This window comes from Paracoccus sp. PARArs4, assembly GCF_947311865.1.
GTDB classification, from domain to species: domain Bacteria; phylum Pseudomonadota; class Alphaproteobacteria; order Rhodobacterales; family Rhodobacteraceae; genus Paracoccus; species Paracoccus zeaxanthinifaciens.
The window spans coordinates 1-56,688 of the sequence record NZ_CAMZMW010000009.1 but is presented as its reverse complement, the minus strand read 5'-3'; the positions used below and the strand labels follow the sequence as shown (position 1 = coordinate 56,688).

The following is a 56,688-nucleotide window of genomic DNA, read 5'->3' as shown; positions in this document are numbered from 1 at the left end:
ATGCCCGCCATGCGCATGCCGATCACGACCTGCGATTCGATCGCGATCTTGGTGAACTGATGCGCCAGGCGCATCTGCGCCGCGGGAATCCAAATCGGAAGCATTGCCGAACCCTTTCATCATGCCGGCACGCTGCCGCCATCCGGCAGGGTGCGATGGGCCAACCGCTTTGACAACCGGCACTTTGGGATAAGGTTTCCGAAATTCGACGATGCGCCTTCACAACCACGTTCCGCCATGTATAGAGGCAGCTCATGACCAACAGCCTGATCCTTCGCCGCCCCGACGACTGGCACCTGCATCTGCGCGACGGCGCGATGCTGAATGCCGTTGCCCGCCATTCCGCCGGCTTCGGCCGCGCGATCATCATGCCGAACCTGGTGCCCCCCGTGGTCACCGGCGATCAGGCCGCGGCCTATCGCGACCGGATCCTGGCCGCCCTGCCCGAGGGCGCCGCGCTTCAGCCGCAGATGACGCTGTACCTGACCGATACCACGGATGCCGCCGATGTGGTCGCGGCCTTCCGTGCGGGCATCATCCGCGCGGTCAAGCTGTACCCGGCAGGCGCCACGACCAACAGCGCATCGGGCGTGACCGATTTCGACCGCGTCCAGCCCGTGCTGGAGGCGATGGCCGAAGCGGGCGTCACGCTGTGCGTCCATGGCGAGGTGACCGATCCGCAGGTCGACATCTTCGACCGCGAGGCCGTCTTCATCGACCGCGTGCTGGAGCCTCTGCGCCGCCGCACGCCGGGCCTGCGCGTGGTGATGGAACATATCACTACCTCGGACGGGGTGGCCTATGCGCGGTCGGGCGGCGGCGATCTGGCCGCGACGATCACCACCCATCACCTGGTGATCAACCGCAACGCCATCCTGGCAGGCGGCATCCGCCCGCATTACTACTGCCTGCCCGTGGCCAAGCGCGAATCCCACCGCCTGGCCCTGCGCGAGGCTGCGACCAGCGGCGAGGCACGCTTCTTCCTGGGCACCGACAGCGCCCCCCATGCCGACAGCGCCAAGCTGCAGCCCTGCGGCTGCGCGGGCTGCTTCACGGCCCCGAACACCATGTCGATCCTGGCCCATGTCTTCGAAGAGGACGGCGCGCTGGACCGGCTGGAAGCCTTCACCAGCCTCAACGGCGCGGCCTTCTACCGCCTGCCCCCGTCCGAGGACCGCATCCGCCTGACGAAGCGCGACACCCCCGCCGAATACCCGACGCAGATCAAGGCCGGCGACGAGGTCGTGACCGTCTTCGACCCCGGCTTCCCCATTCACTGGCACCTGGAGGACGCATGAGCCTGACCTTTCCCACGCGCGAGGAAATCGCCCGCCTGACCGCCCGCGCCCTGCTGGAGATCAAGGCCGTCGATTTCAACGCGGCCGAGCCCTTCACCTATGCGTCGGGCCTCAAGGGTCCGACCTATGTGGATTGCCGCCGGATCATCAGCTTCCCGCGCGTGCGCCAGACGCTGATGGACTTCCTGGCCGCGACCGTCATGCGCGATGCAGGCTTCGAGGCGTTCGACAACGTCGCGGGCGGCGAGACCGCGGGCATCCCCTTCGCCGCCATGGTGGCCGAGCGTCTGGCCCTGCCCATGACCTATGTGCGCAAGAAGCCCAAGGGTTACGGCCGCAATGCCCGGATCGAGGGTGCGATGACCGAAGGCCAGCGCGTCCTGCTGGTCGAGGATCTGACTACGGACGGGGGCAGCAAGCTGTCCTTCGTCGATGCCATCCGCGACACCGGCGCCACCTGCGCGCATACGGCGGTCATCTTCTACTATGGCATCTTCCCCGAAACGACCGAGCGCCTGGGCGAACACGGCGTGACGCTGCATCACCTCTGCACCTGGTGGGACGTGCTGGCCGAAGCCCGAGAGCAGGAGATCTTCGACAAGGACACCCTGGACGAGGTCGAGAGCTTCCTGATGAACCCGCGCGCCTGGCAGAAGGCCAACGCCTGAGGTTTATCCACAGGCTTTCCACCGGAAATCTTGGGCGGGCCGATTACATGGCCCGCCCTTTTCGTCTAGATTCGACCCTTCAAGGATCGCGAAAGGCAGGATCGGCATGAGCGGAATTCGCGCAATCGTTCCCGGAGACACCGAAGAGACCGAGAAATCGGCCATTCCCTTCTCGCTCGAGGCCGAGCAGCAGCTTCTGGGTGCGCTGCTGACGAACAACGACGTGTTCGACCGCGTCAGCCAGATCATCAAGCCCGAGCATTTCTATCACCCCGTCCATTCGCGCATCTACGAGATCTGCGCCGAACGCATCCGCAAGAACGCGCTGGCCAGCCCCGTCACCATCAAGGCCTTCCTCGAGAACGACGAAGGCCTGAAGGAGCTGGGCGGCCCGGCCTATCTGGCGCGGATCGCGGCGGCGGCGATCAGCGCCTATGCCGCGCGCGACTATGCCCAGATGATCCGCGAATTCGCGCTGCGTCGCGAACTGATGCAGCTGGGCCAGAACATCGCCGCCCGCGCATCCACGGTCGAGGTGGACGACGACGCCGAAGAACAGATCAAGGCCGCCGAGCAGGTTCTCTACAAGCTGGGCGAACAGGGCGTGGCCGAGCGCGGCTTCCAGAGCTTCCTCAAGGCGGTGACGGGCGCGGTCCATGCCGCCAACGCCGCCTATCAGCGCGACGGCAAGCTGTCGGGGATCTCGACCGGGCTGGTCGACCTGGACGCCAAGATGGGCGGTCTGAACAATTCGGACCTCGTGATCCTTGCCGGTCGTCCCTCGATGGGGAAGACCTCGCTTGCGACCAACATCGCCTTCAACATCGCCAAGGCGCACAAGCTGGGCGAGAAGCCCGACGGCACGCATGGCAGCGTCGAGGGCGGCGTCGTCGGCTTCTTCAGCCTGGAGATGTCGGCCGAACAGCTGGCCGCGCGAATCCTGTCCGAGGCCGCCGAGGTGCCTTCCGAACGCATCCGTTCGGGCAACATGGACGAGGCCGAGTTCCGCCGCTTCGTCGAGGCCGCCCATGCGCTGCAGAACTGCCCGCTCTATATCGACGACACGCCCGCGCTGCCGATCAACCAGCTGGCCGCCCGCGCGCGCAAGCTGAAGCGGACGCATGGGCTGGACGTGCTGATGGTGGACTATCTTCAGCTGCTCAAGGCCGCGACCGCCAAGGACAGCCGCGTCAACGAGGTGTCCGAGATCACCCAAGGGCTCAAGGCCGTCGCCAAGGAGCTGAACATCCCCGTCATCGCCCTGTCCCAGCTGTCGCGCCAGGTCGAAAGCCGCGAGGACAAGCGCCCGCAGCTGAGCGACCTTCGCGAATCCGGCTCGATCGAACAGGACGCCGACATCGTGATGTTCGTCTTCCGCGAGGAATACTACAAGGAACGCGAGAAGCCGTCGGACAGCGATCTGGACGCCATGGCCAAGTGGCAGCAGGTGATGGAGCAGGTCCACGGCAAGGCCGAGGTGATCCTGGGCAAGCAGCGTCACGGCCCCATCGGCACGGTCGAACTGGCCTTCGAGGGGCAGTTCACCCGCTTCGGCAACCTTGCCAAGGATCGCCAGACCCAGTGGGACTGAGCAGGCTGGCGCTTGCACGTCATGCAGATTAGACAGATCCCCGGTGCCCTCCGCGCCGGGGATCTTCCATGTCACGACCAGCCACCCGCACACCGCCGCATCTTCTGACGCTTGTCGCGCTTTCGGGCGTCTCGGCGCTGTCGATGAACGTGTTCCTGCCCTCGCTGCCCGGAATGGCGGTGGATTTTGGCGTGGATTACGCGGTGATGCAGCTGTCGGTCTCGGCCTATATCGGGGCCAGCGCGGTGCTGCAGCTGCTGGGCGGACCGATCAGCGACCGCTTCGGACGCAGGCCGGTGGTGATCTGGGGGCTGGTGCTGTTCCTGCTGGCCACGATCGGCACGCTGACGGCGCAGGATGCGGGCAGCTTCCTGGCCTTCCGGCTGGCGCAGGCGGTCATCACGGTCTGCATGCTGGTGCCCCGCGCGGTGATCCGCGACCTGTTCGACGGCGACAAGGCGGGCTCGATGCTGGGCTATGTCACGATGGGGATGGCGGTGGTGCCGATGATGGCCCCCGTCTTCGGCGGCGTCCTGGACGAGCTGTTCGGCTGGCGCGCGAACTTCACCGTGATGGGGCTTCTGGGCCTTGCCGTGCTGATCCTGGCCTTCGCCGACATGGGCGAGACGGTTCGCGGCGGCGGCCTGCCCCTGCGCGCGCAGATCGCGAACTATCCCGCCTTGGCGCGGTCGCAGCGGTTCTGGGGATATTGCGCGGCGGCCACGCTGTCCTCGGGGGCGTTCTTCGCCTATCTGGGCGGGGCGCCCTTCGTGGGCGCGCAGGTCTTCGGCTTGACGCCCGCCCAAGTCGGCTACTGGTTCGCGGCCCCCTCGGTCGGCTATGTCACGGGCAATTTCCTGTCAGGGCGGTATTCGCGCATCCTGGGGCTGAACCGGATGATCCTGATCGGCGCGGTGATCTGCGTGATCGCGCTGTCGGCCTCGATGCTGGCCACGCTGGCGGGGATCGTGCAGCCCATCGTCTTCTTCGGCGCGATCGCCTGCATGGGCTTGGGCAACGGGATGGTGCTGCCCAACGCGAATGCCGGCATGATGAGCGTGCGCCCCGAACTGGCGGGCACGGCATCGGGCCTTGGCGGGGCGCTGGCCGTCGCGGGCGGCGCGGTCCTGTCGGCACTGGCGGGCGCGCTGCTGCAACCGGGCAGCGGACCCGAGCCGCTTCTGGCGATCATGGTCGCATCCGCCGCCGGATCGCTTCTGGCGATCATGTGGGTGCTGCGCCGCGAAAGACAGCTGGCGCTGATCTGATCCCCTTGCCGCACGGCCTTTGCAAACGCTATCACGGTGATTGCAAAGGGGGACGGGGATGGCCACGCAGAAGATCTATGCCGGGACCGCGCTGCGCGAGACACGCGCGCGCGCAGGTCTGACGCAGAAGCGTTTTGCCGAAACGCTCGGGGTGTCGCTGCCCTACCTGTCCCAGATGGAGAACAACCACCGCCCCATCTCTGCGGGCGCGCTGCTGCGGCTGGCGCAGGAATTCGGGATCGACCTGACCACGCTTGCCGCGGGCGACGCGGAACGCATGGTCATCGACATGCAGGAGGCGCTGGCCGATCCGCTGTTCGACGCCGCCCCGCCCCTGGCCGACCTGCGGCTGGCGGCGACGAATGCGCCGGTGCTGGCGCGTGCGTTCCTCGACCTCTATCGCGCGCACCGCGAAGGCCAGGAACGGCTGGCGGCGCTGGACCAGGCCATCGGCGCTGCGGGCCAGAACGCGCTGACCACCCCCTGGGAGGAGGTGCGCGACTTCTTCCACTATTGCGACAACTATATCGACGCGGTGGACCGCGCGGCGGAACGCTTCGCCTGCCCCGACGGCCAGCGCCGCGACCCCTGGGCCCTTGCGGTCGAGGCATTGGCCCAACGCGGCATCGAGGTCCGCCTGACCGAACTGCCCGCCAATTCCGTCTTCCGGCGCGAAGGGGCGACCCTGCTGGTCAATGCGGCGGCAGAGCCCCCGACCCGCCTGTTCCAGATCCTGCATCTTGTCGCGCTGGAACGTCAGTCCGACCTGCTGGAGGCGACGCTGGACCTTGCGCGGTTCCGCAGCCCCACCGCGCGGGAAATCGCCCGCGTCGGGATGGCCAACTATTTCGCGGGGGCGGCGCTGATGCCCTATCGCGCGTTCCTGGCGGCGGCGCGGGCCGAACGTCACGACCTGGAACGGCTGGCGCATCTGTTCGGGGCCTCGCTGGAACAGGTGGCGCACCGGCTGTCCACGATGCAGCGTCCGGGCGCCAAGGGCGTGCCCTTCTTCTTCGTCCGCGTCGACCAGGCGGGCACCATCACCAAGCGCCATTCCGCGACACGCCTGCAATTCGCGCGCTTCGGCGGGGCCTGCCCGCTGTGGAACGTCCACCAGGCGTTCGAGCAGCCGGGCCGCTTCCTGCGCCAGCTGGCCGAGACGCCCGACGGCATCCGCTATCTTCTGCTGGCGCGCGACGTGTCCAAGCACGCGGGCGCCTTCAACGCGCCAGTCCGCCGCTTTGCCATCGGGCTGGGCGTCGAGATCGGCGAGGCCGAGGGCATGGTCTATGCCGACGGGCTGGACCTGAACCGCCCCCGCGCCTTCGAGCCGATCGGCATTTCCTGCCGCATCTGCCCGCGTCCCGACTGCCACCAGCGGTCCGTCCCCCCGATGGACAGGCCCCTGCGGATCCCACAGGATCGTGACGGCCCCCTGCCCTATGCCCTGGCCTGAGCGGCTGTGATGCAGACATAAGTCGGCAGGTTCCCGCCGATGGCGGCAAAGTTTCGCGTAATGCAAGCCGCGTTAACTCCTGCGTTGTTGCCTTGAAGGCACAGAAGCTGTTTACCCGTCCGGAAATGGAACCAACGCGACCGATCGATCAGGCAACAAGGCCGCGAACCGGGGGACAGTGTCTGAACATGACCGTGATGGAACGATTGAATTCCAAGCTGGAAAAGTGGCTTCCCGAACAGCGTCTTTTCCTCCGGTCCGATGACACGACCCGCTTCGTCCGTCTTCGTCCCCTGACCCAGATCGCCGGGATCGGCGGCGTCACCGTGGTCTTCGGCTGGACGCTGGTCGCAAGCTCGTTCCTCGTCATCGACGCCGTCAGCTCGGGCAACAGCCGCGACCAGATCATGCGCAGCCAGGCCGCGTTCGAGGAACGCCTGAACCAGCTTCAGGCCGAACGCGACGCCCGCGCCTCCGAGGCGCTGGCCGCGCAGAACCGCTTCTCGGTCGCGATGGACCAGGTGTCGCAGATGCAGTCGCAGCTGCTGGCCAGCGAGGAACGCCGCCGCGAGCTGGAGGGCGGCCTCGACGCCGTTCGCACCAGCCTGCGCGACACCATCGCGGAACGCGACGACGCCCTGCGCATGGCCGAGGCCCAGACCGATGACAGCGCGACCGACCGCACGATCGAGGTCTCGACCGCGCTGGACATCCTGTCGGGCGAGCTGCGCAATGCCAGTGTCGAACGCCACGAGGCCGTGAAGGCCGCCGAGGAGGCCCAGCTGGCCGCCGAGGAACTGCGCGTCGAGCGCGCCGAGATCATCGCCCGCAACGACGAGATCCTGACCCAGCTGGAGGACGCGGTGACCGTGTCCGTCGCGCCGCTGGACGACGTGTTCCGGTCGGTCGGGATGAACCCCGACGCGGTGCTGCGCACCATCCGCGCAGGCTATAGCGGCCAGGGCGGCCCGCTGACGCCGCTGTCCTATTCGACCCGCGGCAATGCCGCCCTGAGCGAGGGCGAGACCAAGGCCCGCCAGATCGTGGTCACGCTGGACCAGATGAACACCTATCGCATCGCCATCGAGAAGCTGCCGCTGGCCATGCCCGTCTTCCAGAGCTTCCGCTATACCTCGGGCTTCGGTCGCCGTTGGGGCCGCATGCACGAGGGCGTGGACATGGCCGGACCCGTCGGCACGCCGATCCATGCCACCGGCGACGGCGTCGTGACCTTCGCGGGCCGTTCGGGTGCCTATGGCAACCTCATCAAGATCGAGCACGAGCTGGGCACCGAGACCCGCTATGCCCACCTGAGCCGCATCAACGTGCGTCAGGGCGAAAGGGTGTCGCAAGGCGACACGATCGGTGCTATGGGGAATACCGGACGCTCGACCGGGCCGCACCTGCATTACGAGGTGCGCATGAACGGTCGGGCCGTGGACCCGATGAGCTTCATCAAGGCAGCAGAAAATGTTCAGTAAGACCCGCGTGACCGAGAACCGTCCCCAGCAATCGAGCGCCCCGCAGGCTGCGGCCGCCGAAACCGCCCCCGCCCCCGAGCAGCGCAAGCCCGAAGCCGCGGCACAGCCCGCACCCGCCGCTCCGCGTCCGCGCGCGGTGCCGTCGGTCCTGTCCTCGGACCTGATCGTCACGGGCAACATCAAGACGCAGGGTGACATCCAGATCGAGGGCACGGTCGAGGGCGACATCCGCGCCCACCAGCTGACCATCGGCGAAAGCGCGACCATCAAGGGCGAGATCGTCGGCGACGACGTCGTGGTGAACGGTCGCGTCGTGGGCCGCGTCCGCGGCCTCAAGGTGCGCCTGTCGGCCACCGCACGGGTCGAGGGCGACATCATCCACAAGACCATCGCCATCGAATCCGGCGCCCATTTCGAGGGCTCGGTCCAGCGTCAGGAAGACCCGCTGAACAATGGCGGCACCAAGAAGCTGGCCCCGCCATCCGAGTGATCGGCAGACCCCACCGAACGAAAGAAGCCCGCGGATCCCGCGGGCTTTCTGCTTTCTGCACTGTGTTGCGGGCGCAGGGGCTCAGGCGAAGCGCCTGACCAGCGCCTCGGCGACGGGGGGACTGACGAATTTCGACACGTCCCCATGCAGGCGCGCGATTTCCTTGACCAGCTTGGACGCAATCGCCTGACGGCGCGCATCGGCCATCAGGAAGACGGTCTCGATCTCGTTGTCCAGGGCGCGGTTCATGCCGACCATCTGGAACTCGTATTCGAAATCCGCGACCGCGCGCAGGCCGCGCACGATCAGGCTGGCGCCCACGTCACGGGCGCAGTCGATCAGCAGGTTCTCGAAGGGGTGGACCAGGATCTCTCCTCCGGTCCGGGCGGCGATGCGGTCGCATTCGGCCTGCACCATCGCGACGCGTTCCTCGAGGTCGAACAGCGGACCCTTGTCGCGGTTTATCGCGACCCCGATCACCAGCCGGTCGACCAGCGCCATCGCGCGCTCGATGATGTCGATATGCCCCAGGGTGATGGGGTCGAATGTGCCGGGATAGAGGCCGATCCGCATATGGCGCGTCCTTCGTGTGGGTCTCGGGCCCAAGGCAAAGCGCATTTGCGGCCCGATTGCAAGAACGTGATCCCGGCCGCCCCGCGCCGACTTGGCGTCAGTTGCCCATGATCATCCCGGTCAGGGCGTCCTTCTCGGCGTCCAGTTCCTTGAGGCGGCCGCTGACGGCATCCCCGATCGAGATGACGCCCAGCATCACGCCCTCGTCGTCGATGACCGGCATGTGACGGAAGCGGCCTTCGGTCATCCGCTCCAGCACGGACAGCGCGTCGTCGCCCGGCGCGCAGGTCTGGATGCTGCGGGTCATCACCTCGCTGATGGGCTGCTTCAGGACCTCGACCCCGTGCTTGCCCAGCTGGCGCACGATGTCGCGTTCCGACAGGATGCCGATGGGCGATGCGCCGTCATCCGAGACGACGGCGGCGCCGATGCGCATCTCGGCCAGAAGCTGCGCGGCCTCGGCCAGGGTGACCTCGGGCTTGATCGTGACGATGGTGCCGGACTCGATCCAGGGCTTGGCCGCGTCATGCTTCATCGCCAGCAATTGTTTGACCAGCATGTCGTCTCCTCCTCGAAACTGCTTGCTTCCATCTTTCGTCCGGTCGCGGGCCGCGTCAAGTGCGGGCGGCCTCGTCCGCGGCGACCAGCGCCTCGAGGCGCGCGACCTCGGCGCGGACGCCCTGTGCGACGGCATCCGCCAGAAGGCTCAGCCGGCGGGACGCGCGGTCGTCGGCATGGCGGATCAGCCAGAAGCTGCGCCTGAGCGAGACGCGATCCGTCAGGATCCGCCGCACCCCCGGCGCGAAGGGCAGCGCGAAATCATGGACGATCCCCAGGCCCGCCCCGCTGCGCACCGCCTGCATCTGAACCGCGACCGAGTTCGACGTGATCTGCGCCGTCCCCACACCCGTCGCCGACAGGTAGTCCAGTTCCCGGTCGAAGATCATGTCGGGGATATAGCTGATCATCCGGTGGCCGCGCAGATCGTCCAGGTCGCGGATCGGCGCGCGCCGCGACAGGTAGTCCCCATGCGCCGCAAGATGCAGCCGATAATCCGCCAGCCGCTGCACCGTCAGCCGCCCCGTATCGGGGGGCGACACGGCGATGGCCATGTCGGCCTCTCGTCGCGTCAGGTTGACGACGCGCGGCAGGGCCACGATCTGGATCTCCAGCCCCGGATGCAGGCGCGAGATCTGCAGGGCGACCTGCGGCAGCAGATAGTTGGCGCAGCCGTCAGGCGCGCCGATGCGCAGCTGGCCGGTGATGCCGGCCTCGCGGTTGACGGCCTCGGTCGCGGCCTGGGCGGCCTGCTCGGCGGCCTCGGCGGGGGCGACCAGCCGCGCGCCCTCGTTCGTCAGCTGATAGCCCTGCGGCGTCTTCAGGAACAGCGCCGCCCCGATCGCGGATTCCAGCCGCGTGACGCGCCGCCCCACGGTGGATGCGTCCATCGACAGCCGCCGCCCCGCGCCCGACAGGCTCTCGGTGCGGGCCACCGCAAGGAAGATGCGCAGGTCGTCCCAGTCCATTCCCGCCCTTTGCGAATTTGCAAAACCCTTTTGCCATCATGCCCCTTCAAGCCGCATTTCCGCAAGGATAGAGTGCCCTCAAAGCGAACAGGAGGACGCCATGAAAGAGATTCATCACTGGATCGACGGCAAGGAATACAAGGGCACGTCGGGCCGCTTCGCCGATGTGTTCAACCCCGCCACCGGCGAGGTTCAGGCACGCGTCTCGCTGGCGACCAAGGCCGAGCTGGACGACGCGATCGCCCGCGCCGCCGATGCGCAGGTCGCATGGGGTGCGACCAACCCGCAGCGCCGCGCCCGCGTCATGATGGAGTTCGTGCGCCTCATCAATCGCGACATGGACAAGATGGCCGAAGTACTGTCCAGCGAACACGGCAAGACCTTCCCGGATGCCAAGGGCGACATCCAGCGCGGGCTCGAGGTGATCGAGTTCTGCATCGGCGCGCCCCACCTGCTCAAGGGCGATTTCACCGACAGCGCCGGTCCCGGCATCGACATGTATTCGATGCGCCAGCCGCTCGGGGTGGTCGCGGGCATCACGCCCTTCAACTTCCCGGCCATGATCCCGCTGTGGAAGATCGGCCCGGCGCTGGCAGCGGGCAACGCCATGATCCTCAAGCCGTCCGAGCGCGACCCCTCGGTCCCGCTGATGCTGGCGGAACTGCTGAAGGAGGCGGGCCTGCCCGACGGCGTGCTGCAGGTCGTGAACGGCGACAAGGACAGCGTGGACGCGATCCTCGACAGCGAAGTCGTCCAAGCCGTCGGCTTCGTCGGATCGACGCCCATCGCGCAGTACATCTATGAACGCGCCGCCGCGACCGGCAAGCGCGCGCAGTGCTTCGGCGGCGCGAAGAACCACATGATCATCATGCCCGACGCCGACATGGACAAGGCCGCCGACGCGCTGATCGGCGCGGGCTACGGCGCGGCGGGCGAACGCTGCATGGCGATCTCGGTCGCGGTGCCGGTGGGCGAGAAGACCGCCGATGCCCTGATCGAGAAGCTGGTCCCGCGCATCGAGGCGCTGAAGGTCGGTCCCTGGACCGCGGGCGACGATGTCGATTACGGCCCCGTCGTGACCAAGGCCGCCAAGGAGAACATCCTGCGCCTGGTCCAGTCCGGTGTCGACCAGGGCGCCGAGCTGGTGGTCGATGGCCGCGACTTCAGCCTGCAGGGCTACGAGGACGGCTTCTTCGTCGGTCCGCACCTGTTCGACCGCGTGACGCCCGACATGGACATCTACAAGCAGGAGATCTTCGGTCCCGTGCTGTCCACCGTCCGCGCCGGCAGCTACGAAGAGGCGATCAAGCTGGCCATCGACCACGAATATGGCAACGGCACCGCGATCTTCACCCGCGACGGCGACACGGCGCGCGATTTCGCGAACCGCATCAATATCGGCATGGTCGGCATCAACGTCCCCATCCCGGTTCCGCTGGCCTACCACACCTTCGGCGGCTGGAAGAAGTCGGGCTTCGGCGACCTGAACCAGCACGGCCCGGACGCCTTCCGCTTCTACACCCGCACCAAGACGGTCACCGCGCGCTGGCCCTCGGGGATCAAGGAAGGCGGAGAGTTCAACTTCAAGGCCATGGAATAAGACGGGTTGGCCGGGGCGGTGTTCGCCCCGGCCAATCGCTTTCGCCTTGCAACATTCTGGCAACATCTGCCAATTAAACATGCGTTCAATTCAAGCGGATCTGGGGAGGGAGACGCATGGACTTCGCATTGACCGAGGAACAGACCGCCATCTTCGAGATGGCACGCGATTTCGGGCAGGACCGGATCGCACCCCACGCACATCAGTGGGAACAGGACGGCACGATCCCAAAGGACCTCTGGCCGGACGTGGCCGCACTGGGCCTGGGCGGCATCTTCGTGGCCGAGGAACATGGCGGATCGGGCCTTGGCCGCCTGGACGGGACGCTGATCTTCGAGGCGCTGTCGATGGCATGCCCCTCGGTCGCGTCCTTCCTGTCGATCCACAACATGTGCGGCGGGATGATCCAGAAATTCGGCAGCGACGCCGCCCGCGAACGCTGGCTGCCCCCGCTGGCGCGGATGGAGAAGATCTTCAGCTATTGCCTGACCGAACCCGGATCGGGATCGGACGCCGCCGCCCTGCGCAGCCGCGCGGAGCGAGACGGCGAGGGCTGGCTGCTGAACGGGACCAAGGCGTTCATCTCGGGCGGGGGGTATTCGGACGCCTACCTGTCGATGGTGCGCACCGGCGGCGACGGCCCGCGCGGCATCAGCGCCGTCATCGTCGAGGATGCGACCCCCGGCCTGTCCTTCGGCGCCCCCGAGGACAAGATGGGCTGGCGGTCCCAGCCCACCGCGCAGGTCCAGTTCGACGACTGCCGCATCCCCGCGGACAACCTGCTGGGCGAGGAAGGCCGCGGCTTTTCCTATGCGATGGCGGGCCTGGATGGGGGTCGGCTGAACATCGCGGCCTCGGCGCTTGGCGGCGCGCAGGCCGCGCTGGACCGCACCGTCGCCTACATGTCCGAGCGTCGCGCCTTCGGCAAGTCGCTGGACCAGTTCCAGGCCCTGCAGTTCCGCCTGGCCGAGATGGAGACCGCGCTGCAATCCAGCCGCATCTTCCTGCGCCAGGCCGCGTGGATGCTGGACCAGGGCGCGCCCGACGCGACCAAGTTCTGCGCCATGGCCAAGCTGCAGGTCACCGACCGCGCATTCGAGGTGGCGAACCAGTGCCTCCAACTGCATGGTGGCTATGGCTACCTGGCCGATTACGGGATCGAAAAGATCGTGCGCGACCTGCGCGTCCACCAGATCCTGGAAGGCACCAACGAGATCATGCGGCTGATCATCGGCCGCTCCATGCTGGCTGACAGGGGGTGACGACGTGACCGATCTCAGCATCCGCAAGACGGGCCGCGCGGGCCGCATCACCTTCACGCGGCCCAAGGCCCTGAACGCGCTGAGCCACCCGATGGCGCAGGCGATCCACCGCGCGCTGGACGACTGGCGCGAGGATGCGGATGTGGACCTGGTCATCATCGACGCCGAGGGCGAGCGCGCCTTCTGCGCGGGCGGCGACATCGCCGCCGTCTATCACGCGGGCAAGGCGGGCGATCACTCGGTCGGGGCGGATTTCTTCCGCGACGAGTACCGCATGAACGCGGCCATCGCGGATTATCCCAAGCCGATCGTCGCCTTCATGCAGGGCTTCGTCATGGGCGGGGGCGTTGGCGTGGGCGGCCATGCCGGGCACCGCATCGTCGGCGACACGACCCGGATCGCCATGCCCGAAAGCGGTATCGGCCTGATCCCCGACGTGGGCGGCACCTGGCTTCTGGCGCGCGCGCCGGGCCGGATCGGCGAATACCTGGCGCTGACCGGCGCGCGGATGGGACCGGGCGACGCGATCCATGCGCGCTTTGCCGACAGCTATCTGCCCGAGGATCTCTGGCCCGACCTGATCGCCGAACTGGAACGGACGGGGGACGCGACGCTGATCCGGGGCCAGACCCCGCCCGATGCGCCCCTGGCCACGCGGGATCTGTCCGCCTTCGGCGGGCACGACCTGGAACAGATCCGCGCAAGGCTGGAGGCGCAGGGAGATGCCGACAGTCTGAAGGCGCTGGACCGCAACTCTCCGCTGTCGATGGCGGCGGGGCTGGAAATGGTGCGCGCCGCACGGGCCGACGACCGCATGCAGCAATCGCTGTCACGAGAGTTCCGCTTTACCGCCCGCGCCACGCGGCAGGGCGATTTCCTGGAAGGCGTGCGCGCGCAGATCATCGACAAGGATCGCCAGCCGGACTGGCAGGCCGCAGCGACGCCCGAGGCTGTCGCCGCGATGCTTGCCCCGCTGGACGACGAACTGGAATGGGAGGAGACAGCATGAAGATCGGTTTCATCGGCCTGGGGAACATGGGTGCGCCGATGGCGGCCAACCTGGCCGCCGCAGGGCATCAGGTCGCGGGCTTCGACACCGCCGCGCCCGTGCCCGAAGGGGTCGCGCAGGCCGCCACCGGGGCCGAGGCCGCTGCCGGGGCCGACGTGGTCATCACGATGCTGCCCAACGGCCAGATCCTTCGCGCCGTCGCGGCCGAGTTGATCCCGGCGATGCGCAAGGGCGCGATCTTCTGCGATTGCTCGACCGTGGATGTGGACAGCGCGCGGGCGGTCGCATCGGACGCGGCGGCGGCGGGGCTGGGCGCGGTCGATGCGCCGGTTTCGGGCGGGATCGGGGGCGCGCAGGGCGGCACGCTGACCTTCATGGTGGGCGGTGCCGACGCGGATTTCGCGACCGTTCAGCCGCTGTTCGACATCATGGGCCAGAAGGCCGTGCATTGCGGCGATGCGGGCGCGGGCCAGGCAGCCAAGATCTGCAACAACATGATCCTTGGCGTCACGATGATCGCCACCTGCGAGGCCTTCGCCCTGGCCGACAAGCTGGGCCTCGACCGGCAGAAGATGTTCGACGTGGTCTCGACCAGCTCGGGCTACAGCTGGTCGATGAACGCCTATTGCCCCGCGCCGGGCGTTGGGCCGAAATCGCCTGCGGATAACGACTATACCCCCGGCTTCGCGGCCGAACTGATGCTGAAGGACCTGAACCTGGCACATCAGGCGGCGGATTCGGCCCGGGCCGACACCCCGATGGGGCAGCTGGCGCGGGACCTGTACGAACGCTTCGTCGAGGACGAGGACGGGCGCGGGCGTGACTTTTCCGCCATGCTTCCGCGATTTGTGAAGCGAAACGGCTGAAGTTCAAGATTCCGGCTTTCGCGTTAGGGAACCCTCAATCATAGGCGTGGTTGGGTTCCCATGACGGAAACCATGCCGCAAGGGGCGCCCGGAATGTCCAGATTTGCAAGGATCGCGCTGATCGTCGCGCTGGCCGCCACCGGTGCGGTCGGCATCGGTCATCGCCACCTTGCCCGCACCGCCGAGGCGCAGGAGGCAGCCGCTGCCCCCGCCCGCCCCGAGATCGGCGCGACGCCCCCCGCCAACCAGTTGCAGATGATCGAGGATCCGGGCCGCTTCGGCATCGGACCCGCCCCCCGCGGCACCCATTACGCCGTGCATCGCGGCCATCTGATCCGCCTGAACGAGACGGGCAAGATCGTGTCGATCCTGCGCCCCCTGCCCGACAGCCCCCGCCCTTCGCGCAGATAGGTCGGAAATCGCATGGCTGCATTGCAGCATGAATGCGGAACCCCGGCGCCACCGCCGTGTTGCATGTGACCTGAAACAATCCAAAGGTCCGATATCATGCTGCCGCGCACCCTCATCGCTGCGGCGGGGGTCATCTGCGTGACGGCAGCCCTCGCCCCATTCGACATGTCGATCGGCCATGCAAACAGCCCCGCAGCGGAACCCGCGCAGGTGCCGCGCAGCTTCGAGGTGGGCGACATCGCGCCGCGCGACGGGACGCATATCGTCTCGCGTCCGGGGCTCTACGGATTGTCGGTGCCGCCCGAAGGCGATGTCTATGCTGTGCTTGGCGGGCAATTGGTCAGGCTGGACGCCACCAGCCGCAAGATCCTGTCGCGGATGCGGCCCGTCGATGCGATCGTGGACTAGCCGTCCAGCAGGCTGATCGCGGCCTCGGTCGCGGCGGCGGTCACGCGATCCCCCGCCAGCATGCGCGCGATCTCGGCGATGCGGTCGTCGCGGTCCAGTGGCGTCACGGTCGAGGTCGTCATCCCGTCCGCCACGGCCTTGGCCACGCGGAAATGCCCTGCCCCAAGCGCCGCGACCTGCGGCGAATGCGTGATGACCAGCACCTGTGACCCCTCGGCCAGGGTCTTGAGCCGCCTGCCGACTGCATCGGCGGTCGCGCCACCGACACCGCGGTCGATCTCGTCGAAGATCAGGACCAGCGCATCGTTGCCGCGCGCAAGGCAGACCTTGAGCGCAAGCAGGAAGCGCGAAAGCTCGCCGCCCGAGGCGATCTTGTCCAAGGGACCCGCAGGCGCACCGGGGTTCGTCGCGACGGTAAAGGCCACCGCATCGCGCCCCTCGGGGCCGGGCTCGCCCGCAGTTACCCGCGTCTCGAAGACCGCCCTTTCCATCTTGAGCGGCGCAAGCTCGGCCATGACGGCGGTATCGAGCTGCCCCGCAGCCGTGCTGCGCGCCTGGGTCAGAGCGTCAGCCGCGGTATCATAGGCGGCATCGGCGGCGATCACCGCCTTGCGCAGATCCGCGATGCGGCTTTCGCCCGCGTCGATCCGTTGCAGCCTGTCACGCAAATCATCTGCCAGCCCCGCCAGATCGTCCGCCAGCACGTCATGCTTGCGGGCCAGCGCGCGCAGCGCGAACAGGCGCTCCTCGGTGGCCTCCAAAGCGTGGGGGTCGAAATCCATCGCGCTCAGCGCGTTCTCGACGCCCTGCGTGGCTTCGCCCAGCTCGATCAGCGCCCGCGACAGCGCCGAGATCGGATCGTCCAGCCGCCCCTCGGCCCGTTCGGCAGCGCCGTCGAGCCAACGCGCGGCATCGACCATCGCCCCTTCGGCGCCATCGCCGCCAAGCAGCTGCAAGGCACGGGCGACATCCTCGCGGATCCGTTCGGCCCCCTGCATGCTGCGGCGGGCGACGTCCAGACGCTCTTCCTCGCCGGGTTCGGGTGCCAGCTTGTCCAGTTCCTCGACGGCGTGGCGCAGGAATTCCTCTTCGGCGCGGGCGGCGGCAAGGCTTGCCTCGGCCTCGGCCAGTTCGGCATGCGCGGCGCGGCGTGCGCTCCAGGCGGCCCGCGGCGCGGCCATGTCCAGGCCCGCGAAGGCATCCAGCAGCGCGCGGTGCCCGCGCGGGTTCAGCAACCCGCGATCGTCATGCTGGCCGTGCAGCTCGACCAGCACCTCGGACAGGCGGCGCAGCACCTCGCCCGATACGCGGCGGTCGTTCACCCAGCCGGTCTTGCGACCATCGGCGGCGTTCACGCGGCGCAGGATCAGCTCGTCATCCTCGACCGCGATGCCGGCCTCGGCCAGCACGTCGCGCGCGGGATGCCCCTTCGGCAGGTCGAAGACGGCCTGAACCTCGCCCTGATCGGCGCCCTTGCGGACCTGGTCCGCCCTGCCCCGCCATCCCAGCACGAAGCCGAGGCAATCCAGCAGGATCGACTTGCCCGCGCCGGTTTCGCCGGTCAGCACGTTCAGGCCCGGTCCGAAGCTCAGCTCCAGCCGGTCGATCAGCAGCATGTCGCGAATATCGAGCGTTCTCAGCATCCGAGCGCCCCGATCAGGTCTGACCCGCGTCGGATCAGAGCCATTTTCCCTGGATGGTCTGGCGGTACACGTTGTCGAGCCAGCTGTCCCCGCGCGCCTCGGGCGACAGGCCGCGACCGCGAAGCTGGCGATAGGCGTCGTCGTAGAAGGGCGAGGACTGGAAGTTGTGACCCAGAATGGCGCCCGCGGTCTGCGCCTCGTCGGTCAGACCAAGCGCCAGATAGGCCTCGACCAGACGCAGCAGCGCTTCGGGGGTCTGGGTGGTCGTCTGGAATTCCTCGACCACGACGCGGAAGCGGCTGATGGCCGCCGAATAATGCCCGCGCTTCAGATAGTAGCGGCCGATCTCCATCTCCTTGGCGGCGAGGTGATCGAAGGCCAGGTCGAATTTCAGGATCGCGCTGCGGGCATATTCGCTGTCGGGATATTGCTCGATGACCGTGCGCAGCCCCTGCAGCGCCTGGAAGGTCAGGCCCTGGTCGCGGCCGACATCGTCGATCTGGTCGTAATAGGACAGCGCCAGGAGGTACTGCGCATAGGCAGCTTCCTCATCCCCGGGATAGACGTCGAGGAAGCGCTGCGCGGCGCTGCGTGCCTCTTCGTAGTTCTGGGCCTTGTGGTTGCCATAGGCCTGCATGATCAGCGCGCGTCGCGCCCATTCGCTGTAGGGATAGAGGCGCTCGATTTCCGAGAAATAGAAGACGGCATCCTCGGGGTCGCCGCTATTCTCGAGCTCGTATTCGCCGCGCTGATAGATTTCGGCAGCCGTGAACTGGTCGAGATTCTGGCGCAGCGCAGCCTCGCGGTTGGCGCCGCAGCCCGTCAGGACCAGTCCGGCCAGCACCGCAGCCATCATCGAAGCCGAGATATTCGTGCCAGCCATCTTCACCCTGCCCAAGCTTCTGTTCCGCCCCGGCCCCAAGGGCCGACGCCGCCGCGACGTCCTAGCACAGAACAACAGGGGGCGCAAAATGGCAATGCGTTGATTTCCGCGATGCTTTCACGACAGCGGGAAGGCCGGCGGAGGGCGGCGCAGAATCACTGCGCCGCAGGTCACTCGGCGGCGACGGGCATCGGATGCGCCAGCCCGGCCAGCGGGCCGTAATCGGCGACGCCGGCGCCTGGCAGGCGGGTTTCCAGGTCGGAATCGACCTCGGCCCAGGTCCAGGCGGTGGGATCCGCGAACAGCGCGCGCAGCAGGCGGTTCGTCATCGCGTGACCCGCGCGGTGACCGGTATAGCGTGCCAGCAGCGGTGCACCCGCCAGCGCCAGATCGCCCGTGGCGTCCAGCATCTTGTGGCGCACGGCCTCGTCGTCATGGCGCAGGCCGCCCGGCGACAGGACATCCGCGCCATCGACGACGACGGCGTTCAGATAGGTGCCGCCAAGCGCCAGCCCGTTCTCGCGCATCACGTCGATATCGGAGGCGCGGCAGAAAGTGCGGCTGTCGGCCAGTTCGCGCAGGAAGGCGCCATTTGCCATGTCCAGCACCTTTTCCTGATGCCCGATCGCGGCGTCGGCAAAATCGATCTGGAAATCGATCTCCAAGTGATCGGCAGGCGTCAGGCGTGCGAACGCCTCGCCGCTGCGAACTTCGACCGGGCGCAGGACGCGGATCGCGCGCAGCTTCGCGTTCTGGCGACGCAGGCCGACGGCAAGGATCTCGGCCACGAAGGGGGCCGAGGAGCCGTCGAGGATCGGAACCTCGGGGCCATCGACCGTCACGACGGCGTTGTTGACGCCGGTGCCGGCCAGCGCGGCCATCACGTGTTCGACCGTCGACAGGGTCACGCCCTGCCCGTTATCCATCAGCGTGCACAGCGGCGACAGCGTGACGTTGTTCCACAACGCCGCGATCTCGACCGCCGGGGACAGGTCGACGCGCCGGAAGACGATCCCGTGGCCCGCAGGCGCGGGGTGGATTTCCAGTCGTGCGGGCTTGCCGGAGTGGAGGCCCACACCGTCGAATGCCACTTTGTCTTTCAGCGTCGTCTGCATGATCTGCCTGTCTTCGCAAAGCTTCTGATCGGTTCAATTCCTGCAGCCAACGCACAACGCTGGCTGCAGGGTTTCAGCTATGCCCGGGCGGGTGCAGCTTCAATTAACGTTTTGTAACGGGGTGAAACAATCACCCCCGCCCCTGCAACACGGGCGAAGATGCATTTGACAAGCCATTGATTGCAAAAGAAAGAAGGGCCGCACGTGGCGGCCCTTTCCCAAAAGATATGCGTCGATTTCGTGAACGGATCAGTTCGCCTGGCGACGCAGGAATGCGGGGATCTCGACATTGTCGCCGCCATTGTCGGGGCTGGCCAGATCGTCGAAATCGGTTTCCTGCTGACGGGCACGGACGGCGACACGCTCGTTCACACGCTCGGCGATCGAGGATGCGGCGGGCTTCTGCGCGCCCTGTTCACCGTGACCAGCCATACGCTCCAGCATGCGGCCGAGGCCGCTCATCCGGCTGTTCGCGCGCGGATCGGCCTGCTGCGGCTGCTGCTGGGCCGCGGCGCCCTGCTGGCTGCGGTTGTCGACGGCGCGGCGCAGGCGGTCCATCACCTCGGGGGTGGGCTGGCCTGGACGGCCCTGGGGGGCGCGCGGCGCGACGAAGGCCGAGGCGTCGTCCTCGATCCGGACCGAGTTCTGGCGCGGCGCTTCCTTCGGCTGATAGGCCGGCTTCGGCATCTCGTCCTCGGTCCGCGCGGCGGGTTGCTGGACGGCGGGCTGCGGGGCAGGCGCGGTGGGCGCGGGCTGGGCTGCGGCCTGCTGGCTGCGGACCGTGGCCTGATCCTCGACCACCGGGGCATCCGCGATCGAGGGGTTCTGCGTCAGCGGCGCGGCCATGCCGCGGCGCGGGGTCGGAACCTCGGCCGGGGCGGCATCGGCGTCGATACCGGTCGCGACGACCGAGACGCGGATCGTGCCGTCCATGTCCGGATCCAGCGTCGAGCCGACGATGATGTTCGCGTCGCTGTCGACCTTGTCGCGGATCACGTTCGCGGCCTCGTCCAGCTCGAACAGGGTCATGTCATAGCCGCCGGTGATGTTGATCAGCACGCCCTTGGCGCCGTTCAGGCTGATCTCGTCCAGCAGCGGGTTGGCGATGGCGCGCTCGGCGGCTTCCTGCGCGCGGTTGTCGCCCGCAGCCTCGCCGGTGCCCATCATGGCCTTGCCCATCTCGTCCATCACCGCGCGGACGTCGGCGAAGTCGAGGTTGATGAGGCCCGGACGGACCATCAGGTCGGTCACGCCCTTGACGCCCTGATACAGCACATCGTCGGCCATGGCGAAGGCTTCGGTGAAGGTCGTCTTCTCGTTCGCCAGGCGGAACAGGTTCTGGTTCGGGATGATGATCAGCGTGTCCACGACCTTCTGAAGGGCCTCGACGCCCTCCTCGGCCTGGCGCATCCGCTTGGTGCCTTCGAACTGGAAGGGCTTGGTCACGACGCCGACGGTCAGGATGCCCATCTCACGCGCGGCCTGCGCGATGATCGGGGCCGCACCGGTGCCGGTGCCGCCGCCCATGCCTGCCGTGATGAAGCACATATGCGCGCCCATCAGGTGATCGACGATATCCTCGATCGTCTCCTCGGCGGCCTTGGCGCCGATGGTGGGCTTGGCGCCCGCGCCCAGACCCTCGGTCACCTTCGGGCCCATCTGGATGCGGCTGGTGGCGCTGTTCTGCTGCAGCGCCTGCGCGTCGGTATTGGCGACCACGAACTCGACGCCTTCCAGCATCTTCTCGATCATGTTGTTGACGGCGTTGCCGCCCGCGCCGCCGACGCCGAAGACGGTGATGCGGGGCTTCAGCTCTTCTTCGTCGTTCATCATCAGATTGAGGTTCATGGTTCCGCCTGTTTTTCGCTGCTTCGCATTCGGGCGCGGTCTGCCCGCTCGAATCCCGTTGATTTATGCTTGATCGTAACCTTTCTGCCACGTTCCGTCATCCGAAAAAGCCGGAAAGCCCGCAAAATATGGCAAGATTCACCTGCAAATTAAGCGGTATCTTGCCAAGGGCGCAGAATATGGTGTGGAAGCCCGCACCAATCGCTAACGAAAGGTTTCCGCGATCACCAGTTGCTCTTGAACCAGCGATAGGCGCGCTTGAAACTGCGCGCGGGATAGGCATCTGCCGGGGTCTCGAAATCCCACCATTCGTCCTGCGGATGAGCCGCGAACAACGCCAGCCCCACCGCCGAGGAGAAGCTGGGATCGGTCAGCTGGTGGGACAGGCCGTCGATGCGCAGCGGACGCCCGCAGCGGATGTTCGGCCCAAGGATCCGCGCGGCCAGACCGTCCAGCCCCGGGATCTGGCTGCCGCCGCCGGTCAGCACGATCTGCTGGCTGGGCATGTAGTCGAAGCCCGCAGCGTCCAGCACCCCGCGCACGCCCTCCAGGATCTCCTCGACCCGCGGGCGCATGATCGCGATGACATCCGCACGACTGACCTGACGGCGATCCGCCTCCCAGTCGCCGGTATCGCCGCCGATGTCGATCATGTCGCGGTCATCGCGGCCCGTGGCCTCGACCCCGCCGCTGAGCGTCTTGAGCCGTTCGGCGACGGGCAGGCTGACGCGCAGGCCCTGCGCGATGTCCTGCGTGATCAGGTTGCCCCCGATCGCCACGTGATCCGAGAAGATCATGTGCTTGCGCACGAAGATCGACACGCCCGTGCCGCCGCCTCCGAAATCGATGCAGGCCGCGCCCAGCTCCTGCTCGTCCTCGACCAAGCTGGCGCGCGCCGAGGCATAGGGCGCCGACGCGATCCCGGCCAGTTCCAGGTCGCAGCGCCGGATGCAGTGGACCAGGTTGCCGATCGCGTCGCCATCCACCGTCAGGACATGCATGTCGCAGAACAGCTTGTTGCCCAGGTGCTCTCTCGGGTCGGCAAGCCCCGAGCGGTTGTCCACGGCAAAGTTCACGGGCTGTGCGTGCAGCACCTCGCGGCCTCGGCCGAAGTCGGGCACGTCGCAGGCGGCCAGCACCTTGGCCACGTCGTGATCGTCCACCTTGCCCTGCGCCAGCGGCGTCTCGCCCGCCAGACCGTAGGAAGACGGGCGCCCGCCCGACATGCAGGCGATCACGTGGTCGATTCGGACGCCGGCCAGCTTCTGCGCGGCGGCGACCACGGTGCGGATCGCGCGCTCGGTCTCGGCCATGGTCTCGATCTCGCCCCGGCGCATCCCACGCGACCGGGTCGAGGCCGCGCCGATCACGCGGAAGTTCACCTGCCCCGCCATCGGCCCGACGCCGTCCGTCTCGCGGAAGGTTCCGGTCCCGTCGAAGCGCAGCACCAGGCAGGCGATCTTCGAGGTGCCGATATCGAGGATGCCGATGACGCCCCGCTGAAGCGCCGCGCGGCGCATGTTCCGCATCGCCCGCTGTGTCTGGTACAGTTCCGCCATGATCCGACCCCTCCCCTGGCTTCAGCCTTCGTTGTCCTGCAGGATGCGCCCGTCCGGCCCCAGGGGGGGCTGGCCACGGGCGGTCCTGATCGTGTTTCGCGCGTCGATCCCCAGCCGCAGCACGGGCCGCTTGGGGTCGCGCAGATCGACCACGGTGATGTCGCGCGCCAGCAGATCCTGCGCGCGGTCCATCGCGATCGCGGCCTCCAGCGCGACCAGCGCCCCTTGGGCGGGCAGCATGATCCGCTGGCCCTGATCCAGCACCAGGTCCCACCGGCGTTCGCCGCGCCGGACCAGCCCGCGCACGCGTGGCAGGATCGGCCCGGCCGCATCGAACAGCTGCAGCGCCTCGGGGGTGGCCTCTTCCGCCCCCTCGCCCGAAACCAGCGGCAGGTCGGGGCGCACCTCGCGCGAGGTGACGCCCGCGACGCGGTGACCGTCCTCGTCCAGCATCTCGATCCCGCGGGCATGACGCCACAGCAGCGCGGGCTGCCGTTCGGTCACGACCGCCGACAGGATGCCGCCCGGCTTGACGCGCAGGTCGATCGTGTCCACCGCGTCCAGCTGCATCACCTGGAGCCGCAGCGCGGGCAGGTCGATGTCGAAGCTGGAGGCCGGAAGATCGACCGGCAGCATCGCCTTCAGCGCGCGCTCGACCACGGGCGAGGCCCCCTCGACCTGCATCTCGCGGACCTGGAATTCCTCTCGGTTCTGGACGCTGTCCACGGCGCGGGCGATGTTGTCGGTCAGCGCGGCGCGGCGATCCTCGTCGGACAGCCACAGCCCCCCGATCATCGCGGCCAGGAAGGCAGGCGCCCCGATACGCGCGACGCGGCGCCACAAGGGGCGCAGCCACATGCGCTGCAGGCGGTATTTCAGGCGGGACGGCGCGGGGTCGCGGCGCGGACGCGCCGTGTCATGGGTCTGCTGCTTTCCGGGGCGGTGATCGATCACGACCGGCACAGCGCATCCTCCACCATCCAGCGCATCAGGGCGGGAAAGTCGATCCCCGCATGCGCCGCCTGTTCGGGCGCAAGCGAGGTCGGCGTCATGCCGGGCTGGGTGTTCACCTCGAGGATGACCAACCCGTCGATGCCGCGCGTGTCGTCCCAACGGAAATCGGTGCGCGACAGCCCGCGGCAGCCAAGCGCCTCGTGGGCGCGAAGGGCCATCGCAAGGCATGCCTCGCGGATATCGGCGGGAATGTCGGCGGGAACCACGTGACGCGACCCGCCCACGGTGTATTTCGCGGCATAGTCGTACCAGCCGTCGACCATGATCTCGGTCACGTCCAGCGCGCGGTCGCCCATCACGGTGGTCGTCAGCTCGCGCCCCGGGGCATAGGTCTCGACCATGACGCGGGCGGGCATATCGGGGGACAGCTGGGGCGGCTCGTTCGCGCCGTCATGCACGATATAGACCCCGACCGAGCTGCCCTCGTCATTCGGCTTCACGACATAGGGGGGCGCGATCACGTGGCAGGCGCGCACCTCGTCCGCATCGGCGATCACGCTTTCGACGACCGGCAGTCCGGCGGCGCGGAAGGCGGCCTTGGCGCGGGTCTTGTCCATCGCCAGCGCCGAGGCCAGCACGCCCGAATGCGTATAGGGCAGCCCCATCCATTCGAGGACGCCCTGCACGCAGCCATCCTCGCCCCACCGGCCATGCAGCGCGTTGAAGACGACATCGGGCGCAGCCTCGTTCAGGCGGCGGACCAGCTCGTCCCCGCGCGAATCGCCAAGCGCGATCTCGATGACTTCGTATCCTGCCACCCGCAGTGCAGCCGCGCATTCGCGGCCCGACGACAGCGACACCTCGCGCTCGGCCGAGGGTCCGCCCATCAGAACGGCCACTGTGGGGGCTGTCCTGCTCGACCTGCCCGTCACGTATTTGCCTTTCATCCCCGTTTTGATCGGGGTTCATGAAGAAGGCGCGCGACCGTCAGGCCCCGCGCTTCGCAAAGGATACAGCCAAAGCCCTGCGCACAAAAGCGCATTTTCTCGTTTCAGAATATAAGTTTGCAAGCTTTCGCCGGTTAACCCGGCCTTAACTTTCCTCTGGGCCGGGTTCGCCGATGCGAACGACCTCCCATTGCAGCTCGTGGCCGCTCTCCTCCAGGACGCGGCGGCGGACCAGCTCGCCCAGGGCTTCGAGATCGGCGGCGGTCGCGCCGCCCGTGTTGATCAGGAAGTTCGGATGCTTCTGCGACATCTGCGCCCCGCCCCAGCTGTGGCCGCGCAGACCGGCCTGATCGATCAGCGCCCAGGCCTTCAGCTCGTGCGTGTCGTCGGCCTGCCCGGTCGAGCTGTAGCCCGCCGGATTGCGGAAGGTGGACCCCGCGCTGCGGTCCCGGGTCGGCTGGGTCGCATCGCGGCGTTCCAGCTGTTCGGCCATGCGGGCATGCAGCGCGTCGGGATCGCCCTTGGGCGCGCGCATGCGGACGCCGGTGATCACGCAGCCCTCGGGCAGTTCGGAATGGCGATAGGCCAGTTTCAGCTGTGCGGCGTCCAGCGTGATGACCTGCCCGTCCCGCGTCACGGCGGTGACGTCGATCAGGCGGTCGGCCATGTAGGTGCCATAGCAGCCGGCGTTCATACGGACCGCGCCACCGATGCTGCCGGGGATCGTGCGCAGGAAGGTCAGGTCCAGCCCCGCATCGGCCGCCCGCCGCGCGACCTGCGCATCCAGCGATGCCGCGCCCGCGGTTACGATGTCGCCGTCGATCTCGACCCCGTTGAAGGCGCGGCCCAGCCGGATCACCACGCCGCGAATACCGCCGTCGCGCACGATCAGGTTGCTGCCGACGCCCATCGCGAAGACCGGAACCTCGGGGTCCAGCGCCGCCAGGAACTCGGCCAGGTCGGCCTCGTCCGCGGGTTGGAACAGCCAGTCGGCAGGGCCGCCCACGCGAAGCCAGGTCAGACTGTCGAGAGAGCGGTTGGCAATCAGGCTGCCACGGGGGGTCGGAATGTCAGCGGTCATGCGGATCTGGTAGTCACGGGGGGCGCAGGCGTCAACCGCAGGCCCAGATTACAGAAGAAAGGTGGTCCCGGCGGCAACACCGGCGGTCAGCAGCGCCAGCACGGTCAGACCGCCCGCCGCGTTGCGCCAGCGCAGCCGGTGGCGCCGCGCAAAGGCGATGCCCAGCCCCGTCGCGACACCCAGAAGGGCGGGCAGGACAGTGAATGCCTGCGCCGTCATCGCCGCCAGATCGTGAAAGCCGTCGTGCCCCTGCGCGGCAAGGCGCAGTTGCAGGGCGATGGCCGCCAGCAGCAGCGACAGGATCAGCAGCGGCCAGATCAGGCGCAACCGCGCGGCACCCCAGGCGATGAAGCCCGCGCCGGCAAGGCAGCAGGCCGCGATGATCCAGGGGGTCTCGATCGTCACTGTCCGGCACCCGGCGGCATCGCGGGCGGATGACCGCCCGAACGCGGATGCGCACAGAACGCCAGCGCCCCAAGCGCAAAGCCCGCCACGCCGAAGCCCGGCCCCCACAGCAGCGTCAGCCAGCCCAATGTCGGAACACCGCCCAGCACGACCGTCCAGGACAGGCAGCGACGCAGCCGCCCCTCGGTCCAGGGGCGCAGGGCCGCGACCAGCAGGAACGCCGCCGATGCGACCAGCGCCAGGCCTGGCGCCGAGAGATGCTGCGCCAGCGTCACGCGGCCTTGCCCTGCAATCGCGCCGGAAGCGCGTTCGCCCAGGCCGAGATGGTGCCCGCACCCAGGCAGACGACCATGTCGCCCGGACGGGCCTGCTCTCGGACAAGGCGCTCCAGGTCGTCCTCGTCCATGACGGCGCGTGCGTGGCGGTGGCCATGCGCGATCAGCCCGGCCACCAGGTCGTCGCGACCCGCGCCGGGGATCGGATCCTCGCCCGCGGCATAGACATCACCGATCGCCACGACATCGGCCTCGTTGAAGCAGGTGCAGAAATCGTCGAACAGGCTGGACAAGCGCGAGAAGCGGTGCGGCTGGTGGACGGCGATGACGCGGCCCTTGGTCGCCTGGCGGGCGGCCTTCAGCACGGCGGCGATCTCGACCGGGTGGTGACCGTAATCGTCGATGATGGTCACGCCATCGACCTCGCCCACGCGGGTGAAGCGGCGACCCACGCCGCCGAACTTGGCCAGCGCCTCGCGGATCTCGGATTTCTTGATGCCCAGGTGACGCGCGACGGCGACGGCGGCCAGGCAGTTCGACACGTTGTGATCGCCCGGCATGGGCAGGGTGCACCCTTCGATCAGCGGGATGTCGTCGCCCGTCGCCTCGCCCTGCAGCGCGATGTCGAAATGCGCGATGCCGTTCTCATAGGTCAGGTTCAGCGCGCGCACATCGGCCTGCGCGTTGAAGCCGAAGGTGACGACGCGGCGGTCGGTCAGGCGTCCGACCAGGGCCTGCACCTCGGGGTGGTCGGTGCAGCAGACCGCCAGGCCATAGAAGGGAATGCCCGATGCGAAATTGTAGAAGCCCTGCCGCAGCGCGTCGAAGCTGCCCCAATGCTCCATGTGCTCGGGGTCGATATTGGTGACGATGGCGATGTCGGCAGGCAGGCGGTTGAAGCTGCCGTCGCTCTCGTCGGCCTCGACCACCATCCATTCGCCGGCACCGGCGCGCGCGTTCGAGCCATAGGCGTGGATCACGCCGCCGTTGATGACCGTCGGATCGACGCCCCCCGCATCCAGCAGCGTGGCGACCATCGTCGTGGTCGTGGTCTTGCCGTGGGTGCCCGCGATGGCGATGTTCGACTTCATGCGCATCAGCTCGGCCAGCATCTCGGCGCGGCGGACGATGGGCAGGCCGCGGCGGCGGGCCTCTTCCAGCTCGGGGTTGCCCTTCTTGATCGCGGTCGAGATGACGACGACGCCCGCGCCCTCGACATTCTCGGCGCGCTGGCCCTCGAACACGGTCGCGCCAAGCGTTTCCAGCCGGTCGGTGATCTTCGACCGCTTCAGGTCGCTGCCCTGCACGCGATAGCCCAGGGTCAGCAGCACTTCGGCGATGCCCGACATGCCGATGCCGCCAATGCCCACGAAATGGATCGGGCCCAGTTCTCCGGGCAGTTTTGTCGCCGCGTTCATCGCAGAATCTCCGTAACGAGGTCATAGAGGCGCCGTGCCGCATCGGGCCGGGCCAGGGACAGCGCGGCATCGGCCATGGCCTGTGCCTGCGCGGGGTCGGTAAGGATCGCGCGGATGTCGCGCGTCAGGCTCTCGGCGTCAAGCACCGATTCGGGATGGATATGGGCCGCCCCGGCCTCGGCCAGGGATTGCGCGTTCGCCGTCTGGTGATCGCCCGCCGCAGCCGCGAAGGGGATCAGGATCGAGGGGCGCCCGATCACCGTGATGTCGGCCAGCGAGGACGCCCCCGAGCGGCTGACGACCAGCTGCGCCGCCGCGATGCGTTCGGGAACATCCGCGAAGAAGGGCTGCACCTCGGCCTCGATCCCGGCCTCGGCATAGGCGGCGGTGACGCGTTCCGCATCCTCGGCCCGTGCCTGGTGGCTGACGCGCAGGCGCGCGCGGATATCGTCGGGCAGACCGGCCACGGCGGCGGGAACCACGTCCGACAGGACGCGTGCGCCCTGGCTGCCGCCGATCACCAGCAGGTTCAGCGCCCCCTGCCCCGGCGCGGCATAGGGTGCCGCCGAATGTTCCAGAACCGCCGCCCGGACCGGGTTGCCGACATGGCTGCCCTGCACCCCGCCCGGCAGGTCGGTCGGCCAGGTGCCGCAGGCGACCCGCTGGACACGCCCCGCAAAGATGCGGTTCACGCGCCCCATGATGCCGTTCTGTTCATGGATCATGCGCGGAACGCCCATGGTCAGCGCCGCCGACATCGCGGGGATCGTCGGATAGCCGCCGAAGCCGACCACCACGTCGGGCCGGTCCGCGCGGAAGGCCCGCCGCGCGGCCATCACGCCCGACAGGATGCGGAACGGCGCGGACAGCTTGCCCGCAACGCCGCCACGCGCAGTGGTGGCCGAGCTCACGACCTGCCGCTCCACGGCCTCGGGGAAATTCCCGGCATAGCGGGCACCGCGCGTATCGGTCGACAGCTTCACGCGCCAGCCCTCGGCCAGCATCAGTTCGGCCAGCGACTGCGCGGGAAACATGTGGCCACCGGTCCCCCCGGCAGCGATGAGTGCAAGTTTTCGGGTCATCTCAGTGCCTCCGACGGAGGATTTCGGCGAACTCGCCCTGTGGGCGGGTGCGGGTCAGCGCAAGCAGCATGCCCATGGCGATCCCGGATGCGATCACCGACGAACCGCCATAGCTGACGAAGGGAAGCGTCATCCCCTTGGCGGGCAGCAGCCGCACGGCCACGCCCATGTTGATCAGCGCCTGCACGCCGAAGGCGCAGGCAAGCCCCGTCCCCGCGATCCGCGCGAATGCATCGCGTTCCTTCATCATCCGCAAGAGCGACCGGCTGACGATCAGGCCATAAAGCGTGATGATCGCCATCACCATGATGAAGCCGTATTCCTCGGCGGCGACGGCGATGATGAAGTCGGTATGCGCATCGGGCAGCGACCATTTCACCGACCCCTCGCCCACGCCGACGCCGAAGAAGCCGCCCTCCTGGATGGCGTTGGTGGCGTAACCGATCTGGGTGCGGGGATCGACCTCGGGCTGCAGGAAGCCGTTGATGCGGCGGGCAAAGTGTTCGGACGCGCCATAGGCGAAGACCCCGCCCAGCAGCGCCATCCCCGCGACGGCCAGCAGCAGGATCATGGGGGCCCCGGCCACGAAATACATGACCAGCCAGGAAAACAGCACCAGCGAGGCCTGCCCGAAATCGGGCTGCGCCGCGAGGAACAGAACGACCGTCACCAGCGCGCCGAAGCTGATCAGCTTGCCCGGCGGGCCGCCCACCTCCTGGCTGGCGGCCATGAACCAGGCGCAGAGCGCGACGAAGCCGGGCTTCAGGAATTCCGATGGCTGCAGCGACACGAAACCAAGCGACAGCCAGCGCGTCGCGCCCTTGCCGAAATCGGTCCCGATGAAGGGCAGCGCCACGATCAGCAGGAAGGACACCGCGAAGCCCAGCACGCCGATCCGCCGGATCTGGCGCGGCGACAGCATCGACACGACCAGCATCACGACCAGTCCCAGCCCGCCGAAGACCATCTGCCGCTGGACATAGTAGAAGCGCGGAAGGTTGTTCTTCTCGGCCAGCGGCACCGACGCCGCCAGTCCCAGCAGCAGCCCGATCGCGAACAGCCCGATCACGCAAGCCAGCGCCCATTTGTCGAGCGTCCGCCACCAGCGTGGAAGAATGGGATCGCCCGCCCGTGCGGGCGTGGCGCCAAAGACCATCTCGGTCATGGGAATACCGCCGTCACTGCCTCTGTCCTGCCCGGTTGGTCCGGGTCTGACGCGGATGATAGCGCGATTGTGCCTCCGCCGCTACAGTCGAATGAAAAAATGAACAATGCGACGAATTTTTCGCAGGCAGCGCGATCAGCCCAGCATCGCAAGGCCGGGGAAGGTCTCCAGCAACCAGAAGCTGATGGCCGACAAGGCCCCCGTCAGCAGCATGACGCCGACCACGATCAACAGCGCGCCCATGACCCGCTCGATCGTCTTCAACCAGGGCTTGATGCGATTCATCACCCCGATCGCGCGGTTGATGAAGATCGCGGCCAGCAGGAACGGGATCCCCAGCCCAAGCGCATAGACCGCCAGAAGTGCGGTGCCGCGCGACAGCTCGCCCCCCGAGGCCGCAAGCGACAGGATCATGCCCAGCTGCGGCCCGATGCAGGGCGTCCAGCCGAAGGCGAAGGCAAGGCCCAGCACATAGGCCCCAAGCGCCCCGCCCTGCCCCGAACCGGTCTGCATCCGCGCCTCCTGGTCCAGGATCGGGATGCGGATCACGTGCAGGAAATGCAGGCCCATCACGACGACCATGACGCCCGCCGCCCGCGCCAGCCAGTCCTGATAGGCAAGGAAGGCCCGCCCGAATGCCGATGCCGCAAATCCCATGATCAGGAAGACGGTCGAGAGGCCCAGCACGAAGAACAGCGCGGGCAGGACGGCACTGCGTTCGCGCGCCCGAAGGCCGTTCACGCCCACTCCGGTCATATAGGCCAGATAGGGCGGCACGATGGGCAGCACGCAGGGCGACAGGAAGGACAGCACGCCCGCCAGAAGCGCGACGAAGGCGGCGGGAAGAAAGGCGGCGGTGGCGAGCTCGATTCCAAACATGCCAGCAACTTAGCCAGCCCACGGTGGAAAGATAGCCGTCGGACTGTCACGCCTTCGTGGGTTGCGGGGGCGGCTGTCACGAAAAAGGGGCGCAGGTTTCCCTGCGCCCCCATGATTGGTCGGTTTGGCGTGCTGGATCAGCGGGCCCACCAGCCGCGGCGCTTGGTGCGCTTCTCGGTCGCGGGCTCGGGCTGGTTCGCAGCCTCGGGTGCGACCGCCTGCGGGGCGGTGACGGCCTCGGGCAGTGCCTCGGCGGCGACCGCTTCTGCGACGGGCGCTTCGGCGACGGACGCCGTCTCGGTCACGGCTGCTTCTTGCGCTTCGGCGACGGGTTCTTCTGCAGGCGTATCAGCGGCGTCGGGCAGCGCATCGGCGCGCAGCTCCTCGCCTCCGGCATCGACCACCTCGGGCAGCGCATCGTCGGTGCTGCGGCGGCTGCGGCTGCGCGACCGGCTGCGCGAGCGGCTGCGACCGGACCCGCTGCCCTCGACCTCCGAACGGGCCTCGCCGTCGTTTTCCTCTTCCGACGCCTCGGGTGCTTCCTGAGCGGTCTCGGACTGCTGCTCGGCCTGATCGCCCTCGGCGCGGTCACCATTGCCACGGCGGCGGCGACGGCGGCGACGCTTGCGCGAACGGCCCTCGCCATCCTCGTCGGCCTCGGGCTGCGGCGCGTCCGAACGGGCATCTGCCGCGGTCGCTTCCTCGGGGGTCGCGTCCTCCTCGACCTCGACGGCGACGACCTCTTCCTCGTCGTCCTCTTCCTCGACGACGATGCTGGCCATCAGGTCCGCGCTGACGCCCAGGGGGGCATGCGCGGCCTCGGCGACCTGGCGGGTCGCGGTCTTGAACTTCTCGATCGCGAAATCGGGCGAGATCAGCGACGGGTCGGCCTCGACCCGCACGGCCATGCCATAGCGCGTCTCGATCCCGGCGATATGTTCGCGCTTCTGGTTCATGAGGAAGTTCACGACGGCGATGGGCGCCTTGACCAGAACCTCGCGCGAGCGCTTGCGCGTGCCCTCTTCCTCGATCGCGCGCAGGATGGTCAGCGCAAGGCTGTCATCGCTGCGGATCAGGCCGGTGCCGTGGCAGTGCTGGCAGGGCTGCGTGGTCGATTCCAGCATCCCCGGACGCAGGCGCTGGCGCGACATCTCCATCAGGCCGAAGCCCGAGATGCGGCCCACCTGGATGCGCGCACGGTCGGATTTCAGGCGATCCTTCATGCGCTTCTCGACGGCGGCGTTGTTCTTTCGCTCGTCCATGTCGATGAAGTCGATGACGATCAGGCCCGCAAGGTCGCGCAGGCGCAGCTGGCGCGCGATCTCGTCGGCGGCCTCGAGATTGGTCTTGGTCGCCGTATCCTCGATCGAGCCTTCCTTGGTGGCACGCCCCGAGTTGACGTCGATGGCGACCAGCGCCTCGGTCACGCCGATGACGATGTAGCCGCCCGACTTCAGCTGCACGACCGGGTTGAACATCCCGCCCAGATAGCTTTCGACCTGGTAGCGCGCAAACAGCGGCATCTGGTCGCGGTAATGCTTCACGCTGCCCGCATGGGTCGGCATGATCATCTTCATGAAGTCCTTGGCGACGCGGTAGCCGCGCTCGCCCTCGACCAGGACCTCGTCGATCTCCTTGGAATACAGGTCGCGGATGGTCCGCTTGATCAGGTCGCCTTCCTCGTAGATGGCGGCCGGCGCGACCGACTGGAAGGTCAGGTCGCGGATCTGTTCCCACAGGCGCAGCAGGTATTCGTAGTCGCGCTTGATCTCGGTCCGGGTGCGCTGGCTGCCGGCGGTGCGGATGATCAGGCCCGCGCCCTGCGGCACGTCCAGTTCGCCCGCGATGTCCTTCAGCTTCTTGCGGTCGGCGGCATTGGTGATCTTGCGGCTGATCCCGCCACCGCGCGCGGTGTTGGGCATCAGGACGCAATAGCGGCCCGGCAGCGACAGATAGGTGGTCAGCGCCGCGCCCTTGTTGCCGCGCTCTTCCTTGACGACCTGCACCAGCATGATCTGCCGGACCTTGATCACTTCCTGGATCTTGTAGCGGCGCGCACGCGGCTTGCGGGGGGCGCGCACCTCTTCGGTCACGTCCTCCTCGGCGACGGATTCGATGCCGTCGTCGTCGCTCGTGGTCTCGTCACCCTCGGCGGTGTCGGCGCGGGCGGCCTTGGGCTCGTGATCGTCCTGATCGGCCTCGGCGCTCTCCTCGGCGATGAGGGCGTCGCGATCGGCCGCGGGGATCTGGTAATAGTCGGGATGGATTTCCGCGAAGGCCAGGAAGCCGTGGCGGTTCCCGCCGTAATCCACGAAGGCGGCCTGCAACGAGGGTTCGACCCGCGTGACCTTCGCCAGATAGATGTTCCCCGAAAGCTGACGCTTGTTCAGGGTTTCGAAATCGAATTCCTCGACCTTGGTTCCGTCGACCACGACCACCCGAGTTTCCTCGGCATGGGTGGCGTCGATGAGCATTTTCTTTGCCATTGATTATGTCTTTCGCGCAGGCAGGCGCCGGGTGGCGACGATGTCGACCCCGGCCCTGCGCTGCGTTGTGATGGGGACGCGGCGGCGTCGCTGGCGGCGAAACCGGCGACGGCGGCTGCAAAGCACCGCCCGTCCCCGTATCTGCCGTCCAAAGCGCGCGTCATCGCGTCTGTTCCTTCGAAAGACCCGCCGTCCGTGGGGACAGCCGGGCCGCTGTCTGTCATCGCCCCGGCGCGCTGCAAGGCGCGGCCCAAGGGCGGGTTTTCCGCGAGACACATCGCCCGCCATTCTTCGGGGCCAGAGGTGTCGCGCTGCGAAACTGTCGGCGCCTGCCGGTTTCCGTTCGACGGACCGGTGGCGCATGGCTTCACCATAGAGGCGGAGGGCAGGAAAATTCAATGCCGAAAACGGTCTGCGACACATTCCTGCGCAGGGTCGCTGTCGCACGGGTGACACGAAGCCGCACCGAAACGCCCCGACCCGCGCCGATCCGTGCCCCGCACCGCCCGCGACGCGTCCTTGCTGTCACGAAGACATAACGCCGCTTTCACGCCCATGTCGCAGCATTCGGGCAGAACGCGACCATGACGGGAAGGCCGGAGGACCCCATGACGGTGATGCGGGCGAATGCGGATCGGGATATCGACGACGCGCTGCTGCGGGCCGCCGAGGCGCTGCCGCCCGGCGCGCCGGTCATCCTGATGTCGCACGGTCTGCGCTATTCCCCCAGCATTCCCGCGCATTGCCCCCACAGCCACATCCTGTCGCCCCGAAAGCCCCGCTGCGGGCCGTCATGGCCGCTGGCACTGGGCTTTCGCGGCGAGCCGACCGAGGGGCTGGCGATCGCCTTCGGCTGGGAGGCCCGCTGCCGCCTTCGCGTGGCCTATGCCCGGGCCGAGGGCGCGGGCCGGACGATGGGCCACCTTGCCGCGCGCCTGTCCGAAGCCGCCGAGCGTCCGGTCGCCATGATCGGGCATTCGCTTGGCGGGCGGGTCGCGCTGCAGGCCGCCGCCACCGCGACGCCCGGCGCCGTCGGGCGCGTCGTCCTGCTGAACGCGGCCGAGTTCCGCGACACCGCCGATGCGGCCGTCGCCACCCCTGCCGGACGGCGGGCCGAGTTCCTGAACGTCACCTCGCGCGAGAACGACCCCTTCGACTTCGCGCTTGAGGCGATGCTGTCGGGCGGGCGCAGGCGCGCCCTGGGTTTCGGGCTGGAACGCAGCCGCGCGAACTGGGTCGACCTGCAGATCGACGATGCGGCGACGCTGGATGCGCTGGCGGATCTGGGCTTTCCGACCGAACGCGGCGCCCGGCGGCTGTCGCACTGGACATCCTATCGCCGGGGCGGGCTGTTCGACTTCTATCGCGCGGCGATGTGCCACCCCTGGGCGCTGCCCCTGGGGCTGCTGCGTCATCACCTGCCGGTACGTCCCGAGCCGCGTTGGGCGCGGCTCTGGTCCGCGCCGGGGGCCGTGGCGCGGGCCTAGTCGCGTTTTTCGGGCAGGGCGTGCGCGCGATAGAGGCCCGCATTCCCCATCAGGAAGGCGAACAGCATGATCGGCAGGCCGAAGGTCTTGAACCAGACCCAGGTCTCGTCCGAGAAATTGCGCCAGATCACCTCGTTGGCGATCGCCAGCACGACGAAGAACACCGCCATGCGCAACGTCAGCTTGCGCCAGCCGTGATCGTCCATCGGCAGGGCCTCGGACAGGACGGCGCCCAGCCAGTTGCGGCGCAGCACCAGCGATGCGCCCAGGATGGCCCCGAACAGCAGATAGATCAGCGTGGGCTTCATCTTGAAGAAGCGCGGATCGTTCAGCCAGATCGACAGCCCGCCGAAGACCAGCACCAGGACCAGGGTCGCGATCTGCATCGGCTGCAGGCGTCCGTTGACGCGCCACTGCACGACGCTTGCCAGCACCAGCGCCGGGATGAAGGCCAGCGTCGCCAGGATGAAGCCGCCATAGTCGCGCCCGGCGATGCTGACGGTATCGTTGCGGAACAGCATGAACACCGCGAAGAACAGGACCAGCGGGCCGAATTCCAGGAGCGGCTTCAGCCAGGGTTTGGGGTTTTCCATTGCATCTGCCTCAGGCCGCGAATTCCACGATCATCGCGCCGGCGGCGATCACGGCCATCAGGACCGCCCGGCGCGCGCCAACCTTTTCGCCCAGGATCAGCCAACCCACAAGGGCGGCGAACACGGTCGAGGTCTCGCGCAGGACGGCGGCGCGCCCCACCTCGTCGATGCGGGTGGCGATCATGATGGACCCGAAGCTGGCAAAGGCCACCAGCGCGCCGATCACCCCGCGCCCCATCAGCGGCACCAGTTCGGACCGGGGCAGCGCGGCCAGGCGGCGCATGTTCCAGATCGGCATGAAGAACGCGTCCATCAGGAAGAACCAGGCCAGGAAGGTGAACGGGTTCTGCGCCAGCCGGATCCCCCACGCGTCGTAGGTGGTATAGAGCGCGACCGTCGCCCCCGTGACCAGCGCCCATCCAAGCGCGGGGACCAGAGTCTCGCGGCCGACCGTCACCTTGCGGTAGTTATGCGCCGCCAGCGCGAAAATCCCGCCCGTCAGCGCGGCCAGCCCCAGCCACTGCACCGCGTTGAAGCGTTCGTGGAACACCAGCATCGCCGCCAGCACCGCGAAGAAGGGCGCACTGCCCCGCACCACCGGATAGACGACGATATAGGCCCCCCGCTGATAGGTCTGCGCCTGCGCGACCTTGTAGACGATGTGGATCACGACCGCCCCCGCAAGCGCCAGCCACAGCGGGCCGTCGGGCCAGGGCACGACGAACAGCGCGATGGGCAGCGCCATCAGGCCATAGCAGATGTCGATGGCCGCGCGGCTGATCCAGGGGTCGTGCCGCCCCTTCTGCAACGCACCGAAGACGGCGTGCAGGAAGGCCGCCGAAAGCGCCAGCACCGAGGCCAGCGTCGCGCCCTGCTCGGTTCCGGCAATAGAGGTGATCCATTCTCCCATGCCGTTTCATGGCCGTGGATTGCACGACGTGCAAGACCCTATCGCTCAGTCCAGTCGCAGGGCCGCCAGGATCTTGCCCGGAAGGGCCTCGTTGCCCAGCATCCGCTGGACCAGCAGCGCATGGCGCGTGTCAGCGGGGAAATCGGCGTCGCGGATTTCCTCGGGGTGGACGGACAGGCGCAGGGGCGCGGCCCCGTCCCAACGCGACAGTAGCTCCATCTGCACGACGATGTTGGAATAGCGCACCGTCTTGCCGCGATTCTCGCCGGCGGTGACGTTCACCAGCCGCTCGGGCAGGTAACGCACCAGGACCACGTCCACCGCGCCGCCGATATCGGACAGGGGCATCAGCTCGATCGTCTCGCCCTGGTCGGTGGCCTCGCGGTCGACATTCAGCATCGCGGGGGCGAAGCGGTGCGCGTCGATCAGGCCCATCAGCTGCGCAGGGCTGGGCGCGACCGCGGTATCGGCCCCGTTCACGATGATCTGCGGGGTATAGACCGAACGCTCGCCCGCGCTGCGGGCATAGGCTTCCTGCCGCTCGGTGAATTCCGGGCTGGCAAAGCTGTCGGCCCAGCCGAGATAGTCCCAGTAATCCACGTGATAGGACAGTGGCAGGATCTCGGGGTCGTCGCCCAGGCGGTTCAGCATGTGATCCGCGGGCGGGCAGGACGAACACCCCTGAGAGGTGAACAGCTCGACCACGACGGGTTCGGCCTCGGTGTTCAGGCGCGCGGCGGGGGGCGGCGCCATGTCGGCCGAGAAGGCGTTGAACCCCTGCCCCGGCCTGTCCATCGGACCCGGCGCGGCCATGCGCCCCGGCTGGTCGGGTGCGGCGATGATCGGCGCCTGCGCGGCAGCGGGCAACCCGCCCAGGGACAGCAGGATTCCCGCCGCCATGCCGGCAAGCTGACATCCGCCCGTGATGTGTCTGTGCATATTCATGTCGCCATGGTGATAATGCCCCGCAGCACGATCCGCCAAATCAACGGTTCGTCAACCGCGATCCCGAAGGGCGCTGCGTGCCGGATCGGCAACAGGCTTGATTTCGGTATGCCGTCGCATACATTGAACCTTAACGCCCTTGCGACGCTTCGTTCTATCGGGCTAGCAAGGATGTGAGCCGGACCCATCCACATTCGCAGACAGGGAGGCCCTGATGCCTATTCAGACTGGAACCGATACGGCCAAGACGCGTCGCACGCTGACGGCGGGCGACCAGCAGGTCGACTACTACTCGATCGCGGCAGCAACCGAAGCCGGGCTGGGCGATTTCTCGAAACTGCCGGCGGCGCTCAAGGTGGTGCTGGAAAACATGCTCCGCTTCGAGGATGGCGGCCGCACGGTTTCGCTCGACGATATCAAGGCCTTCGCGGAATGGGCCGAAAAGGGCGGCAAGAACCCGCGAGAGATCGCCTATCGCCCAGCACGCGTGCTGATGCAGGACTTCACCGGCGTGCCGGCGGTGGTCGATCTGGCCGCGATGCGCGACGGGATCAACGCCCTGGGCGGCGATGCGCAGAAGATCAATCCGCTGAACCCGGTCGACCTGGTGATCGACCATTCCGTCATGATCGACGAGTTCGGCAATCCCCGCGCCTTCCAGCGCAATGTCGAACTGGAATACGAACGCAACATCGAACGCTATACCTTCCTGAAATGGGGCCAGAAGGCGTTCAACAATTTCCGCGTGGTCCCGCCCGGCACCGGCATCTGCCACCAGGTGAACCTGGAATACCTGGCCCAGACCGTCTGGACCGACACCGACCAGGACGGCCGCAACGTCGCCTATCCCGACACGCTGGTCGGCACCGACAGCCACACCACCATGGTCAACGGCCTTGCCGTTCTTGGCTGGGGCGTCGGCGGGATCGAGGCCGAGGCCGCGATGCTGGGTCAGCCCATCTCGATGCTGATCCCCGAGGTCGTCGGCTTCAAGATCACCGGCGCGCTGAAGGAAGGCGTGACGGCGACCGACCTCGTGCTGAAGGTGACGCAGATGCTGCGCGCGCACGGTGTGGTCAGCAAGTTCGTCGAATTCTATGGCGACGGGCTGTCGAACATGCCGCTGGCCGACCGTGCGACCATCGCGAACATGGCGCCGGAATACGGCGCGACCTGCGGCTTCTTCCCGATCGACCAGGAAACGCTGCGCTATCTTGAACAGACGGGCCGCGACAAGGACCGCATCGCGCTGGTCGAGGCCTATGCCAAGGAAAACGGCTTCTGGCGCGACGAGGCCTACGAGCCGGTCTATTCCTCGACGCTGCACCTGGATCTGGGCGATGTCGTCCCGGCCATCTCGGGGCCGAAGCGCCCGCAGGACCACACCCCGCTGGACGAGGCCGCCGATGCCTTCACCAAGCTGATCCGCGGCATCCGCTTCCCCGACGCCCCCGATGCCGAGGAAGAGAAATGGACCCGCGAGGGCGGCGCGCGCGAACCGGGCTATGTCCCCGGCGGACGCCACGAGGGCTTTGCCGAGGCCGAGGTCGAGGGCGAGGATTACAAGCTGCATGACGGCAGCATCGTGATCGCCTCGATCACCTCCTGCACCAACACCTCGAACCCCTATGTGATGATGGCCGCGGGCCTCGTGGCCCGCAAGGCGCGCGAGCTGGGCCTGAACCGCAAGCCCTGGGTCAAGACCTCGCTGGCGCCGGGGTCGCAGGTCGTCAGCGAGTATCTCGAGGCGGCGGGCCTGCAGGACGATCTGGACGCCATCGGCTTCGACCTTGTGGGTTACGGCTGCACCACCTGCATCGGCAATTCGGGGCCGCTCCAGCCCGAAATCTCGAAGGCGATCAACGACAACGACTTGGTGGCCGTGTCGGTCCTGTCGGGCAACCGCAACTTCGAGGGCCGGATCAGCCCGGACGTGCGCGCGAACTATCTGGCATCGCCGCCGCTGGTCGTGGCCTATGCGCTGGCGGGCGACATGAACATCGACCTGACGCGCGATCCGCTCGGGACCGACAAGGACGGGAACCCCGTCTATCTCAAGGATGTCTGGCCCAGCTCTCACGAAGTGTCCGAGATGGTCCACAGCGTGGTCACGCGCGAGATGTTCCAGTCGAAATACGCCGACGTCTTCAAGGGCGACGAGCGTTGGCAGGCCGTCGAGGTCACCGACAGCGAGACCTATGACTGGCCCGCAAGCTCGACCTATATCCAGAACCCGCCCTATTTCCAGGGCATGTCCAAGGATCCGGGCACGATCAGCGACATCAAGGGCGCGCGCGTCCTTGCGCTACTGGGCGACATGATCACGACCGACCACATCAGCCCCGCCGGTTCGTTCAAGCCGAACACCCCCGCAGGGCAGTACCTGACCGAGCGGCAGGTCGCACCGCGCGATTTCAACAGCTATGGCTCTCGTCGTGGCAACCACGAGATCATGATGCGCGGCACCTTCGCCAATATCCGCATCAGGAACGAGATGCTGGACGGGGTCGAGGGCGGCTTCTCGAAGGACGCCAAGGGCAACCAGGCGGCGATCTTCGACGCGGCCATGTCCTATGCCGAAAGCGACACCCCGCTGGTGGTGATCGGGGGCGCGGAATACGGTGCGGGCTCCAGCCGCGACTGGGCGGCCAAGGGCACGAACCTGCTGGGCATCAAGGCCGTCATCGCCGAGAGCTTCGAGCGCATCCACCGCTCGAACCTGGTCGGCATGGGCGTGATCCCGTTCGAGTTCACCGACGGCGACACGCGCCACACGCTGAACCTGACCGGCGACGAGCAGATCACCATCGAGGGGCTGGAGGGCGACTTCAAGCCGCTGGCGATGGTGCCCTGCACGATCAAGTATGCCGATGGCACCGAGAAGCGGATCCAGCTGAAGGCCCGCGTCGATACCGAGGTCGAGATCGACTATCTCAAGAACGGTGGCGTGCTGCATTACGTGCTGCGCAACCTCGCCGCAGCCTGATCTGCCGCCGATGCGAAAAAAGGCCCCCGGTTTCGCGACCGGGGGCCTTCTTCATGCGCGGCGTTCACCCGCCGATGGCGATGCCTTCGCGGCGCGGATCGGCCCCGCCCTGCAGCCCGTCGGGCGTGATGACGATCCCCTGCAGCCCCGAGGTCAGGTCGCCCTCGTTCAGCTCGAAGCCCATGCCGGTCAGCGCCTCGGTCAGGTCCGTGGGCAGGCCCGGTTCGACATCCATCGTCCCGAAACGGTTGAGGATGTTCGGGCTGGCCACCGCCTGCTGCACATCCATCCCCCAATCCAGATGGGCGACGATGGCCTTGGCGACATAGCCGATGATGCGGCTGCCGCCGGGCGATCCGATCACCATCGCGGGCGCACCGTCCTTCATCACGATGGTCGGCGCCATCGAGGACCGCGGACGCTTGCCCGGTGCCAGCGCGTTGGCGATGGGCCAGCCGTCGTCGTCATGGGTCGAGAAGCTGAAATCGGTCAGCTCGTTGTTCAGCAGGAAGCCGTTGGTCATGACGCGCGACCCGAAGCCGTTCTCGATGGTGGTGGTCATCGACAGGGCGTTGCCATCGCTGTCCACGATCGAGATATGCGTGGTCGAGGGCAGCTCGATCGCGTTGTCCTGCCCCCAGAGGCTGGCATGGCTCCAGCCCGGCTGGCCTGCCGACACCTCGGGCAGGGCATCGTCGCCCGCCAGCAATTCGGCGCGCTTGGCCAGATAGGCGGGGTCGATCAGCCCCTCGGTCGGCATGGCCACGAAATCGCTGTCGGCCATGAAGCGGCCACGATCCGCGAAGGCCAGCCGCGAGGCATCGCCGATCAGGCGCCAGCTCTCGGGGTTCTCGGCGCCAAGGGTCGCCATGTCCTGTCCCTCCAGCATGCCCAGGATCTGCCCGACCGTCAGCCCCCCGGACGAGGGCGGCCCCATCCCGCAGACGTCATGCGCGCGGTATTCCACGCAGACGGCCGGACGCTCGATCACGCGATAGGCCGACAGGTCGCCCGCGGCCAGCACGCCGGGATTGTCCGCAACCCCGGTGACGGCGGCAACGATGTCGCCCGCGATCGGCCCCTCGTAGAAGGCGTCGGCCCCGTCCATCGCCAGGGCCTGCAGCGTCGCGGCATAGGCCGGGTTCTTCAGCACCGACCCCGCCGCGACCGGCTGACCGCCCGGGAAGAAATAGGCATCGGTCGCGGGATGGCCGCGCAGGTCGTCGCCCTCGTCCGCGACGGCGCCCGCAAGGCGCGGGGACACGGTGAAGCCGTCATTCGCCAGCCGGATCGCGTCGTCGAACAGGCCCGACCAGTTTGCGCGACCCCATTTGCGATGCGCGACCTCCAGCAGGCGCGGAGTGCCGGGCGTGCCGACCGAACGTCCGCCGATCACGGCGTCCATGAAGCCCATCGGCTCTCCGTTCTCGTCCTGGAACAGCGTGGGCGTCGCGGCCATCGGCGCGGTCTCGCGCCCGTCCAGCGTTGTCACCTCGCCCGTCTGGGCATCGTACCACACGAGGAAAGCACCCCCGCCCAGCCCCGAGCTCTGGGGCTCGACAAGGCCCAGCACCGTCTGCACCGCGACCATCGCATCGGCGGCGGTTCCGCCGGCCTCGAGCACCTTCGCGCCTGCCTCGACCGCCAGCGGATGGGCTGCGGCGACCATCCAGTCCTGCCCCGCGACCGGGCGGCCCTCGGATTTGGCGGCCAGCGCGTCCTGCGCCGCCTGCCCCAGTTCACCGAAGCCATCGGCGATCACCTCGGTGCCGCTTGCGCCTTCGGGTGCCACGCCGTCGGCGGCCTGCTGGGCCCCCGCCATCGCCGCACTGCCCAGCAAGAATGCCAGCGTCAGACCCCTGTGCATCATCTTCCCCCTTCGCCCATGTCGAATGATGGGGGCAGTCTGACGCGGGTCCGGTCAGTCCGCAACCGACAGTTGTTGCTGGTCTTGTGCTTCCTGCAGGATCGGCAGGAAACGCCGCTCGAAATCGTCGCGGATCAGCGGACCGGCATGGCGATGCAGGATGCGCCCCTGCCCGTCGACGATGAAGGTCTCGGGCGGGGCGGTCACGCCCCAGTCGATGGCCCCGCGACCCTTCGGGTCGGTCGCGATCGCGGCGAAGGGATCGCCGTCCTCGGCCAGGAACTCCAGCGCGTCGTCCGGATCGTCCTTGAGGTCGATCCCATAGACCGGCAATTCCCCCGCAAGCTGCATCAGGGTCGGATGCTCGGCCCGGCAGGGCGGGCACCAGCTGGCCCAGAAGTTCACCAGCTTCACGCCCGGCTGGCGCAGCATGTCGTCGGTCAGCTGTTCCTTGCCCGGCAGGGTCGTCTGCGGCAGCGCGGGGGCCTCGCGGCCCTGGAACGCGGATGGCAGCTGGTCGTCGCGCCCCATCCCCCACAGGAACATCGCCGCCAGCCCGGCAAAAACCACGGGCGGGATCAGCACGACCGGAGAAATCCTAGCCATCGCGTTCCTGCCTTTCCAGATCGCGCCGTGCACGCGCATTCGCGGCGACGCTGTGCCAGATCAGCCCGCCCAGCAGCACCAGCGACACGCCATAGGCCCCGATCACGGCGCCCGCGTATTTTCCCAGATCGATCACGAACGAAGCTCCCTCGCCTGAAGGGCGGCCAGTCTGCGCCTGCGGATCTCGGTCCGGGTGCGGATCAGGATCAGCGCCAGCGACAGCGCGGCGAAGCCCAGCATCGCCAGGTACAGCGGATAGCGATAGACCGCCGACATCCGCTCGCCCGAGGCGACCGACAGCGACGCGCCTTGGTGCAGCCCCTGGTTCCAGAACAGCACGGCATATCGCGACAGCAGCGCGAAGACCGACCCGACAAGGCACAGGACGCCCGTCAGGTCGGCGGCGCTGTCGGGATCCTCGATCGCGGACCACAGCGCGACATAGCCCAGGTAGAACAGGAACAGGATCAGGAACGAGGTCAGCCGCGGATCCCATTCCCACCACGTCCCCCACATCGGCTGCCCCCAGATCGCGCCGGTGGCCAGTGCGATCAGCGTCATGACCGCACCGACCGGTGCCGCCGCCCGGGCCGCAAGCGCGCTGACATGGTGCCGCCGCACGATCCAGATCAACGAGGCCACGAGCATCATCACCCAGACGTTGATCGCCATCATCGCGGCGGGCACGTGCATGTACATGATCTTGACCGTCGATCCCTGCCGGTAATCGTCGGGCGTGAGGAAGCCCCAGACCACGCCGCCCACGGTCGCCGCGACCGCCACGGGCAGAAGCCAGGGCAGCATCGCGCCGGTGGTGCGCATGAACTTGGCGGGGTTGGCGTATTCCCAGATGGACATGGCTTTCCTTATCCCGATGCCGCGCGCAGGCTCAAGCGGTCATCGCAGGTTGACGCGCAGCGCGGCGGCGGCGGCAAAGGGGATCAGCGCAGCGCTGGCCAGCGTGATCCCCGCGATCAGCGCAAGGGGGGCCGCGACCGGCGCGCCTTCGGCACCGCGCCGCGTGATCTCGGCCCCGAAGATCAGCGTCGGGATGTACAGCGGCAGGACCAGCGCCGACATCAGCAGACCGCCGCGCCGCAGCCCCACGGTCAGCGCCGCCCCGAAGGCCCCCAGCACCGACAGCGCGGGCGTCCCCAGCAGCAGCGACAGGACCAGCCAGGGCATCGCCGCGAAGGGCAGCTGCAGCAGCAGCCCGAAGACCGGGGCCGCGATCACCAGCGGCAGGCCCGTCGTCAGCCAATGGGCCAGCGCCTTGATCGCGACGACCCCTTCCAGCGGCAGCGGCGATGTGACCAGCAGGTCCAGGCTGCCATCCTCGTGATCCAGCGCGAAGATGCGGTCCAGCGACAGCAGGCAGGCCAGAAGCGCACCGACCCACAGGATGCCCGGCGCGACCGCCGCCAGTCCGGCGCGATCAGGCCCGATGCCGAAGGGCACCAGCACCGTCAGGATCAGGAAGAAGCACAAGCCCAGCCCGAAACCCCCGCCCGCGCGGATCGCAAGGCACAGATCGCGCAGCAGAAGCGCCCTCATCCGAATGCCTCGTTGAAGCTGGAGGGGCGCGCGACCCTGCCCGGCCCCGCACGATGGGCGCGCAGGTCAAGCACCTTGGCGGGCAGGTCCAGTTCCAAATGGCTGGCGATGATGGCGATGCCGCCCTGCCCCAGATGCGCGCGCAGGACATCCGTGAAGCGCGCCACCGATCCGCGATCGAGCGAGACCGTAGGTTCGTCCAGCACCCAGATCGGGCGGCCCGTCACGGCCAGCCGCGCAAGGCCCAGGCGCCGCCGCTGCCCCGCCGACAGCCTTGCGGCGGGCCGCCCCGCCAGATCGGCAAGGTCGAACCGCGCCAGCACGCCCTGATCGCTGCCCCCGAAGACGCGCGCCCAGAAGGCAAGGTTCTCGGCCACGGTCAGGGTCGGTTTCACCGCATCGGCATGGGCGGCATAGGCGATGGAATCCTCGGGGGCCTCGATCGTGCCCGCAGCGGGTGGCTGCAGGCCCGCGATGGTGCGCAGCAGCGTCGTCTTGCCCGCACCGTTCGGCCCCTGCAGGATCAGTGCATCGCCCGCGCTCAGGTCCAGGTCCACCCCCTCGATCACGCGCAGCCCACCGCGGGCCACCGCCAGATCGCGGGCGCGCAGCCGGATCACAGCGGCAGAAGCGCGCAGGCCACGCGCCTGCCCTCGGACAGGGTCACGTTGTAGGTGCGCGCCGCCGTGGCCGAGGCCATCGCCTCGACCCGGATGTCCAGCGCCTTCAGTTCCTCGACCAGGTCGCGCGGGGCATAGGCGATCTCTGCCCCCATCCCCAGGAACAGCACGTCCACGCGGCCCGCAAGACCGCAAAGGGTGGCCCGGTCGTCCAGCCCACCCCATTCGCTTATCCGGTCGCCCTCGACCACGATGGCCCCGTGATGGACGTTCCCGGCCACGCGGAAGAATCCCGGCCCATAGCCGTCCACCGCGTTCTGACCGTCGAAATCCGTGGGGCTCAGCATGGATCAGACCTCCTCGGCGCCCTCGAAGGGCGAGACGTTCTTGCGCTTCTTGGGGTCCTTGGGATCGGACTTGTCCCAGTCGCGCTTGACGCCCAGCCACAGGACGAAGTTCTTCGCGACATAGATCGAGGAATAGGTCCCGATCAGGATGCCGAAGGTGATCGCGAAGACGAAGCCGCGGATCACGTCGCCGCCCAGCACCAGAAGCGCGATCAGCGCCAGAAGCGTCGTCCCCGAGGTCATGACCGTCCGCGACAGCGTCTCGTTGACCGACAGGTTCATCAGGTCGCGCAGGGGCTTGGTCTTGTACTTCATCAGGTTTTCGCGAAGCCGGTCGAAGACGACGACGGTGTCGTTGATCGAATAGCCCACGATGGTCAGAAGCGCCGCGATGGTGGTCAGGTCGAAGCGGATCTGGAACAGCGCGAAGATGCCCATGGTGATCAGCACGTCATGCACCAGCGAGATGATCGCCCCGATCGAGAACTGCCATTCGAAGCGCAGCCAGATATAGATCGAGATGCCGACCAGCGCCGCCAGCACCGCATAGATCGCGGTGTTGATCAGTTCGCCCGACACCTTGGGACCGACCGATTCCACCGATGCGAACTCGATCGAGGGGTCGACCTGCTGAAGGACGCCGCGCACCTCCTCGATGGTGGCGGGGGTCACGGCCTCGGCCCCGTCCTGGGCACCGATGCGGACCTGCGCCACGTTGCGTTCGGGACCGAAGCTGGGGTCGAAGACCTGCGTGATGGCCACATCGCCCAGGTCCAGCGGCTGGATCGCGTCGCGATAGGCGCCGACATCGACAGGCTGGACGGCCTCGGTCCGGATGGTCGTGCCACCGCGGAAGTCGATGCCGAAATTCAGCCCGTTCAGGAACAGCACCACCACCGATGCCAGCATCAGGATGGCCGAGAACCCGAAGGTCACGAACTGCCAGCGGAAAAAGTCGATCTTGGTCTCGTCGGGGACCAGTTTCAGACGGAATGCCATGTCAGACCTCGATCTTCTTCGGGCGGGCGCGTTCGAACCACATCACGGTGATCAGCCGCGTCACATAAAGCGCGGTGAAGACCGAGGTGACGATCCCGATGGTCAGCGTCACGGCAAAGCCCTTGACCGGGCCGGAGCCCAGCACGAACAGGATGCCCGCGACGATCAGCGTGGTGATGTTGGCGTCCACGATGGCCGACATGGCCTTCTCGTAGCCGGCCTCGATGGCGCGGGCGGGGCCGCGGGCGGTCTTCAGTTCCTCGCGGATGCGTTCGAAGACCAGCACGTTGGCATCGACCGCCATGCCGATGGTCAGCACGATCCCCGCGATGCCCGGCAGCGTCAGCGTCGCGCCGATGGCCGACAGGATCGCGAACAGCAGCACCATGTTGAAGGCCAGCGCGACGGTCGCGAAGACGCCGAACATGCCATAGCTGCCGATCATCAGCGCGACGACCAGCACGAAGCCGACGCCCGCCGCGACCTTGCCCGCGTCGATGCTGTCCTGCCCCAGTTCGGGACCGACGGTCCGTTCCTCGAGGAAGGTCATCTCGGCCGGCAAGGCGCCCGCGCGCAGCAGGATCGCCAGCTGGTTCGCCTGGTCGAAATCCATCGAGCCCGAGATCTGTCCCGAACCGGTGGTGATCGCCTGGCGGATGACCGGGGCCGAGATGACCTCGTTGTCCAGAACGATGGCGAAGGGCTGGCCGACATTGGCCGAGGTATAGGACCCGAAGGCGCGCGCGCCGGTCGGGTTGAAGCGGAAGTTGACCGAGGGCAGCCCGTTCTGGTCGGTGGCGGGCAGCGCATCGACCAGGTCCTCGCCCGTGACGACGGGCGTGCTGTCGAGGATGTAGTACACCCCCTCCTGGTCGATCGAGGGCGCGACGGTCTGGCCGACGCCCGGCTGGGCATCCGCATCGCCGGTCGTTCCCACGACGGGGTTGAAAGTCAGCTGGGCGGTGGTGCCGATCAGCTCCTTCAACTCGGCGGCCGAGCCGATGCCCGGCACCTGGATCAGCACGCGATCGGTGCCCTGGCGCATGATCGTGGGTTCACGCGTGCCGACCTCGTCGACGCGGCGGCGCACGATCTCCAGCGTCTGCTGGATGGTGCGGTCGTCGGTCACGGCCTTCTCGGCATCCGACAGCGCGATCGACAGGGTCGCGCCGCTGCCGGTGATGTCCAGCGTCTGCTGGCCCGCGCCGGTCAGCGTCGTCACCGGGTCCGAGAATTCGCGCGCGATCTCGACCGCGCGGGCGATCTGGTCGGGATTGCCGATCTCGACGCGCAGCTCGCCCTCGGGGGCATCCACGCGGCGGATCGCGCCGACCGTCTCGCGGTCCTCGGCCAGGGCGCGGCGAAGCTCGGGCCACAGCGCGTCCATGCGCGACTTGTAGACCTGGTCCACCTGGACCTCGCCCAGCAGGTGGGCGCCGCCCCGAAGGTCCAGCCCCAGATTGACCAGCCCCGCCGGCAGCCAGGACGGCCATGCGTCCCGCGCCGCCAGCAGCTCGGGCGTTTCCACGCCGCTGGCCTCGATCTGGGCAGCGGCGTCGTTATGCGCCTCGACGCGGGCATAGAAGGCGTTGGGCAGCGCATAGAGCAGCCCGAGAAGGCAGATCCCGAGAATCAGGATGCGCTTCCAGCGGTCGATCTGAAGCATCTGGCTTGCGCCCCCTCAGCTGTTCGCGGCGACGGGTTCGGTCTTGCCTAGAACCTGCGCCACGGTGCTGCGGACGATGCGGATGCGCACGCCCTGCGCGATCTCGACCTCGACCTCGTCGTCGCGGACGGTCGCGACCTTGCCGATGACGCCGCCCTGGGTGATGACCTGATCGCCCTTCTTGAGGTTCGCGACCATCTCGCGGTGCTGCTTGGCGCGCTTCTGCTGCGGGCGGATCATCAGGAAGTACATGATCGCGAAGATCAGGATCAGCGGGATGAACTGCGCGAACGCGTTACCTGCGCCGGCACCTGCGGCCTGGGCGTAAGCGGGGGTCACGAACATCGGTATTCCTTTCGCAAGAAGGCCCCGGCGAAAAGGCGGGGCCATGTCTGGGTCGGCACGGACCCTAGCCGCGCCGACCGCCATTGGCAAGAAAGCGCCCCGCCCCCGAAGGGCGGGGAAACGTCAATTTGAGCGGCGCGTCAGGCGGCGGGCTGGGCGCGTTCGACCAGCCGCGCGAAGAAGCTGGCGCCGACGGGGGCGACCTCGTCGTTGAAATCGTAATCGGGGCTGTGCAGGCCCGCCGTGTCCCCCTGCCCCATGAACAGGTAGCAGCCCGGCAGCTCGTTCAGCATGTAGCTGAAATCCTCGGCCCCCATCTCGCGTCCGCCCTGGTCGCTGACGGCAGCCTCGCCCGCGATCTCTCGGGCGACGGCGGTCGCGAAATCGGTCTGGGCGGGGTCATTCACCGTCGCCGGATAGCCCTGGACATAGTCCAGATCCACGCTGAGGTCATAGGCCGTGGCCTGCCCCTCGCAGATCTGGCGGATGCGGCGGGCGACCATCTCGCGGACATGGGGGGCGAAGGTGCGGACCGTGCCGTTGATATAGGCGCTGTCGGGGACGATGTTCTCGGCGCTGCCCGCATGGATCTGCGTGACCGAGATCGCAAGATCGTCCAGCGAGTAATGGTTGCGGCTGGAGATGGTCTGGATGCCGCTGACGATGGCCACGGCCGCGACGATGGGATCGACCGTCAGATGCGGCATCGCCCCGTGCCCGCCCTGCCCCTTCACGTTGATCTCGAACGTGTCGACGGCGGCCATGATTGGACCGGGGGTGGTGACGAAGCTGCCCGGCGCCTGGCCGGGATTGTTGTGCATGGCGAAGACGCGCGTGATGCCGAAGCGTTCGATGATGCCTTCCTGCACCATGATGTCGGCGCCGCCGCCATCCTCCTCGGCGGGCTGGAAGATCAGCGCCACGCGCCCCGCGAAGTTCCGCGTCTCGGCCAGGTAGCGCGCGGCGCCCAGCAGCATCGTCGCATGGCCGTCATGCCCGCAGGCATGCATCCGCCCCGGCACGGTCGAGGCCCATTCCGCGCCCGTCGCCTCGTGGATGGGCAGCGCGTCGATATCGGCGCGCAACCCGATGGTCGGACCCTCGGCCCGCCCCTCGATGATGGCGACGATGCCGCTGCGGGCGATGCCCTCGTGCAGTTCGTCCACGCCGAATTCGCGCAGGCGGTCGGCGATGAAGGCCGCCGTTCCGTGGCAGTCGAAGCCCAGTTCGGGATTGCGGTGCAGGTGGCGGCGCCATGCCGTCATGTCGTCGGTGAAATCGGCGATGCGGTTGATCACGGGCATGTGGACAGGCGTCCTTCCTTGTGGCAGTCGAAACGCACCTTCCTGTTGCGCAAGGGGATTTGCAATGCCCGACGACCGTTCCGAACGCCGCGATCCGGCGGCCGAGATCACCCGCCTCATCGGCATCATGTCCGACCTTCGCGATCCGCAGACGGGCTGCCCCTGGGACATCGAACAGGATTTCGCGACCATCGCCCCCTATACCATCGAGGAGGCCCACGAGGTCGAGGACGCGATCGAGCGCGAGGCATGGGACGAACTGCCGGGCGAGCTGGGCGACCTGCTGCTGCAGGTGGTGTTCCACGCGCAGATGGCATCCGAGAAGGGGATGTTCGACTTTGCCGATTGCGCGGCCTCGATCAGCGACAAGCTGGTCTTCCGCCATCCCCATGTCTTCGGCGACGAATCCCGCGACAAGTCCGCCGAACAGCAGGTCAAGGACTGGGAGGCGATCAAGGCGGTCGAACGCGCGGGCAAAGCCGAACGCGGCACGCTGGACGGGGTCGCCCTGGGCCTTCCCGCGCTGACCCGCGCGATCAAGCTGCAGAACCGCGCCGCGCGTGTGGGCTTCGACTGGCCCGAGATCGGCGGCGTCACCGACAAGATCACCGAAGAGGTCGCGGAACTGGTCGAGGCCCGCGACACCCTGGGCCAGGATCAGGTCGAGGAGGAGTTCGGCGACCTGATGTTCGTGATGGCGAACCTTGCGCGCCACCTGAAGGTCGATCCTGAACAGGCCCTGCGCCGCGCGAACGCCAAGTTCACCCGCCGCTTCGCCGCCATCGAGGAGGCGCTGGCCCGCGACGGTCGCCGCCCCGAGGACAGCGACCTGGCCGAGATGGACCGTCTGTGGGATGCGGCCAAGCGGGCCGAGAGGGCCTAGGCCGCCTCGGTCACGGCGGCCAGCGCGGCGTCGTAATCGTCCAGCGTGCCGCGCGACGAGGCCTCGGACAGGATGCGCTTCCAGCCGCGTGCGCCCGCTCGACCGTGGAACAGGCCCAGCATGTGGCGCGTGATCTGGTGCATCTTGCCGCCCGCCGACAGATGCGCCCCGATCCGGTCGCGCATGGCGACGGCCACCTCGGACGGATCGGCGAAGGGCGGCGTGTCGCCCCACAGCGTATCGGCCTGCCCCATGATGTTCCACGGCTCGTGATAGGCAGCGCGCCCGACCATCACCCCGTCCATCACGTCCAGATGCGTGCGCACCTGATCCAGCGACGCGATCCCGCCATTGATCGACAGGTGCATCTGCGGGAAGCGCGCCTTCATGGAGTGGGCCAGCGGATAGTCGAGGGGCGGAACCTCGCGGTTCTCCTTGGGCGAGAGGCCCTGCAGCCAAGCCTTGCGGGCATGGATGGACATGCGTGCGACGCCCGCATCGGCCATGCGCGCGACGAAGGCGGGCAGCACCTCGGACGCTTCCTGGTCGTCCACACCGATGCGGCATTTCACCGTCACCTCGACCGGGCTTGCGGCCTGCATCGCCTGCACGCAGCGGGCCACGAGGTCGGGATCCTTCATCAGCACCGCACCGAAGCAGCCCGACTGGACCCGGTCGCTCGGGCAGCCGACATTCAGGTTGATCTCGTCATAGCCCCAATCGGCGGCGATGCGGGTCGCCTCGGACAGCTCGTCGGGGTCGGAGCCGCCAAGCTGCAGGGCCAGCGGATGCTCGGCCGCGTCGAAGTCCAGCAGGCGCGGACGGTCGCCGTGGATCACCGCCGGTGCCGTCACCATCTCGGTATAGAGCAGCGCGTTGCGCGACATCAGCCGGTGGAAGAACCGGCATTCGCGGTCCGTCCAGTCCATCATAGGTGCAATGCTAAGCTTGGCAGAGTCCCAAATAACTGTATTCATTTGATTTTCTACCATTTAGACCGCCAGATAGAGCTTCAACTTCATGTATGATCTTGCATGTTTTTGCGTATGACTGCATCATGTATGACAAGGAAATCATACTCGCCCGATGGAGTCATATGCTTGGCAACAATAGCCGAACGCAAGCGCAAGAACGGCACAATAAGCTACTTGGTGCAGATCATCAAACGCCGCTACGGACACAAGGAGTCTAGGACGTTCGACAGTCGGCGGGCTGCCGAGGCATGGGCCAAGAAACGTGAGAAAGAGATACAGGAGGACATTGACGCGGGACGCCCCATCGTCAGTCAGAAGATAGCGCAGAAGACCCTAGGTGATGCCATAGACCTGTATATCGCGGAAAGCCATCAGCAGATTGGCAAGACCAAAACGCAGGTTCTGCGAACAATCCAAAAGGACTACGGCCCCGACATCGCGAACGTTCGGTGCGACCTGATCACGTCCAAGACCATCGTTGACTTCGCCAAGAAGCTGCATGACCGCGACGGGGTAACTTCAGCCTCTACCGTCCTGAACTACCTGTCTCACCTGTCTTCCATCTTTGCTATCGCCAGACCGGCGTGGAATCTGCCGCTTGACGAAAAGGCGATGAAGGATGCCATGACTGCCTGCAAAAAGATGGGTTACACGAAGAAATCAAAGTCTCGGACCCGCAGACCATCAATTGATGAAGTAAACCGATTGATGGAATACTTCCTCGAAAAGCGAATTACCCGCCCCAATCAAAACCCGATGCACAAGATCATTGCATTCGCGCTGTTTTCGACAAGGCGACAGGAAGAAATCACTCGCCTACAATGGTCAGACTATGACCCTAACCACAAAAGCATTCTTGTTCGAGATATGAAGCATCCGGGCGAAAAGATCGGCAATGATGTGTTTGTAGATTTGCCTGATCCTTGCTGTGTCATCATCAATACCATGCCGAAGACAGGGACATACATCTTCCCTTACGGCGTAGATGCCATTTCCGCAGCATTCACTCGCGCTTGCAAATTCCTTGAAATCAGCGATCTGCGTTTTCATGACCTGCGGCATGAAGGGATCAGCCGACTGATAGAGATGGGCTATTCCATTCCCCATGCCGCAAAGGTTTCCGGTCACAAGTCCTGGCAATCGTTGCAGCGATACTCTCACATTAATAAGACAGGCGACAAATGGGAGAACTGGCAGTGGATTGAAAAGCTAAAGGATCCATACCTCGACAAGAAGGCATTGAAGAGAACGCTGACAAAATCCGTAATTAATCCTACTCCGCAGAAATAAAAAATTTTCATGGCAGTTCACTAAACACTCAACAGTTTTCGTGTAGAGGCTACGCTTCATTCGTCCGCCCAATTCCAAGCGTCTTGTAATCGCTTCGCTGTCAATAACCCTTTTTAGGAAAATATAACCTGCATGGCTCCACCGCCCATAACATGATCTTCGTTCGGGCCAAGGCGATAATTTATGTCGATGGATTTGCTGGCCCTCTCTACAGGAAGTTTAGCTTTAAGAACCACCCGCCCATCGGCTCTGACGCGATCCCTGGAGGAGTTTGGAGGCTATAATATAATTATCTTTATAGTATAAGCGTAGACTCAATCAATTTACCGGCCCCGACCAATAAATTTGATAATAAAAACTGGGCAGCGCATATCCTATTACAGGAATATGCTATCTTAAAAACATGCCCATGTGTATTTAATAAGATTTACAGTTAATAAAAACCAATTTAATCTTCATGGTGACGTAATTTCGAAAATTTAGTTCGCGGCCTATCATTTAATTATTTATCAGAGATTCTAATAGATGATTTTTGGATAAAACATTGGAAAAATGCATTTTCTAGAAATGCAATTAACTGGCCCTCTGCCCTTGTTAGTAGCGACGGCAGGAGGCTAGGTATCTGTCTTATTTTCGAGTGTCATACGAGCAACAGTCGTGGCAGATCAACACTTCCCTCGTAGACTGAAGGTGGAGTGACCGTATAATAATACATGTTTAGGAAGTATCTAATGCAGCCCTTCTATCGACGCCGGTCACAGTTTTCGTGATCGCAGACTGAGGCTGGATGGGAGAGCCGCTTTCGAAACCTTGTATTGAGAAAGGCTAAATTTTGCGTCCTATCCTTGAAGCTGGGAACAAGGCCCTCAGCGCCCTAACGTCAGTTGGTGAAATCTGTGCAATTGGAGCACTTGCTTGGGCCTTCTTTTTTCCCGAAGACGCCGCCAAGAAAGTGGCAGAATTTCAGAACAAGGTTGAGGCCGCTCAAGCCGAAATGCTGGGGAAGTTAGAAGAGGGCAACAAGATCGCCGAGGCGATAGCAGCAAGCAATCGCGCTATCGAAGTTAGCAACCGGGCTATCGAAGCGAGCAGCCGTGCTCTTGAGGCAAGCAACGAAGCCATCGTTGCTAGCACACAGATCATAGCACGCGAAACCGCTGCTCAAACTCCGATTCTACAAAGCACAGAGAACAACACCGCAGTAGCGGCAAATGAGGCACTCAGGTTGTCCGCTGTAGCACAGGGATTGAAGGTCGGTGCGTTCATGATGAGCGACATCGATGGAAGCTATGATTTCGGGGCAGGAATAGGAAACTCAAGCACTAGCAGCCTTGCAGATGTGCAACTTGAGATCCTTACAAGTCAGGGCAACCGCATATTCTCCAGCAACTTTGGCATGGTCAATCGCGGGGATGAATCGCTAGTCGAAGGCACGCTCGATACGACCGATATCGATCCATCTGATCTACTATCCTTGAGTGTTTGTATTCGCGGTCTGCCAGAGGGAGAAAGCGAGTTCTTGTATGTGCAGGCTAAGATAGAACCAACCCAGCCCGCTAAACTCATGGAAGCAGGAGCAACTGATAACGTCTTTGTCGAGTGGGTTTCAGTTGGCCTTCCGACTGTATCTGAGGCTCCGAGTTCTAACTGCATATAATAAATTCCGAACACGGGTAAGCCGTCTGGTGCTCAGAGATTCTTTCACCTAAGAACTTTGATGACGGCACCCGTGGCAACTATCTCCGCCTTAACTATGTAGGAGGCCGCGCTCCTTCACCTCAGGCACTAGCCCGAAGAACATTGTAGACGCTTGCTCGGCTGATCCCGAGGCGCCGGGCGATCTCAGTTGCTCCAACCCCTTCTTTGGATAACTCGGACACTTGATCCGCTTTGCGCCGTGCAGTGGGAGCGCGAACCTTATACTTTCCATCAGCTTTAGCCTTAGCGATTCCTTCACGTTGGCGCTCCAGCATGATGTCTCTCTCGAATTCTGCGACGCCGCCCAAAACGTTGATCATGAGCCGTCCCGTGGGGGTGTTCGTGTCAATCCCCATCCCTAGGATATTAAGCGCCGCACCCTTCGCAGAAATGCGTTTCAGCAAGTCGTGCATGTGGGGGACAGAGCGGGCCAGCCGATCCAGCTTCGTTACTATAAGGGTGTCGCCTTCTCGGAGAAAATCTAGCGCAGCGGTTAGTTGTTCCCCCTTGACCGCGTCGACTGACGAGATTTGCTCTCGGAATATCTTTTCGCAACCTGCGGAGAGAAGATCACGTTCCTGGGCTTCAATGCCCGCGAGTTGTTCGAGAGTGGAAGTGCGAGCATAACCTACAAGCAAGGGAATGGGCCTCATTTGTCTAGCAAGATTCTTAGATTATCTTAGACCTTTGTCTAAAAAATTCAAGTGCATTCTAATTGGACAGTAATGGTTGTCCCGGTGGATGTTCAACATGGGCACGCCCTAGATAAGCAAGACACGGGGGAAACCTGGATAGACTCGTTGACCCAGGCCAGCGAACCTTCCATCTTCCTGATGTTTTCGAAAATTGGTTTGCCCATGGACCATCATTATACCCTGTTCATTGATGAGGCGGGTGACGACAAGGTTAAACACCTTAAGCCTTCCGTGGTGGACGGGAACTCGGAGTGGCTGTGTCTGGGCGGGTATCTGATCCGCGCGGAGGCAGAACCCGATTTGGATCGTCGCAGAGATGAAATCTTACGATCCATAGGGGGGCAACCGGGCGGGGTTCTGCACTTCCAGAAGCTACACCCGAAGAACCGGGTGAAGGCTACACAAACGCTGGCAACAAGAACCAATTCAGCACGCGGCTTTGTCGTGTGTTCCTGCAAGCGAACAATGTTGAACCACCACAATGCCCGTGCCGCCGCCGTCACAAGCAATCAGCGCGACTACCTATACAACTGGGTCGTACGCCTGTTGTTGGAAAGAGTGACTGCCTACGTCGCCAACCACGCCCAGCGCCACGGGATTAAAAAGCCGGTCTTGCGCATCGTCATGGCGAGCCGTCGGGGGCACCACTTCGGGCAGTTCAAAGCCTACGTGCAGCAACTGATCAATCAGGCGACAGCAGGCACCACTTATCTGTCCACCCGGCAGATTGTTGCGGAGGTGCTTCGTTACAACCTGATCGAACTCGCCCATGCCCCTACCCAGCCAGGCCTACAATTGGCCGATGTGCTGGTCAGCGCCTTTTTCCAGTCTATCGAACAAGCCTCGCCTCATCACGCCGATAAAGTGGCTATGCACCTGCGCCCACTCATGGCGGAACGCAGGACAGCCAGCGGACGCCAGACACGGCGTGATGGTGAGGGAGTGACGTTCTTTCCTGACCGGCGGGCCGTGCATCTGCTGACCGCCGACCAGACTAAGTTCTTCGAACATTTCGGCTATGACATGGGATGGCTGAAATCACGCAAGGCCCAGAAGCACAAGCAACATCTCACTCAAGCCCAGCGCATGTGGTCGCGCGAGGCATAGACGTTTCGGCTTGCCGGGACGGAAGAGGAAATGATCTAGGGTCAGGACCCATTAATCGGGTTGCGACCACCTTGCCGGCGTGATTCATGCTCCCGAACTGATGGGGGCATGATGAGCAATCTTTTCTGGCTGAGCGATGAGCAGATGGCGCGGTTGCGGCCGTTC

General features: G+C 66.3%; 54 protein-coding genes (1 of these 54 only partly in view). 19 read left to right on the top strand and 35 right to left on the bottom strand.

The features are described 5' to 3' along the window. A protein-coding gene (locus QMZ16_RS09210; RefSeq protein WP_282603018.1) for an antibiotic ABC transporter crosses the window boundary here: on the bottom strand, positions 1-104 show its start. It extends 208 nt beyond the left edge of the window; the window shows 104 of its 312 coding nt (coding positions 1-104); it begins with the start codon at positions 102-104; its stop codon lies off the left edge, out of view. Between the two features lie 150 nt (positions 105-254). Here QMZ16_RS09210 and pyrC point away from each other — a divergent pair, with 150 nt between their 5' ends. The 7 genes from pyrC (at position 255) to QMZ16_RS09175 (ending at position 8,252) form a co-directional block, all read left to right on the top strand. After that, the gene (gene pyrC / locus QMZ16_RS09205) at positions 255-1,298 is read left to right on the top strand and encodes a dihydroorotase (RefSeq protein WP_282603017.1); all 1,044 of its coding nucleotides are present in this window, start codon (positions 255-257) and stop codon (positions 1,296-1,298) included. Continuing rightward, positions 1,295-1,966, top strand: a complete 672-nt coding sequence (locus QMZ16_RS09200; RefSeq protein WP_282603016.1) for an orotate phosphoribosyltransferase — start codon at positions 1,295-1,297, stop codon at positions 1,964-1,966. The genes pyrC and QMZ16_RS09200 overlap by 4 nt, the downstream gene beginning before the upstream one ends. Positions 1,967-2,072: 106 nt before the next feature. Beyond that, positions 2,073-3,557, top strand: a complete 1,485-nt coding sequence (locus QMZ16_RS09195) for a replicative DNA helicase (protein WP_022708172.1) — start codon at positions 2,073-2,075, stop codon at positions 3,555-3,557. Between the two features lie 68 nt (positions 3,558-3,625). Continuing rightward, the gene (locus QMZ16_RS09190) at positions 3,626-4,825 is read left to right on the top strand and encodes a multidrug effflux MFS transporter (RefSeq protein ID WP_282603015.1); all 1,200 of its coding nucleotides are present in this window, start codon (positions 3,626-3,628) and stop codon (positions 4,823-4,825) included. A 58-nt stretch (positions 4,826-4,883) separates the two neighbouring features. Then, a complete protein-coding gene (locus QMZ16_RS09185; RefSeq protein ID WP_022708170.1) occupies positions 4,884-6,281 on the top strand; it encodes a helix-turn-helix transcriptional regulator in 1,398 nt (465 codons plus the stop codon). 197 nt (positions 6,282-6,478) lie between these two features. Further along, the gene (locus tag QMZ16_RS09180; protein WP_040596040.1) at positions 6,479-7,762 is read left to right on the top strand and encodes a DUF5930 domain-containing protein; all 1,284 of its coding nucleotides are present in this window, start codon (positions 6,479-6,481) and stop codon (positions 7,760-7,762) included. Next, entirely contained in the window at positions 7,752-8,252 is a 501-nt protein-coding gene (locus tag QMZ16_RS09175; protein WP_022708168.1) for a polymer-forming cytoskeletal protein, read from the top strand. Before QMZ16_RS09180 ends, QMZ16_RS09175 begins: the two co-directional genes overlap by 11 nt. An 81-nt stretch (positions 8,253-8,333) precedes the next feature. On the opposite strand, the gene coaD is transcribed toward QMZ16_RS09175, so the two are convergent. From coaD to QMZ16_RS09160, 3 genes are all read right to left on the bottom strand, one after another. After that, positions 8,334-8,825, bottom strand: coding sequence for a pantetheine-phosphate adenylyltransferase (coaD, locus tag QMZ16_RS09170; RefSeq protein ID WP_022708167.1), 492 nt, complete (start codon positions 8,823-8,825; stop codon positions 8,334-8,336). A gap of 97 nt (positions 8,826-8,922) precedes the next feature. Continuing rightward, complete coding sequence (locus tag QMZ16_RS09165) at positions 8,923-9,384, bottom strand: CBS domain-containing protein (protein ID WP_282603014.1); 462 nt, start codon at positions 9,382-9,384, stop codon at positions 8,923-8,925. Positions 9,385-9,439: 55 nt separating this feature from the next. Next, on the bottom strand, positions 9,440-10,351 hold the full coding sequence (locus QMZ16_RS09160; protein WP_282603013.1) for a LysR family transcriptional regulator: 912 nt from the start codon (positions 10,349-10,351) through the stop codon (positions 9,440-9,442). 100 nt (positions 10,352-10,451) lie between these two features. Here QMZ16_RS09160 and QMZ16_RS09155 point away from each other — a divergent pair, with 100 nt between their 5' ends. From QMZ16_RS09155 to QMZ16_RS09130, 6 genes are all read left to right on the top strand, one after another. Next, a complete protein-coding gene (locus tag QMZ16_RS09155; protein WP_282603012.1) occupies positions 10,452-11,951 on the top strand; it encodes a CoA-acylating methylmalonate-semialdehyde dehydrogenase in 1,500 nt (499 codons plus the stop codon). Between the two features lie 116 nt (positions 11,952-12,067). Further along, positions 12,068-13,213 carry an acyl-CoA dehydrogenase family protein gene (locus QMZ16_RS09150; protein ID WP_282603011.1) on the top strand — a complete coding sequence of 382 codons (1,146 nt, stop codon included), beginning with the start codon at positions 12,068-12,070 and terminating at the stop codon, positions 13,211-13,213. A gap of 4 nt (positions 13,214-13,217) precedes the next feature. Then, positions 13,218-14,222, top strand: a complete 1,005-nt coding sequence (locus QMZ16_RS09145; RefSeq protein WP_022708162.1) for an enoyl-CoA hydratase/isomerase family protein — start codon at positions 13,218-13,220, stop codon at positions 14,220-14,222. Then, entirely contained in the window at positions 14,219-15,088 is an 870-nt protein-coding gene (gene mmsB, locus QMZ16_RS09140) for a 3-hydroxyisobutyrate dehydrogenase (RefSeq protein ID WP_282603010.1), read from the top strand. The genes QMZ16_RS09145 and mmsB overlap by 4 nt, the downstream gene beginning before the upstream one ends. 93 nt (positions 15,089-15,181) lie before the next feature. Then, positions 15,182-15,499: a hypothetical protein gene (locus QMZ16_RS09135; RefSeq protein WP_282603009.1), complete on the top strand. Its 318-nt coding sequence runs from the start codon at positions 15,182-15,184 to the stop codon at positions 15,497-15,499. A gap of 96 nt (positions 15,500-15,595) precedes the next feature. Next, positions 15,596-15,907, top strand: coding sequence for a hypothetical protein (locus tag QMZ16_RS09130; protein ID WP_282603008.1), 312 nt, complete (start codon positions 15,596-15,598; stop codon positions 15,905-15,907). Here the strand turns inward: QMZ16_RS09130 and recN are convergent. From recN to QMZ16_RS09055, 15 genes are all read right to left on the bottom strand, one after another. Then, a complete protein-coding gene (gene recN, locus QMZ16_RS09125; protein WP_282603007.1) occupies positions 15,904-17,550 on the bottom strand; it encodes a DNA repair protein RecN in 1,647 nt (548 codons plus the stop codon). The genes QMZ16_RS09130 and recN overlap by 4 nt on opposite strands. A gap of 34 nt (positions 17,551-17,584) precedes the next feature. Next, entirely contained in the window at positions 17,585-18,433 is an 849-nt protein-coding gene (locus QMZ16_RS09120) for an outer membrane protein assembly factor BamD (RefSeq protein WP_028725964.1), read from the bottom strand. A 170-nt stretch (positions 18,434-18,603) separates the two neighbouring features. Then, positions 18,604-19,548, bottom strand: a complete 945-nt coding sequence (lpxC, locus tag QMZ16_RS09115) for a UDP-3-O-acyl-N-acetylglucosamine deacetylase (RefSeq protein ID WP_282603006.1) — start codon at positions 19,546-19,548, stop codon at positions 18,604-18,606. A 249-nt stretch (positions 19,549-19,797) separates the two neighbouring features. Then, positions 19,798-21,396 carry a cell division protein FtsZ gene (gene ftsZ / locus QMZ16_RS09110; protein ID WP_282603005.1) on the bottom strand — a complete coding sequence of 533 codons (1,599 nt, stop codon included), beginning with the start codon at positions 21,394-21,396 and terminating at the stop codon, positions 19,798-19,800. 224 nt (positions 21,397-21,620) lie between these two features. Then, a complete protein-coding gene (gene ftsA / locus QMZ16_RS09105) occupies positions 21,621-22,955 on the bottom strand; it encodes a cell division protein FtsA (protein WP_022708154.1) in 1,335 nt (444 codons plus the stop codon). A 21-nt stretch (positions 22,956-22,976) separates the two neighbouring features. Further along, entirely contained in the window at positions 22,977-23,918 is a 942-nt protein-coding gene (locus QMZ16_RS09100; RefSeq protein ID WP_022708153.1) for a cell division protein FtsQ/DivIB, read from the bottom strand. Continuing rightward, positions 23,906-24,796 (bottom strand): D-alanine--D-alanine ligase, encoded by an 891-nt coding sequence (locus QMZ16_RS09095; protein ID WP_282603086.1) that lies wholly within the window; start codon positions 24,794-24,796, stop codon positions 23,906-23,908. Before QMZ16_RS09095 ends, QMZ16_RS09100 begins: the two co-directional genes overlap by 13 nt. A 205-nt stretch (positions 24,797-25,001) precedes the next feature. Further along, on the bottom strand, positions 25,002-25,937 hold the full coding sequence (gene murB / locus QMZ16_RS09090; RefSeq protein WP_282603004.1) for a UDP-N-acetylmuramate dehydrogenase: 936 nt from the start codon (positions 25,935-25,937) through the stop codon (positions 25,002-25,004). Between the two features lie 48 nt (positions 25,938-25,985). Then, positions 25,986-26,342: a hypothetical protein gene (locus tag QMZ16_RS09085; protein ID WP_282603003.1), complete on the bottom strand. Its 357-nt coding sequence runs from the start codon at positions 26,340-26,342 to the stop codon at positions 25,986-25,988. Continuing rightward, positions 26,339-26,617, bottom strand: coding sequence for a DUF2484 family protein (locus QMZ16_RS09080; RefSeq protein WP_282603002.1), 279 nt, complete (start codon positions 26,615-26,617; stop codon positions 26,339-26,341). Before QMZ16_RS09080 ends, QMZ16_RS09085 begins: the two co-directional genes overlap by 4 nt. After that, positions 26,614-28,035: a UDP-N-acetylmuramate--L-alanine ligase gene (gene murC / locus QMZ16_RS09075; RefSeq protein WP_022708148.1), complete on the bottom strand. Its 1,422-nt coding sequence runs from the start codon at positions 28,033-28,035 to the stop codon at positions 26,614-26,616. The genes QMZ16_RS09080 and murC overlap by 4 nt, the downstream gene beginning before the upstream one ends. Beyond that, entirely contained in the window at positions 28,032-29,117 is a 1,086-nt protein-coding gene (locus tag QMZ16_RS09070) for a UDP-N-acetylglucosamine--N-acetylmuramyl-(pentapeptide) pyrophosphoryl-undecaprenol N-acetylglucosamine transferase (protein WP_282603001.1), read from the bottom strand. Before QMZ16_RS09070 ends, murC begins: the two co-directional genes overlap by 4 nt. Position 29,118: 1 nt before the next feature. After that, positions 29,119-30,282 (bottom strand): putative lipid II flippase FtsW, encoded by a 1,164-nt coding sequence (gene ftsW, locus QMZ16_RS09065; protein WP_282603000.1) that lies wholly within the window; start codon positions 30,280-30,282, stop codon positions 29,119-29,121. A 135-nt stretch (positions 30,283-30,417) separates the two neighbouring features. After that, a complete protein-coding gene (locus QMZ16_RS09060; protein ID WP_282602999.1) occupies positions 30,418-31,161 on the bottom strand; it encodes a cytochrome c biogenesis protein CcdA in 744 nt (247 codons plus the stop codon). Positions 31,162-31,298: 137 nt separating this feature from the next. Then, positions 31,299-33,647 (bottom strand): ribonuclease E/G, encoded by a 2,349-nt coding sequence (locus QMZ16_RS09055; protein WP_282602998.1) that lies wholly within the window; start codon positions 33,645-33,647, stop codon positions 31,299-31,301. Between the two features lie 608 nt (positions 33,648-34,255). Here QMZ16_RS09055 and QMZ16_RS09050 point away from each other — a divergent pair. Then, entirely contained in the window at positions 34,256-35,134 is an 879-nt protein-coding gene (locus tag QMZ16_RS09050; protein WP_282602997.1) for an alpha/beta fold hydrolase, read from the top strand. Here the strand turns inward: QMZ16_RS09050 and QMZ16_RS09045 are convergent. From QMZ16_RS09045 to QMZ16_RS09035, 3 genes are read right to left on the bottom strand one after another with little or no spacing between them, the layout of a single operon-like run. Then, the gene (locus QMZ16_RS09045) at positions 35,131-35,727 is read right to left on the bottom strand and encodes an inner membrane-spanning protein YciB (RefSeq protein ID WP_282602996.1); all 597 of its coding nucleotides are present in this window, start codon (positions 35,725-35,727) and stop codon (positions 35,131-35,133) included. The two genes, QMZ16_RS09050 and QMZ16_RS09045, sit on opposite strands and share 4 nt — an antisense overlap. 10 nt (positions 35,728-35,737) lie before the next feature. After that, positions 35,738-36,637 (bottom strand): DMT family transporter, encoded by a 900-nt coding sequence (locus QMZ16_RS09040; protein ID WP_282602995.1) that lies wholly within the window; start codon positions 36,635-36,637, stop codon positions 35,738-35,740. Positions 36,638-36,682: 45 nt separating this feature from the next. Then, complete coding sequence (locus tag QMZ16_RS09035; protein ID WP_282602994.1) at positions 36,683-37,582, bottom strand: DUF1223 domain-containing protein; 900 nt, start codon at positions 37,580-37,582, stop codon at positions 36,683-36,685. A gap of 214 nt (positions 37,583-37,796) precedes the next feature. Between QMZ16_RS09035 and acnA the strand changes: the two genes are divergently transcribed. After that, the gene (acnA, locus tag QMZ16_RS09030; RefSeq protein ID WP_282602993.1) at positions 37,797-40,568 is read left to right on the top strand and encodes an aconitate hydratase AcnA; all 2,772 of its coding nucleotides are present in this window, start codon (positions 37,797-37,799) and stop codon (positions 40,566-40,568) included. A gap of 64 nt (positions 40,569-40,632) precedes the next feature. On the opposite strand, the gene ggt is transcribed toward acnA, so the two are convergent. The 11 genes from ggt to QMZ16_RS08975 form a co-directional block, all read right to left on the bottom strand. Next, complete coding sequence (gene ggt / locus QMZ16_RS09025; RefSeq protein ID WP_282603085.1) at positions 40,633-42,435, bottom strand: gamma-glutamyltransferase; 1,803 nt, start codon at positions 42,433-42,435, stop codon at positions 40,633-40,635. A gap of 54 nt (positions 42,436-42,489) precedes the next feature. Then, entirely contained in the window at positions 42,490-43,041 is a 552-nt protein-coding gene (locus QMZ16_RS09020; protein ID WP_282602992.1) for a DsbE family thiol:disulfide interchange protein, read from the bottom strand. Beyond that, a complete protein-coding gene (ccmD, locus tag QMZ16_RS09015; RefSeq protein ID WP_022708136.1) occupies positions 43,034-43,177 on the bottom strand; it encodes a heme exporter protein CcmD in 144 nt (47 codons plus the stop codon). Before ccmD ends, QMZ16_RS09020 begins: the two co-directional genes overlap by 8 nt. Continuing rightward, positions 43,174-43,899, bottom strand: coding sequence for a heme ABC transporter permease (locus QMZ16_RS09010; protein ID WP_282602991.1), 726 nt, complete (start codon positions 43,897-43,899; stop codon positions 43,174-43,176). Before QMZ16_RS09010 ends, ccmD begins: the two co-directional genes overlap by 4 nt. Positions 43,900-43,938: 39 nt before the next feature. After that, a complete protein-coding gene (gene ccmB / locus QMZ16_RS09005) occupies positions 43,939-44,595 on the bottom strand; it encodes a heme exporter protein CcmB (RefSeq protein WP_282602990.1) in 657 nt (218 codons plus the stop codon). Beyond that, entirely contained in the window at positions 44,592-45,212 is a 621-nt protein-coding gene (gene ccmA, locus QMZ16_RS09000; protein WP_282603084.1) for a heme ABC exporter ATP-binding protein CcmA, read from the bottom strand. The genes ccmB and ccmA overlap by 4 nt, the downstream gene beginning before the upstream one ends. Next, positions 45,212-45,562 (bottom strand): Mth938-like domain-containing protein, encoded by a 351-nt coding sequence (locus tag QMZ16_RS08995; RefSeq protein WP_282602989.1) that lies wholly within the window; start codon positions 45,560-45,562, stop codon positions 45,212-45,214. The genes ccmA and QMZ16_RS08995 overlap by 1 nt, the downstream gene beginning before the upstream one ends. 3 nt (positions 45,563-45,565) lie before the next feature. Then, positions 45,566-46,561 (bottom strand): protein translocase subunit SecF, encoded by a 996-nt coding sequence (gene secF, locus QMZ16_RS08990; RefSeq protein WP_282602988.1) that lies wholly within the window; start codon positions 46,559-46,561, stop codon positions 45,566-45,568. Position 46,562: 1 nt separating this feature from the next. Further along, positions 46,563-48,227 carry a protein translocase subunit SecD gene (secD, locus tag QMZ16_RS08985; RefSeq protein ID WP_282602987.1) on the bottom strand — a complete coding sequence of 555 codons (1,665 nt, stop codon included), beginning with the start codon at positions 48,225-48,227 and terminating at the stop codon, positions 46,563-46,565. Positions 48,228-48,242: 15 nt separating this feature from the next. Then, a complete protein-coding gene (gene yajC, locus QMZ16_RS08980) occupies positions 48,243-48,572 on the bottom strand; it encodes a preprotein translocase subunit YajC (protein ID WP_022708129.1) in 330 nt (109 codons plus the stop codon). Positions 48,573-48,712: 140 nt separating this feature from the next. Then, positions 48,713-49,876, bottom strand: a complete 1,164-nt coding sequence (locus QMZ16_RS08975) for a M20 aminoacylase family protein (RefSeq protein WP_282602986.1) — start codon at positions 49,874-49,876, stop codon at positions 48,713-48,715. A 64-nt stretch (positions 49,877-49,940) separates the two neighbouring features. Between QMZ16_RS08975 and mazG the strand changes: the two genes are divergently transcribed. Then, the gene (gene mazG / locus QMZ16_RS08970) at positions 49,941-50,759 is read left to right on the top strand and encodes a nucleoside triphosphate pyrophosphohydrolase (protein ID WP_282602985.1); all 819 of its coding nucleotides are present in this window, start codon (positions 49,941-49,943) and stop codon (positions 50,757-50,759) included. On the opposite strand, the gene dusA is transcribed toward mazG, so the two are convergent. After that, a complete protein-coding gene (gene dusA, locus QMZ16_RS08965; RefSeq protein WP_282602984.1) occupies positions 50,756-51,751 on the bottom strand; it encodes a tRNA dihydrouridine(20/20a) synthase DusA in 996 nt (331 codons plus the stop codon). The two genes, mazG and dusA, sit on opposite strands and share 4 nt — an antisense overlap. A gap of 108 nt (positions 51,752-51,859) precedes the next feature. On the opposite strand from dusA, the gene QMZ16_RS08960 reads away from it, so the two are divergent. Then, positions 51,860-53,023: a site-specific integrase gene (locus QMZ16_RS08960; RefSeq protein ID WP_282602983.1), complete on the top strand. Its 1,164-nt coding sequence runs from the start codon at positions 51,860-51,862 to the stop codon at positions 53,021-53,023. An 832-nt stretch (positions 53,024-53,855) separates the two neighbouring features. Then, positions 53,856-54,680 carry a hypothetical protein gene (locus QMZ16_RS08955; protein WP_282602982.1) on the top strand — a complete coding sequence of 275 codons (825 nt, stop codon included), beginning with the start codon at positions 53,856-53,858 and terminating at the stop codon, positions 54,678-54,680. A gap of 121 nt (positions 54,681-54,801) precedes the next feature. Here the strand turns inward: QMZ16_RS08955 and QMZ16_RS08950 are convergent, their stop codons facing one another. After that, positions 54,802-55,359, bottom strand: a complete 558-nt coding sequence (locus tag QMZ16_RS08950) for a recombinase family protein (RefSeq protein ID WP_282602981.1) — start codon at positions 55,357-55,359, stop codon at positions 54,802-54,804. A gap of 162 nt (positions 55,360-55,521) precedes the next feature. Between QMZ16_RS08950 and QMZ16_RS08945 the strand changes: the two genes are divergently transcribed. Further along, on the top strand, positions 55,522-56,523 hold the full coding sequence (locus tag QMZ16_RS08945) for a DUF3800 domain-containing protein (RefSeq protein WP_282602980.1): 1,002 nt from the start codon (positions 55,522-55,524) through the stop codon (positions 56,521-56,523). The last annotated feature ends 165 nt before the right edge of the window (positions 56,524-56,688 follow it).

Bases quoted from the DNA above. Each gene is read 5' to 3' on its own strand.
- pyrC (WP_282603017.1), top strand. From the start codon at position 255: ATGACCAACAGCCTGATCCTTCGCCGCCCCGACGACTGGCACCTGCAT.
- QMZ16_RS09200 (WP_282603016.1), top strand. From the start codon at position 1,295: ATGAGCCTGACCTTTCCCACGCGCGAGGAAATCGCCCGCCTGACCGCC.
- QMZ16_RS09195 (WP_022708172.1), top strand. From the start codon at position 2,073: ATGAGCGGAATTCGCGCAATCGTTCCCGGAGACACCGAAGAGACCGAG.
- QMZ16_RS09190 (WP_282603015.1), top strand. From the start codon at position 3,626: ATGTCACGACCAGCCACCCGCACACCGCCGCATCTTCTGACGCTTGTC.
- QMZ16_RS09185 (WP_022708170.1), top strand. From the start codon at position 4,884: ATGGCCACGCAGAAGATCTATGCCGGGACCGCGCTGCGCGAGACACGC.
- QMZ16_RS09180 (WP_040596040.1), top strand. From the start codon at position 6,479: ATGGAACGATTGAATTCCAAGCTGGAAAAGTGGCTTCCCGAACAGCGT.
- QMZ16_RS09175 (WP_022708168.1), top strand. From the start codon at position 7,752: ATGTTCAGTAAGACCCGCGTGACCGAGAACCGTCCCCAGCAATCGAGC.
- coaD (WP_022708167.1), bottom strand. From the start codon at position 8,825: ATGCGGATCGGCCTCTATCCCGGCACATTCGACCCCATCACCCTGGGG.
- QMZ16_RS09165 (WP_282603014.1), bottom strand. From the start codon at position 9,384: ATGCTGGTCAAACAATTGCTGGCGATGAAGCATGACGCGGCCAAGCCC.
- QMZ16_RS09160 (WP_282603013.1), bottom strand. From the start codon at position 10,351: ATGGACTGGGACGACCTGCGCATCTTCCTTGCGGTGGCCCGCACCGAG.
- QMZ16_RS09155 (WP_282603012.1), top strand. From the start codon at position 10,452: ATGAAAGAGATTCATCACTGGATCGACGGCAAGGAATACAAGGGCACG.
- QMZ16_RS09150 (WP_282603011.1), top strand. From the start codon at position 12,068: ATGGACTTCGCATTGACCGAGGAACAGACCGCCATCTTCGAGATGGCA.
- mmsB (WP_282603010.1), top strand. From the start codon at position 14,219: ATGAAGATCGGTTTCATCGGCCTGGGGAACATGGGTGCGCCGATGGCG.
- QMZ16_RS09135 (WP_282603009.1), top strand. From the start codon at position 15,182: ATGTCCAGATTTGCAAGGATCGCGCTGATCGTCGCGCTGGCCGCCACC.
- QMZ16_RS09130 (WP_282603008.1), top strand. From the start codon at position 15,596: ATGCTGCCGCGCACCCTCATCGCTGCGGCGGGGGTCATCTGCGTGACG.
- recN (WP_282603007.1), bottom strand. From the start codon at position 17,550: ATGCTGAGAACGCTCGATATTCGCGACATGCTGCTGATCGACCGGCTG.
- QMZ16_RS09120 (WP_028725964.1), bottom strand. From the start codon at position 18,433: ATGGCTGGCACGAATATCTCGGCTTCGATGATGGCTGCGGTGCTGGCC.
- lpxC (WP_282603006.1), bottom strand. From the start codon at position 19,548: ATGCAGACGACGCTGAAAGACAAAGTGGCATTCGACGGTGTGGGCCTC.
- ftsZ (WP_282603005.1), bottom strand. From the start codon at position 21,396: ATGAACCTCAATCTGATGATGAACGACGAAGAAGAGCTGAAGCCCCGC.
- ftsA (WP_022708154.1), bottom strand. From the start codon at position 22,955: ATGGCGGAACTGTACCAGACACAGCGGGCGATGCGGAACATGCGCCGC.
- QMZ16_RS09095 (WP_282603086.1), bottom strand. From the start codon at position 24,796: ATGGGCGGACCCTCGGCCGAGCGCGAGGTGTCGCTGTCGTCGGGCCGC.
- murB (WP_282603004.1), bottom strand. From the start codon at position 25,937: ATGACCGCTGACATTCCGACCCCCCGTGGCAGCCTGATTGCCAACCGC.
- murC (WP_022708148.1), bottom strand. From the start codon at position 28,035: ATGAACGCGGCGACAAAACTGCCCGGAGAACTGGGCCCGATCCATTTC.
- QMZ16_RS09070 (WP_282603001.1), bottom strand. From the start codon at position 29,117: ATGACCCGAAAACTTGCACTCATCGCTGCCGGGGGGACCGGTGGCCAC.
- ftsW (WP_282603000.1), bottom strand. From the start codon at position 30,282: ATGACCGAGATGGTCTTTGGCGCCACGCCCGCACGGGCGGGCGATCCC.
- QMZ16_RS09060 (WP_282602999.1), bottom strand. From the start codon at position 31,161: ATGTTTGGAATCGAGCTCGCCACCGCCGCCTTTCTTCCCGCCGCCTTC.
- QMZ16_RS09055 (WP_282602998.1), bottom strand. From the start codon at position 33,647: ATGGCAAAGAAAATGCTCATCGACGCCACCCATGCCGAGGAAACTCGG.
- QMZ16_RS09050 (WP_282602997.1), top strand. From the start codon at position 34,256: ATGACGGTGATGCGGGCGAATGCGGATCGGGATATCGACGACGCGCTG.
- QMZ16_RS09045 (WP_282602996.1), bottom strand. From the start codon at position 35,727: ATGGAAAACCCCAAACCCTGGCTGAAGCCGCTCCTGGAATTCGGCCCG.
- QMZ16_RS09040 (WP_282602995.1), bottom strand. From the start codon at position 36,637: ATGGGAGAATGGATCACCTCTATTGCCGGAACCGAGCAGGGCGCGACG.
- QMZ16_RS09035 (WP_282602994.1), bottom strand. From the start codon at position 37,582: ATGAATATGCACAGACACATCACGGGCGGATGTCAGCTTGCCGGCATG.
- acnA (WP_282602993.1), top strand. From the start codon at position 37,797: ATGCCTATTCAGACTGGAACCGATACGGCCAAGACGCGTCGCACGCTG.
- ggt (WP_282603085.1), bottom strand. From the start codon at position 42,435: ATGCACAGGGGTCTGACGCTGGCATTCTTGCTGGGCAGTGCGGCGATG.
- QMZ16_RS09020 (WP_282602992.1), bottom strand. From the start codon at position 43,041: ATGGCTAGGATTTCTCCGGTCGTGCTGATCCCGCCCGTGGTTTTTGCC.
- QMZ16_RS09010 (WP_282602991.1), bottom strand. From the start codon at position 43,899: ATGTCCATCTGGGAATACGCCAACCCCGCCAAGTTCATGCGCACCACC.
- ccmB (WP_282602990.1), bottom strand. From the start codon at position 44,595: ATGAGGGCGCTTCTGCTGCGCGATCTGTGCCTTGCGATCCGCGCGGGC.
- QMZ16_RS08995 (WP_282602989.1), bottom strand. From the start codon at position 45,562: ATGCTGAGCCCCACGGATTTCGACGGTCAGAACGCGGTGGACGGCTAT.
- secF (WP_282602988.1), bottom strand. From the start codon at position 46,561: ATGGCATTCCGTCTGAAACTGGTCCCCGACGAGACCAAGATCGACTTT.
- secD (WP_282602987.1), bottom strand. From the start codon at position 48,227: ATGCTTCAGATCGACCGCTGGAAGCGCATCCTGATTCTCGGGATCTGC.
- yajC (WP_022708129.1), bottom strand. From the start codon at position 48,572: ATGTTCGTGACCCCCGCTTACGCCCAGGCCGCAGGTGCCGGCGCAGGT.
- QMZ16_RS08975 (WP_282602986.1), bottom strand. From the start codon at position 49,876: ATGCCCGTGATCAACCGCATCGCCGATTTCACCGACGACATGACGGCA.
- mazG (WP_282602985.1), top strand. From the start codon at position 49,941: ATGCCCGACGACCGTTCCGAACGCCGCGATCCGGCGGCCGAGATCACC.
- dusA (WP_282602984.1), bottom strand. From the start codon at position 51,751: ATGGTAGAAAATCAAATGAATACAGTTATTTGGGACTCTGCCAAGCTT.